The following is a 44,939-nucleotide window of genomic DNA, read 5'->3' as shown; positions in this document are numbered from 1 at the left end:
CCGATCCCCCCAGTAATATACATCCGCTTGGACGTCACATTATCCCATAATTTGCGAAGCGCTTCAGCCAAAGTATCATCGCCATAAGCAATCGCAAGATCCGCCATTGAGGTGTACAAATACATGGCCCGTACGGAATGTCCTTCCGCCGTTTCCTGCTCTCTCACAGGGGCGTGGGCCTGATGATAGTCCAGATCAAACCAATGGTCTTTATATTGGTTACCGAACCCGGGATCCTCTTTCAGAAAACTCGGCTGCTTTCCTCGCTCCTCAATGAAGTATCGGCTCAGTTGCAAATACCGTTCTTCATTCGTCGTATGATGCAGCTTTACCAGTGCAAGCTCAATTTCCTCATGTCCGCAGTACACATGCATTTTGTCCGAATCCGGCCCAATGATCCGGTCAATATAGTCGATGTAGCGGCACATGATGTCCAAAAAAGACCGCTTGTGAGTAGACTCGTAATAAGCCACTGCGGCTTCGATCAGGTGACCGGCGCAATATAGCTCATGCCCGAAAGCGAAATCCTTCCACCGCTGTTCAGGTGCGGCAACCGAAAAATACGTGTTCAAATAACCGTCCGGCCTCTGGGCACGTCCGATTAAATCAATGACCGCATCAATGACGGCTTCGAGCTCGGGATTCGGAAAATGCCGCAGGCTGTAAGCGGCAGCTTCAATCCACTTTGCCACATCGCTATCCTGGAAGACCATTCCGTAGAATGTTCCTGTCTGCTCTTCTGCCGCGATTCGGAAGTTCTCTACGGCATGACTGGGCTCCGCGCCTTCAATTTCATCGTTCAACGCCTTCCACTGATAAGGAATCGTTTTGAGGACGGTCTGTTGGACCTTGGGCTGCCAAAATTGATCATTGAGTCTAACGTTCATAACGATCATTCTCCTTCAATGGGACGACGCGGACTAATTTTTCAATCCGGTCAGAGTAATCCCCTCTACGAAATACTTTTGACCAATTAGGTAGAAAATGACACCCGGAGCAAAGGACATGCACGTGGCAGCCATCGTCAGCGACCAGTCCTGCTTTAATTGGCCTCTGAAGGCGGTTAGCCCCAATGCAATCGTATATTTATCGCTCGAGTTAATGTAAATCATCTGTTGGAGCAGATCGTTCCATAGCCCGATGAAGATAAATAACGCAACGACGATCATGGCGGGTCGGATTGCTGGGACAATGATACTAAACAAGATGCGAAAATATCCGGCGCCGTCGATCGTTGCCGCTTGGTCGAGTTCTCTCGGAATGGACATAATAAACTGTCGGATCAAAAAGATATTAAAAGCGCCGCCGCCGCAGAAATACGGCAAAATGAGTGGCAGATAGCTGTCATGGAGCCCCAAGCCCCGCGTCCAACCAATATACAGCGGAATGAGCGTAACCATGGCAGGCAGAAGCATGGAACCGACGCAAAGAGCCCAAATCAATTTTTTACCCCGAAACCGCAACCTTGCAAAGGCATATCCGCACAAGGTGGCCGTAAATGTTCCTGCTAGACAGGAGGGAACAATAATCATCATCGTGTTCCACAAATATCTCCAAAATTTGAATATCTTCAGCGTTTTCTCATAATTGGAGAATAGCCAATGCCCCGGTAATAACGAAGGGGGATATCGATAGATCTCGGCATTCGACATGAGTGACGTGCGAAATATCCACCATATCGGAAAGAGCACGAGTACGGCAAAGAAAACGACGACGACAAACGTGATGAGATTCGCCATTCGATCATTGCGTTTCTTGCTCTTTAGTCTTCCATATGATACTTGGCTCATTTGTCGTCGCCTCCTTCATTGAAGATCCATCGATTGGACGTCTTAAACAATACAGCCGTAAAGGCTGCAAGAATAACAAAAATAATCGCGGTAGTCGCGCAAGCATAGCCCAACTTGTAATTCACAAAGGCTTGATCATACATCAGATAAGTCATGAATCGGGAAGAGTTGCCCGGGCCGCCATTGGTCAGAGAAAGAGCCGGCGTAACGACTTGGAGATTGGCGATCAAGCTCATTAACAAGTTGTAAAAGATAATCGGGCTCATACAGGGTAAGGTGATATGCAGGAAGCGTTGCCATCCATTCGCTCCATCCATCTCAGCCGCTTCATGGTAGACACCCGGAACGTTTTGCAGTCCGGCTAAGAAAATAACGATCAAGTTCCCCGCCAACCAGACCGAAATCAAGGAAAGAGAAGGAACTATGTAGCTGGAATCGGCGATAAACGAAATTTTATGCAACCCGGCTTCGGAGAGAAGGAAGTTGAAAAACCCGAAGTTTGCCTCGTAAAGCCAGGACCATCCTACGTATATCGCGGCAGCTGGCAAAACGTACGGCACATAAAAGACCGCTCTGAAAAAACCTCTTGCCGGAATTTTGCGGTTGAGAAGCATCGCGATAAATAGCGAATAAATCATACTTCCGGCTACGGATATAACGGCAAAGTAGATCGTCGCAATAATGGAGTCTTTGATAAAAGGATCGGTGGTAAATAGCTTGTGATAATTCGTGAAGCCGACGAATTCGGGTTTTGCCAGCCCTGTCCAATTGGTCAAACTGATTCCGAGCACCCCGAAAAGAGGCAGATACGTCAGAAAGATCAGTCCGAGAAAGGCAGGAATCAAACATATATAAGCAACGCGTGCCTCGCTTGAAAGTATGCGGGAACGGCGTCTCGGCGATTTATTAACGGTTTCCATATCTCGCTCCCCGCCCGATGATTAAAATACGACCGCCGCCTGCGTGAGCACGGCGGTCATCCTTCCTATTTCTATTAATTGCTGCCTGTATGAGCCGCTTTCAAAGCTGCGAGATTTTTGGTAATCGCGTCCTTGGCCGTCGTCTTTCCGGTCCAAACATCCCCTAGAATCGATCCGAGCAAGGTGTTGAACTCCGTCGTATGATTCGTGTAGAACCAGGATGCGGGTTTCGCGGCGGATTGTGCATAATCGACTACCGCAGACTTGTATTCGGCATATGTCGGGAAGTTTGGATTATCAACCCATTTATGAGTGAGGGTTTCGTCTTTATACCATTTTTCCAGCGTCGGCATCCAAATTCCCTCGCTGATAAGTCCCCAGTTGTTTTCCTCGGAATTGTACCACTTGAGCCATTCCATCGCTTCTTGCGGGTGCTTGGTTTGGGAGAATACGACATTCGCACCGCCGGTGTTGAGAGTAACTTTTTCCTTCATGTAAGGCAGTACGGCAACTCCGTAGTTCAGTCCTTCTTTCTTTGCCGCATTCAAACTGGTTCCCACGTTCCACGCGCCGTTCGTAGCCATGGCGACCGTTCCCGCGATGATAGTGCGCTGAATGCCGTCATCGGTCTGTCCGACGGACAACGGGGCGACATGATCTTTCAAGTAAAGATCGGCGACTTTCTGAATCGCTTCAGCGCTAGCATCTTCTCCGATTTTCACATCTGTCCCATCGCTGGAATAGAATCCTCCGCCATTGCTAAGTGCCCAGGTTTCCAACTGCCACGGTAAGTTTTCAACGGATGCGCCGTATTGAACGATGCTCTGCGCATCAAAGCCATTCTCGCCAGGATGTTTGCCCTTCTTGTCAATCGTCAGCTTCTTGGCCGTTGCTACGAATTCATCCCAAGTCCATGCTTTATCTAGAGCGGATGGAGGATATGCTACATTGGCTTTGTCGAACATGGCTTTGTTGTAATAAAGGAGGAGGACTTCATTGGCGGCGGCATAGGCTACGGTTTTTCCTTGATCTTTGTAGGCCAGGCTATCCAGCGGTTTGCTGTCGCTTCCTTCGTACATGGCGCTTACGTCGTTCAGCATGCCTTGGGAAGACCACTGGATGACGCCGTCCTCCCGCAGCATCCCCGTATCCGGCAATTGCTTTGCCGTTGCAAGCGTATTCAACTTGGTCATGTAGTTTTCCCAAGGAATCGCTTGCACCTCCACTTGGATTTTGTCTTGGGAAGCATTAAACTTGTCCGCCACCTTCTGGGTTGTATTCCCCTCTTCTGCACTTCCCCACATCGAATAGATAATCTTGACCTTCTCCGATTTGGAAGACGTCTTCTCGGGTGCCTTAGTAGCTTCTTTTCCCGACGGTGCTGTCGATGCTGCTGTTTTTGTATCGCTTTTTCCACAGCCTATGACGCTTGCTACCAGTGCAACCGAGAGAATACCGACCCCGAATACCTTTCCTGCTTTCATTTCCCCGCTCTCCCTTCATAAATTGCATGAAATATATCTAACCGTTTGACACAACCCCTCAGAATATCCAAGTTATTGAGCAAAACGTTTAGCATCAAGATCTGCAAGACCCCAAATCTTGTTCGATACGGCTCCAACAAAATAATGTAGATAACCCATGGCAAAGGTCTGGTAGTTTTTTTAAATAATTCTCATATTTTAGTAAGCGCTTTATTTATTATATTAGGTGGTTTATTATTTGAATTAAATCCCATTTCTCAACCAGTTTTTTAGAAATTTCAACCATATCCTGAGGAGGCGTCCTTGGATGAGTTCACCGATTCTTCACTTCGTTTCCCCGCCGATTCCTTATTTTATCGACTGTGGCCGAACCTTCTACAACCCTGGCGAGACCCACATCCGGCGCAATTCTATCGGCGTTTTTGATGTCATCGTCGTAACCAAAGGAACACTGGGTTTAGGGGAAGGCAGCCAAGAATGGACGATTCAGCAGGGAGAAGCCTTCATCCTGAGGCCGGACGCCGTTCATTACGGAACCGCTCCTTGTACGGTTGAAACGGAGATCATTTGGATTCATTTCAATACGTTTGGCGCCTGGGATGAATGCAGTGACATGAACACCTGCCTTGCCAACCAAACTGCCCTCATGGAAAGGCATAAAGTGAATGCTTATTTGAATCATAGCGAGGTTTGCTCCATCTTTATTCCCAAGCACTTCCGGTTGAAGCTGAAAGGCTTCGAACTGTTGGAGGACTTCTTCCAATTGGAGCAGGACCCTCGTTCGCTGCGCAACTGGAAGCGGCAAAATATTTTCCAGCTGTTCATCCAGCACTTGGACCAAGAGCTCGCCTCCACCTCCGATGGAACCGCCCTGCAGCTGGCCGACAGAATCGAGCTGTTCATCCGGCAAAATTACACCCGGAAAATCACCAATGCCCATCTGCAAAAAGAGCTCAATTATCACCCTAACTATTTGGCCAAATGCATGCTGAAGGTGTACGGCATGACGCCCATCGAATATCTCGTGCATTACCGGCTGGAACAAGCCAAAAAGCTGTTGATTCAATCCAACTGGTCCATAGCCCGGATCACCGAAGAAGTGGGCTTCCAGCATACCTCCTATTTCTCTTATTGCTTCGGCAAACAGGAAGGGCTCTCTCCGCTCAGCTACCGAAAAAAATTAATCGGGCACCGGTAGGCTCACGATTGGGACTATTTCCACATACCTTCTGAAAAAAAAGACCCCTCAAAAAGGGGTCATTGGGGAGCAATGGAGACGATTCTTATGCATCTGACGTAACCTGCCGCTATCTAGTTAGATTTCGATATTATCTCAGATAATGCAGCAGCCCCAGTTCAAACGCCTTCACGACCGCTCCGATTCGGGTTTTCACGCCAAGTTTCTGGTTTATCGAGGTCAAATGATATTCCACTGTCCTCTGACTGATGGCTAACTCCAGTGCTATTTCTTTGTTTGTCTTCTCTTTTGCCAGCATCTCAAGCACATCCCGTTCGGCGGGAGTTAGTGCATCAGCTGAGCTGCGGGCGGCTCCGATATTTTCGGGAATGAGAATATGGCCAAGCATGCTTTGTTTGATCGCGTTTATGATTTTGGCATAGGAAGCCTGCTTCGAGAGATAGGCGTGGACGCCAATCTTGTAGGCTTTATAGTAAAACTCTTCATATGTGTAGCCGGTCAGCAAAATAATCTTTAGATCATTGCCGTAACGCTCCTTCAACTGAAGAGCGAGTTGAAATCCGTCTGCCTCCGGTAACGAGATGTCCATTAATACGACGTCGGGGCAAGCTTTTTCGATTTGGGCCAAAAACTTGTGAGGATCGGTAAATGCATGCGGCACCTCGATGCCAGGCTCGGTATCTAGGCGGTTTTTGAGCCCTTCGAGCAATAGAGGGTGATCGTCGAGCAAATAGACGCGGATGTTCGTATTCATTGGGACAAGTTCTCCTTAAAAAGAGGTAGTTTAAGGGTAACAGTGGTTCCATGGCCAGGTAAGGAATCGATATCGGTCGTTCCCCCCAGTTGCTCAATCTGGTCACAGACGGAGAGCAACCCGAAGTGGGTACCGCCGGAAGCGGATTTGTGTAAGATAGAGGCGTCTGAAAATCCTTTGCCATTATCGGTCACGCTGCAAAAAACGAATTCGCGGCCCATCCAGATGCGAACTTGCAATTCCGTCGCCTGCGCATGCTTGAACACATTGACGATAAGCTCGCGCACGGCGCGAAACAGGTTAGCTTTGACATAAGCGGTAAATGGCTCCGGGGAGGGAGCATCATAGTGCAAGGAAACCGCCACTTCCTCCTCATGGTTCATGTCCCGAAGAAGCCAGTGCAATGCTTCCTGCAGATCCCCCTTGTCCAAAATATGCGGATAGAGCAGGTCGCTGAGAGACCGGATGCTTCGCTGCGTATCGTATAAGCATTTCAGCCAAGTGGCCGCCCGTTCCGCATCATACCGCCCGGTATCGTGCAGCTCCTCCAGATCGCGGGAGAGGAATATCAAGTTTTGCAGTAAGTCGTCATGCAGGAAATAGGAAATGCGGATCTTCTCCGCCTCCCTTGCTTCGATCAGCATTCGATTATAAGTGCGGGAATCCCGGTTTTCCTCGGGCTCCATTCGCCTCTTTTGCCGCTTGTGCTCGTGTTGGAGCCGAATGATTTCCCGTGCGTTTGCGAGGAGCCGGGCCGCTTCAACACTGAGCTTTTCGGCGATGTCCAGTTCGTTTGAGGTGAGCGGCGTATCGTCCCGTTTCGGCCCTAGGCACAAATAGCCGATTCTATCGCTATCCAGACCGGACAATTCTTTTACGTGAGGAAATTTTTCATTATGAAACCAGTAGTCAGGATTCGGCACATTTGGTGTGCCATGGGTCCATTTTTCTCTGTAAATACCGGTGGCGTGCACGAGCGGCTGGGATTCACCATCGTGATAAACGATGACAATTCCATGCAAGGGGATCCTATCGTGGAGCATATCCGCAATCAGCCTTAACGTGTTGCGTATATGGTTCCTTTCGGTTAACTGCAGCGACAGGTGGAGCTTCTGGTTTTCCAGCCAATCCTGCTTGTTATTGTCTTTACGCCACCGGGGCAAGAGCCGTCGGTAGCCGTAGGTCATGATTCCGAACAGAATAAATAGACCGGCAGCATACCCCGGATTGCCCCAAGTCGCGGCCAGAAAAAACAGGCAAAGCGTTAAACCATAGTAAAGACTCCGAACCGCCAGCTTGGGAATAAACGTTCTCAGATCAAGCATCTGACGCCGGACCAGCAGATAAGTAAAAGTACCGGATATCGGAACGAGCCCAACAAGCGTATACTCCGCCGGTACAAAGCTGCTTTTCCACAGAAGAAAGGGAAGAGCGTAAAGCAAAACGTAGGACATCAGGCTGACGACTGCGCCAATAAACAGGATGAACAACTGGTTTTTCTCGATCCGATCAAATCCGGTCCAGTAAAAGGCTGTGATGCCAACCATCAGGACCACCGTGAAAATGAGAGAGAAGTTGAGCAAATCCGTCACCCAAAACGGAAACCAAACATTCCGAAAAAGGGTAAAGATGGCATATAGGGAAAAGACGACAGAGTACAATTGGTAAAGGTTAAGCAAAGGGCGGAATTTGGCATGGACGGATCGAAATCCGAACAGCAGATAAAAAGACAGCATGACATAGGGCAGCCATATAGCGAATAAAGGAAACAGATAGTTGTACAGGGGGATTTCATCCGAGAATAGGAATACGATGCACATAGCAATCATGGCATTCATGAGGAAAAACCGTCGAAAGAGGCGGGACTCCGGCCTTTTCCGGACAGAATACCAGCCAACTCCGATAAGGAATACCTCCATGAGAAAGGCAAAGCCGTTCTCCAGAACGTCATTGCGGGTCGGGCTGATCTCGATCGATCGTTGATGCCCATCCTCATCCTGAACCTCGATTTTCTTCGTATTGATAAGGAGATTTTCCTCGCTTATTGTGAATAGTCGGGGAGTGGACCGCCCATCAAAGGAAACGATCCGGTTGCCTGGCTCAAGATGATAGCTGGAGGCAATCGAATCCTCTACGACAATGGATATGTTCCATTCCGAGGTGCCGTTTTGTTCAATCTTGATTCCGGAAAAGGGAGTCGTTAACGAGCGAAATTGGATATAGGAGGCGGCGCAAACGATGAATATCAAACAGCTATATATAAATATACGGTTCATACGAGAATGGTTGAGATAGCTCGACACAGCACGCTTTCCTCCAAATGTCTTTTTACCATTATAATGAAAAAGCAAGCCATTCGTCTCGAATCGCTTGCTTTTTTCTACTCTATAAGAAAGTATAAGTTTCTCGAATACTTAGCCATATGCCGCTACGGTAAACGTTGCTCTTTCTGTATGGACGGCGTCAGCCGTTTATCCTTGTCATTTTTATGAAAGCAGGTTTTGCAGGAACAGGTATATCAAAGCCGCGGCTTCTTGATTCAACATCTTGTCGTGTGGCCTGTACTCTACCAGTCCGGCGGCCGATTGGGCGTCGGGGCCGTACAAATGCTTTCCGACGACGAATTGAACGCCAACGGAAGCCCAAGTTGACGCAGGTGTTTTCAGCCCAGCCTGAACCGGCGCAGCACCTAGACCCACTTTAGCTGTTGACCAAATGATAGCGGCTGCTTCCTCCCGGGTTATCGGTTCGTCGGGATGGAACGTTCCGTCCGGATATCCCCGAATAATGCCGTACTCATAGGCCGTTTGGATTTCCGCCGCATAGAGGCTTTCGCTCGTATCCGTAAAGGAAGCGGGTTGTAAAGACAGTTGAAAACCGAGAAGTGGAATAATCTGACCAATAAATTGGGACCGGGTAATGGGTTTGCCTGGCTCGAAGTTCGTTCCCTCCGGAATGGCTCCCATTTGAACTAGCTGATAAATATACTTGGCGTACGGATGATCGTCGGCTACATCTTTAAATTTCGCAGGCGGGGGCAATTTCTCCAACCAACTGTCGGTATAGTTGTAGGATAAATAGAGCACGTTTCCGTTGGCATCCAGTTTGAATCCTGCAGGCATTCCATTTTCGTCGCAAAACAGCAGATCTCCGGTTTGACGTAACGTATGGGTGCCAAACAAATCCTCTACGATCAGTGCGCCTTCTGTTGCTGTAATGGATGAACGGAATGCGGGCGTACGCAAATGTTGGTAAAGCCCTTCGAAGCGGGACAGTTGCTGCTTGGACGGTTCAGGTGTGACGAAAGTCGGGCCATTTCCTGTTTTAGGAAAATAACGGTTCATGAACTGCTCAAAGAATACCGATCGCAAATTGCCTTTGTCACTGTTGAGAGACAGAAATATTCCGGTGTGCTGATCGGGAAGGAGCGACAAGTTGGAATGGAACCCGGATAGATCGCCGCCTTTTTCTACGACGGTATAGCCGTTGTAGAATTGCGGATAACTGGACTCAAGGCCGTAACCGATGCCAGGCATGTCCGGGTGGATGGTGACGCTTTTCTTCTCCATCTCTTTTATAGAAGATTCGCTCAAAATTCGCGAGTTGCCCAATTGTCCTCCGCCCGTCATCGCCAGAAGAAAACGGGCCATATCGGCTCCCGTAGTGAACATGCCGCCATCCGGCATGCAATCGGGTACGTTGCCATACTGTTCGATTTCAGTGAGCGTATTGTCATAAGGCTTGGCGAGGGCTTGTTTGACACGCTCGCTGTACATATAGCTGCTGCTGTCCATGGCCAGCGGCTCGAACACATGCCGGGTCATATAATCCTGGAAGGGAAGACCGGACATTTTCTGAATGATATAACCTTGCAAGTTAAACCCGTAATTGTCGTAGCGGAATACTTCTCCTGGTTTTTGCACCACCGTCGGTACCGTATCTTTGATAAAGCGTTCAAGGGAATAAGAAACACTTGGGTTGATCATGCTGTCCGTAAGATCAAAGCCGCTGGTATGGGTCATCAGATGTTTTAGCGTGACGGGGAAGCCGGTATTATTAGGGATTTTCAGATCCGGCAAGTAAGCCTGCACATCTTTATCCAGATCGACTTTGCCGGCCTCTTTCAATTGCATGGTTCCAACAGCAGTAAATAACTTGGATACGGATGCGATACGGAACAGGGTATGATCGGGGTCTACCGGCTTCTTGGCGGCGATATCGGCATAGCCGTACCCTTTGTTCAGTAAAACCTCACCGTCTTTGACGATGACGAGGATGGCCCCTGCCAAATCATCTTGAACTTCCTTTTGTTGAAAAAAATGATCCGCGAACGACGTGACGTCTTCCTTGTCGAGTTTAGGGTTGGAAGGCTTCTGTGGGTCTGCCGCAAAAACAGAAGATGGGAGCAATAAAGCAGCAGCGAGAATGCAGGTAAGCATTTTTTTCAAGAGGCTCTCTCCTTTGAAGGTTTATCGTATCCCTAATCTATCATTTGGGTTATGATCTGAAATCCGTAGGAGGGGGCGAACTTCGGCGGGTTCACGAATTCTTTTTGCGTGATCACGCCATTTGGTGCAGAGCATGCGCATGTAATGGTATAAGCCTGCCTGCAGAGGGATTGCACGAAAAAGGCACTATCATGAGGATGCCCCGCAAGGGAACGCCCGCTGATAATGCCTCTATTGAATCGTATCATTCCACGCTGCTTAAAATCTTCGGTGCAGACGGAAGTAATCCATCCAATTCCCGGCGATCGTAACCGGCACCGTGGCTTGCTTCTGCACGCCGTTGGTATAGGTAACCGTAAAGACGAAAGGATAAACGCCGTCCTCTAAGAGCTCCAGATCCTTGGACGCTTCGCTAGAGTCCAAAACGCCTTTCCAGGGTAATCCGGACGTTTTCATCAATGGCAATGATCCAATTCCCGCTGCTTGCACGTTGATTCTTATGGCGACAGGGCCATTAAGTCCTGTATCCGTTGGCGTTCCGGTCAAGGCGAAAGCTTCCCCTGCCCAAAAGACCGAATCGCTTCGCGGATTGTCCGGATGAGCGGTATTGTACTCATTCAGATTCTTTTTCCACTCCGGCGTGTGGCTCACTTCTCCAGTGATTCCCAACGCGCCGACGGTAATCGTTTTTGTCACGGTACTCGTCGCCTGGTAGCGATCCGTTGCAGTCAGCGTAACCTTATAGGTTCCGGGATATCCATCCGTAACGGAACCAGGCTGGAACACATCGGTTGTGGAAAAAATCGCCGGGGTCGGATAAGCCGGCCCTTCAATCCTCCATTCATACTGAGCATCCTGCAGATTGCCATCCGGATCGGTCGTCTGGTTGATGAGTTGAATATCGTCGCCTTCCCACGGTATTGCAGGATTCCAAGTGAAATCCGCGACAGGCGGTCGGTTAATGACAAACCAGGTTTGCGGAGACCAATCCGACCAGGCGAATCCATCGAAAACACGCACTCGGACCTGCAGTTTTTCATTGGGGGTTAGGTTTTTGGATGCCTTCCACGAGCCAACGGCAGATGTAGTTCCTTGCCAAAATTGGCCGGAGTCCAGAAGTATAGTATTCGTTTCATCCGATACCTGCAGCTGAAAATACGTGAACGTCGTATCCGGATCAGGGTCCATTTGAGACCACTTAAAAAGGGGCTGCAGAACATCCAGCATACTGGGAGCGGAGACTGTCCCGTTCGGCGTCAGCATCGTCGCGGTAGGCGGCCGGTTAATCAGCATCCATCCGATGTTGGACCAATCGGACCACATGCCCCCATCCGAAACCCGGACTTGGACTTGATATTTCTTCCCGGCCTGCAAATTTTTGTCCAACGACCATTGTTGCATATTCGCGGAAGTATCTTGCCCTTGAATTCCGGAGTCGACTTTTACGGCTCCCGATTCATCTTTTACCACGACCTGATAGGCCGCAAATATCGTATCCAAATCCGGATCTTGTTGATTCCACCGGATGGTAGGTCTCAACGTGCTTACATAGGTCGGATTGCTGCTTGTTCCGGCTGGGTAGGTCAATGTAGCTGTCGGCGGATGGTTGGGTACGATGGTCGTGATCTCAATACTCTGGCTGTACCACTCGCTCCATGCTCCATATTCGTCCACGACGGATTCACTAACCGTATAGGTTCCTACTTGGTCGGGCCTGGATAGCCTGCCATATTGACTCGTACCGTCTGGAGAGGTTGTAATAAACCGCCGATCAAGAATCCCACGTGTCGTTTTATAATCGATGCCGGTTGCTTCGGTTGAATAATTGGTCGGGCTTAACCACCGGTCCGGATCGTAGCTCTCGTCTGTTGTTTTCACGCTGTTATCCGCGTTAAAACTAAGTGTAAATTGGGCTACCGGCCGTCGATGCACGGTGATGTCCTGATAAAAGGCATTGGATGATTTTCGGTAGCTGTCAAAGGTGTTATCCGGGTACTTGTACTTCGATTCCGGATACGGATCGTCCCGCGCCTTCAGCGTTACCCGGTAGTCTCCGACTTTATCGAAGGTCATCTGCTCAGAGGCAAAGGTTTTGCCGTTTAAAGAGGACACACCCTGATTGTTCAAGAACCGCGGCGTATGCTGGTAGGTCCATTCAAAGCTGCCAGCCATCGGGTCATTTTCTGGGTCGGTAAACGTGATATTCTTGTACCGAATGTCCGCTGTGGCGCTGCCTTCCTCCCAGATCGCATATTGTTTCATCCATTGGGTATTGTCGGTGAGCATTTTGGCAGACAGGGCACTGAAGCTGACGAAGGATTTGTCGGTAAAGTAACCGAATTTGCCTTCGGTGTACGTTGTATCCTGAATGCCCGAAAACACCGGAATGCCGTTCATCCAAACGTTGATCTCACTACCTAGGGCTTTAATTTTGAAGCTGTATTCGCTTCCGGCGCTGAACGGATAGCCTACGCTTTTGAGTACCGTCCTCACTCCATTTACGTAGCGAGACAGGTACAAGGTTTGCCCGTCACTCTCCACCGCATAGCGGTTCATCGGATTTTGCATTCGGAAGCTGAACCCTGCTAGGTTGCTATCCTCCGTTGGATGGTTCATTTTCATGTTGTAAGTGAACTGAGCGTCCCCTTGGCTCTCTTCCGAAACGAACTGCCCAAGAATAAAGCCTTTGTAGGCTTCGGTAGGATTAAAGGAGCCGACGTCCAAGAACATCCATTGATCGTAGGTTGGGTAACCTTGGGAATAACCCGGACCGCTGGCCACATAATCGCCGCTGTAGAACGAAAGAAACATACCGTCCCCTACATATTGGCCATACGTCAAATCTGTTGTGTTATGCGCGTCGTAGGTGTAGCTGCTCGCGTTTTTAATGACGATCTGCCGTTGATGCCAGTTGAACATATCAAACGTGCCGCTGGCGCTGCTGGAACCCCAACCATTCACTCGCGAACCGTCCGCATTGATATGGAACGGGCTAGATAGATTTTTCGCCCATTCCTGAATGGGAGAACCAGATGAGACGGCACCGGTCGTCAAGTCAATGGTGTCATAGAATTCTAGTAGCGACGAACCGTAGCCACCGTTATAATACGTTCGGAATGTCCTTGTGTACGCAACATTGGCAGTAGGATTAATTGCCATAATCGGATCGTTTTCTTCCGGCTCATGAAAGGGATACAGACTTCCGTATGATGTTACGTCTCCGCCCGTTCGGGCTAGAAGCGTATATCCGGACAAGTCCGAATTGATCTTGATGAGGTAGTTTCCAGTCGGTGCTTCCGGATTATCGTACTGATTCAGGGTGTTCGCCGATACCGTCCCTGTTAAGGTCAACTTGGCATACGTGTACAGATTCCCCTGATCATCTTTCCAAAACATGCTCCCATTCGTCGACCAGGTTGCCGCATAGTATTGAGCCGCGTCCGTAATGTGTCTGCCTAATGCATCTGTATATTGCCGGGAGAAGGTTCCTCCGGGATTGGGCGCCAGATTGATGCTTCCTGTTTTGACCAAATCTGCAGTGCGGTCGAATTCAGCAAAATTAATCGTTGGAGCGCTGTTTTGGATAACAATCAAATGGTCGTTCTTCGTGAACAGTTTGTAGTCACCATAACTGTAGTTAAGGTTCACTGAAGTATCTGTCTTCTTGGTCATATCCGTCGTGCCAAGTAAAGCCCCGGTGTAGGCATCGTACGTCCATACGCCGAGTGACATAGAAGAACTGACATAATCTGTGCCTTCATGGGTATGACCGTCAATGTCTGTGGAACTGTATTTGTATGCGTATTCGTAGGTCGAATATTTGTACAATACATAGACGACATCCCCGGCTACTTCATACCCGACAGCCGAACCTTGAGGGGATACCGTCAAGGTCGATATAGGCGGCAGATGATACATGTAAGCCGAATAGTCGCTATACAGCGGAATCTGCTTGGTCATGGCTGGTGTCGATGGGATTTGCAGCTCTGTGTACGTGCTACCATTACTGCTTTGTTTCGTTACTTCCTCATTGATGGGAATAGCAAAGTCGTACGGATTTACCCCATTCGCCCATTTATGCTCCAGGTACATACTGACATACGAACTTCCCGGAGTCCAATCCACATGATCGCTCGATGTATACGTAGGAACGCGATTCTTATTGAAACCCCAGATGAAGTTATCCGCGTCGAAGTACATGTACTTTTTATTCGTTCGGACCATAGATCCGAACTTGACAGGTGACAATCGGTCATAACTAGCATTTGGATCGGTAACCGGTTTGCCTCCCGCATAGGGAATCAAGATGGGTTGGGAACGCGAATCATCTCGCACGGCCATGGCTTTATAAGGAGTAATGTTGTTGGGACCGAACCCATCATCCCCGTAAGCGGTCAAGAAGGAATACGAGTAGTAAGGAGAATTTGACCCCACATAATGACTCTTCGAATACTGCGTCTGTCTCTCCATTCCCTTACCCAAACCGGCACTCAGCCGACCATCGCCGCCGTTCATCCAAAACGATTTATTGGTGACGACTTTGGTTGTGTTCACATCGTAGAGCGGCCATTTGAGCATCATGTCCGCCGTATAGGTGAGCGGCAGATTTAGATCCGGCTGTTGGTTCTTGCCTTCCATCTCGAACGAAACTTCCGGTGCGTCATTGACGATATCCAGCGTGTAGGCTTTTTCCGGTTCGTCCAGCGTATCGTCCCATTTGCCGTAGTCTTCGGTCGCTTTGGCGTAGAACAAGATCTTCCCGACTTTGCTTGGGTTGAAGTCGAAGCCGCTTAAGTCACCGGGTAGGCTACTCCACGTATCGTCGGCGAAACCGTTATTGTTAGCGTCATATTTGAACTTGTACTCCATCGTGGAGATCGTATCCCCATCCGGCGAGTATGAACGGTTCTCGATGTGAATTTTCTGATTCCGGATGCCAATGGAAGGAACGGCGAGCGCTGCCTTCGGGGGCAAGTCCGGATGAACGGTTATGCTGCAGGAACTGCTGCCGAGGGATTCCAGCCCGGCACTGTCCGTTACTTTCTCCAGTGTTACCGTCGCTTTCACATCATGGTCGGTGCCGTTAAAGTAGCGACTTAGCTTGTTCGTCCATACGTCGAGCGCATGGTTAATGGTGCGAGCTAACGGGCTATAGCTTTTGTCAGCGTTAATCCCATTTGCCGGCACGTCCCGATTCTCTTTGATTTGTTCGATACACTGAGCGACAGGTATCGGGTTTGGTGGCACGATATTAATGGACGTGTGCGCGGTATAGGTGGCTCCATACGGGTCCGAGAAAACTGCAGAGACGGTATGAGCGCCCGACTCCGTGGCGTCCAGACTGGTGTAGCCGATAATGCTTCCGCTGTATCGTCCTTTGTCCGGTATATCTCGTACCCATGATGTACTGGAATCAAAATCCCAACCCGTTATGTCAACGGGATCGCCATCCGGATCGCTGGGCGACATCGGTGTGCTGGTATTGTCTCGAATCAGACGCACTTCCAGCCTAGCCCCTTCAACCGCTTGATACAACGGAACGACTGAGGAATTGTCGCCATCGTAAAAGAAGCCAATCTTCGCAAAGGGAGGCTGATTGCCTTTTGGTCCGTTGACGTTCAAGGTTTTGGTGATCCAATCCGAATTTCCGCAAGTGGCCTGCACTTGCATCTGTACTGTCACCGAGCCGATGCTAACCGGTGGCGGATAATTGGAATAGGTAAAACTTAACTTTTGGGTTTTGCTGGCGATTGGAGATGACGTCCAAGATACGCCGTTTATGAGCCGGAAGGTGACAGATTTGAAGGTGCATCCTTCACCGGACACCACTACATTTTTTGGTTGCAGCTGAAACGGATCCCGGTAATTGATCGTGTCACCAGGGAGAATGTCGAAGTCGCCGGAGATGATCTTGCTGCCTGGACTTGGGGAAGGCGACGGCGACTCCTTGCTTGGTTCGTACTCTACCGTTACATTGTATGGATACTTGTAGGTATGCGAGGTAACGTCTACTGTAAAGGCATAGTAATAGATAAGTGCAGCTGCACCGGGTGCAGACCATGGATGGTAGTAATTGGTGTCGTTCATAAAATTATATGTTTTTGGTGGAATGCTAAAATCGACTGTGTATAGAATACGGAATTGGTCTGATTCCGTGATGTTGGTGAAATTAATATCTGAAATCGCATCAATATTGGGTTTTCCAGATGTTTTATAATCCATATTTACAACATTTGCATTTATATCAACATCCGCAATAATATCTTTACTAGCTGGTGGTGCCACAAATTTAGCTGGCACCTGCAATGTCTGATCCAGGTTATAATATGGCTGATTCAATGTACCATTTAAACCAAGCTGGTGATCTTTAACACCTGGGAGATCCGGCATAGATATTCCGCCGTAATTGGTATAGGTTACAGGATTGCTACCCGCCTCACACATGCCATCAGAAGATGGTGTGCTAATTGGCCCTTGGGTACAGGCACCCTTTCCCCGCGCTTTCCATACCCTCCCGTTTGAACCGCTAAAACGATCCCAGGCGTACCAGCCATTCCAAGAGGTTTTATTACTAACTGATTTTACTGTGACTTCTTTCCCCTGAATCGAAACTGAATTCTTCCATTCTCTGTCTCCTTCGACGTTGGGTAATGCAACTTCATTCCCGTTTTCATCTTTTATCTTGGCACTTTTCAGGACATATCCGTTAGGAGCGGTTAGATTAATATAAGGACTTAGGGAGCTTATCTTGCTGTAAATTCCGCTCCCTGTCCAAATTTCATCAGCAGCCGATCCATAATCTATACGGATGGATTCCGCATATGCTTTTGCAGGATCGACAAAGCCTCCATTGATGATTTGAACGCCTAGTGCAATAAGAATAAGAAGCGAAGTAATGATAATGTATTTACGCTTTATTTTAAATTTGATGTCACGGATGAGAATCCCCTCTTTCACCCTGCCATGATTACATTTGCTCAGGAACAGCAGAACGAATAAAGATTTTTCTTGTTATTGGTGTAGGGGCAGCTGCTGGCGAAACAAGTTCCAATTGAAAGGTTGTGTTCGTCAGATAGCCTTTTTTCGGAACAATAACAGCGGGTTGGTCATCAATAACTATCGGGCAATTCAATACACCTTTTGATAATGCTTTGTAATCTGAACTTTTAGGTCCACTAATCGAAATTGGAAGAAAGTTAAAATCCGCATAGTTACCAAAGTTGGCATATTTAGTCGAATCTTTATTAAACAAAACTTTACCCTTGAAATAGATCAAGTACGCATCCTTGTACTTCACAACCGGAAAGCCATCCCATGTCCATGAAGACAGTTTGGGGATTTCTTTCAAATTAGGGTCTTTCGGATCGGCTAGATCAATAGCAATTAGTTGTTGCAACTCGCTACTGTACAAGCCGTCCGCCGTTTTAAGAATCAGATTTTTCGGATCCCAGGTATACCCCGGAACTTGCTTGCTAAACACTTCCGGCATCACCGTGAATATATTTGTCTTGTGCCACAGCAGCTCCGCTTGCGAGACGGCATATTTATCGCTCGTTAGCGTCTCGCCGGCTTTCACCTTCAGCGTCTTCTCGATGACCACAAGGGACTCGGCCCGGGTGGTGGCTTTGTCCGTACCCAGCTCGCCACCAGGATAGCCGCTCATGATCCCAGCTTTGGTCACCAAATACATCCACTTGAGCGGATCGTCGTTCTTTTCACCTGATGCCCGAACCGCCATCCGCGCCATTTCCAACCGCGTCATGGGCTTGTCCCATCCGTTTGCGGGGAAGTCTCCGTTCGCATAAGCTCCACTCTCCGCCGCTGCCTTCGCGTAAGGGGTATACCATGGACTTGCACTGGACGCATCCACCACCGTTCCCGTCGCTTTCATCAGCATCGTCGCGAATTCCGCCCGGCTGATGCCGCGATCCGGCTGAAACGTTCCGTTCTCATAACCAGAGACATAGCCTTTGACAACAGCTTGTTCAATATAAGATTTCGCCCAATGCTTGGCGATATCACTGAATGGTACCTTCGCCGACGCCCCGTTCTCTCCATCTCCAGCGGCATAAGCCGAATATCCCGTAAGTATGGCAGCCGCCATCGTAATCCCTGCGATTTTCATCCACTTCTTGTTCATGCCATTCCCCATGTCCATGTCCCTCTCTTATCAAAAATTATCATCAAAAAAAGCACTCGCAATAAGACCATCGGGCCTTACCTGCGGGTGCTTCCACGCGTTGAAGTCATAGAATTAAGTTTTATAAACTCAATCTACCATTCTCTCCAATAAAATGTCAACATCTGCCTAAAGCGGTCGATTATCCACGTTTTCTCCCATATAGGATCGAGAGACCGCTGATTCCATCTGCGCCATAACTCTCCTCACCGCAAAATTCACTATAACAAAATGGTAGTAAGCTTTTTCTTGGGGAGCAATGGTAAAATCAATCCAGGATCTGCAAAAGGAAATGCACCATCCCAAGGAGGATTCGCCTTGACCAACGTAATCATGAATAACGGTATGACGGCGACTGCCGCATTCAAAAGTCAAATCAACGATCTCATCCAGCTAACCTTCGGCTTCAGTTTCGAGAAGTGGCATAAACGAAATCTGTGGGACGACCAATACGAGCGATACTCTATCATCGATGGCGATAAAATCGCAGCGAATATTTCCGTTTTCAAAGTGAAACTCCTCATCCATGGAGAAACGCGCAATTTTCTACAGCTCGGCTCGGTGGCTACGAGAGAGGAGTACCGAGGCAAAGGGCTCGCCCGAAAAATCATGGAGCACATTTTCGAGCTATACCCGGATACGCCGATGTTTTTACATGCGAATGAGAGTGTAACGGAGTTCTATCCGAGGTTCGGCTTTAAGCCATTTACATATAAACAGCCCTATCTGAAAACCGGCTGTTTGCATGGAAACGGCATGATCAAACTGAACCTTACCGACCCTAAGGTTGACTACTATCTAAAGAGCCGCGCACAATATTCACGCATCTTTGATTGCCTCTCGCCCTACTCTATCAATTGGTTTCATTTGATTTATTTTCATGCCGACCACCTATACGAACTTCCCGGCTTGGACGCTATGCTCATTGCGGAACAGCGCGGCAACGTTCTCTTCATCTACGACATCATCGCCGCGAAAAACATCAGCATTAGCCAAGTACTGCCGCTTTTAAACTTTCCCGGCGCCGACACCATCGAGTTCGGTTTTACGCCGGATTGGCTGGAAGCGGACTATTCCATGAGAGAGATGGAGTTGGACCATCCGTTTATTCGGGGCGATTTTGGCGTGAATGGCAACTTCCGGATGCCGGAACTGCTTTTGACTTAACGCGGCACGGACGAGCTAAGCAGGTTTTATCCTGATATCCCTAAAACAAAAAAGGCGCAAGCTCGCATAATCGCGGCCTGCGCCTTTTCCTGTCTAGCCTATTTCTTTTCCCATTCCCGCGCCAAAGAGGCCCACTTGCTCTCCAGCCACTGCTCGAACTCCTCTCCTTTGTCGCCTTCGTAGGTATCGTATAGATCGCTGCGCATCTTTTGCAGCTTTTCTTTATACTCCTCGAATGTATGCCCGTAAGGCAGGCTCTTGCGGACACGGAGAAAAGTCTTCGACGCATCCTTTAGCAAATCGCCTTTTTTTCGCGGCGGCAGCTGCACGTCAACACCGAGGGCCTTCAGCTTGTGATAGGCCGCTTCCTGGACTTGATAGACCGTATCGTTCAGCATCCGGTTTTTCAGGATGTCGATGGTTTGCGTCGTATTCCACTTACCCAGCTCTTCGACGGCACTCAGACGTTCTCTCCAATTGGCCGTGCGATTCGCAGATTTTTTCAGCTCGGCGTAGTTTTCCGGCAACTCGTTATTCACTTCATGGTTGTCCATCTTCAAGCTCCTTCAGGGCACGTAATTGCGATTCAGCTTAAGCATATCGTAAATCGCCGTTTTTATCCAATACCCTGGCGAATCCCGTGTCATAACCGCAGGCTTTGCCGGTGGCTTCCATCAGCCCAATAAGGACATGATAAGAGCCAGCGCCTCAAAAGCGAAGTGAAGACTGCCAACCGCGGAACGTCCACAGGCTAGCCCTTAAAAGGGTCACGTTACCTGCCCCCTGCCCTTATTAGCTGACTCCCCGTAAACGGATCAATGAGCTCGTTCTATTCTCGAATACCTACCTGCATGTGGACGTGATCCTGCATCGGGCTTGGGACAGCGTTTGGTGAATACCTGCAAAAATGCAGGTAATATCAACAAAATTGGCCCATTTGAAGAAATAACTGTGATTGTACAGGTATTTTTGTCCCATGGTTATGAATGTAGAGTTTGAGCTCGAAATACCTGTAAGTTTGCAGTTATTTCAAAAACTCCCCTCACGTGAAGAGAAAAAACGGTATATTTGCAGGTATTCATCCACTCGCTCTTCGCATCCTGCTCGGTTTAATGACACTTATTGAGACAACTCTTATCCATCCTTTATTCTTCATAGATCTCATATGCGCTGTGGTAGACCGGCATTCACTTCATGATCAATTTCAAAGGATATTCTACACATCGCTTTAAGCTTTCCCGAACCCCCAGTCGAACTGGAGGGGTGTTATACAAAAAAGGGAGGTGCCCCGCATACAGGCCCCTCTCTTTCCCTAACGCTATGCAGTTATTGATTCACTTGCTCCCGCCACTTGTATTTCGGCGCCCAATTCAGCAGCTGCTTCGCTTTCTCATTGCTGAGCAGCGTTTCGTGGCCTTCCAAAGGTGCACGGAAATCCGTTACTTCGGGATACCGGGCAGCCATCAATTCGCGGCTGGCAATGGCCATGCTGGAATCATCGGCGGCGATATTGAGGGCAACGGCTCCCAAATCTTCGGCTTCCACAGCCAGACGGCAGGCAGAAGCGGCATCGCGTGTATCGATATAGCTCCACAAAATGCGCTCCCGTTCTTCCGGTTTGTTCATAAAATCAGGAAACCGGCTGTACCATTCCGGCGGAATGACATTGCCGAGGCGCAGGGACACCACCTGCATGCCCGTCCGGCGGTTGAACATTTCTGCCGTTTTCTCATTCACCACTTTGGACAAGCCATAGCTGTCCTGGGGCAGTTGAGGATGTTCTTCATCCATCGGTACATACTGCGGTCCGAAAGGATGAACTGCAAAACAGATGCCGTAGGACGACTCGCTGGAGGCCAGAACGACCTTGCGTATGCCCAGTCCGGCTGCCGCTTCCAACACGTTATACGTAGACATGACGTTATTGCGGAAGGTCACCTCCGGTGGATAAATGTGCGCGGCAGGAATCGCCGCCATATGTACAACGGCATCCGCTCCGGCTAAAGCGCTATAGGTTTCGCCCAGATCCTCCAAATTGACGATGAGCGATGGACACAGCTGCTCTTCCGATTTTTTCGTATCCACATTCAAAACGTCGTAGCCTTGCTCGACAAAATGCCGCACCACCCAGCGGCCTAACATGCCGCTGCCTCCGGTCACTACTACTTTCGCCATCGTTCCATTCTCCTTATGAAGTCCTCAAGCTTCCTTCAGAATATCTTCAATCCGATCGATGATCTCGGTGCTGAGTATGACGCCGGAAGCTTTGGCGTTTTCCGTCACTTGCTCCGGACGGCTTGCCCCCACGAGAGCGCTGGCTACATTGGCCTTGCGCAATATCCAGGCTAACGCCAGATTGCCAACGGACAAATCGAGTTCGCGTGCAATCTCCTCCAACTGGCGCACTCTGGCGATTTTATCTTCCGTAATGCCTTTGCGCATCCACTCCAGCTTCGCCGCGCGGCTGTCCGAAGGAATATCCGATACGGATGTGTATTTGCCGGTCAACAAACCTTGTGCCAGCGGAGAAAATACCACTTGTCCGATGCCGGAACGCTCGCTCAAGGGAATGATTTCTTTTTCGATATAACGGTTGAACATGTTGTAGATCGGCTGGTTGACGACGATCCGGTCCAGCAGGTACCGATCGGCGACGCGCAGCGCTTCCGCAATTTGCGAAGCTTGCCATTCGCTTATCCCGACGTAAAGCACTTTTCCTTGACGGACCAGATCGTCCAGCGCCCGCAGCGTTTCTTCCAAAGGCGTTTCCGGATCGTGGCGGTGGCAATAGTAAATATCGATGTAGTCGTGACCAAGACGTTTCAGGCTGGCATTGGCCTGTTCGATGATATGTTTGCGGGACAAGCCGCGGTCATTGGGTCCGTCGCCCATAGGCCAAAATACTTTCGTCGCCAGTACATAGGATTCCCGGGGGTACGCCTTAAGCGCCTCTCCTACCAATTCCTCCGCAGCGCCCTTCTCGTATACATTGGCCGTATCAAAGAAATTGATGCCCAAGTCATACGCGGTCTTGATGGCGTTTACCGCATTTTCCCGTTCGACGTAACCCCCATATGTGAGCCAGCTTCCCAAGCTGATTTCGCTAACTTTCAAACCGCTGTTGCCTAACCGACGATAATTCATCGAAAAATCCTCCTTTAGAATCGGATGTGAAACCTCTTCTATTCTAAAGTAGTTTATTCCCGTTTTGAAGAAGTGAAATATTATTCACTATATTATACGAAGATTAGTTGCTATACTTGAGTATACTTATGAACCTAATAGATAAGGAGAATCAACCCATGAAAACCGCCCATGAAGTGAGCAGCTACATTCCCAAAACACCCGAACACATCGAATGCAACATTGAAAAAACGCTGAACGTATTAGGTGGAAAATGGGCGTTTCTTGTCATCCGCGAATTGTTCTGCGGAACCAAGCGCTTCGGCGAGCTGCAGCGGGAGATCAAGGTGGTCAGCCCCCGCGCCTTAACCAGCACCCTGCGCCATCTGGAGGAGCAAGGGGTTTTGGAACGCCAAGTATTCCCAACGGTTCCTGTTACGGTCGAGTACACCTTGACGCCAAAAGGACAGGACCTTCATAACATTTGCAAGGAAATGAAACTATGGGCGGCTCGCTGGACTTAAAACCAACTGGATTCGCCCTAAACAAAAAGCGACCCTGCTCATCCGTTAGGATGCGCAAGATCGCCATCATCTTCTATGTATTGTTTCGCCATGCTCTAAACCGCTATTCTTTCCGAAAAGTGAGAATTTCTGCTCTCTCCAACTCTTCAAACTCTATGCTGCCTTGACTCATATAGTGAAGGCTGTGCACTTTGTCAAAATGCACCCCTTCCCGGTGTATGCCCTCTGCCCGGACGAATCCGCTGGCTTCGATCTCGGCGATAACCTTCGGGTAGGTATAGATTTTCTTCATCCCTCTTTTATCCCGGAAGTTAGATAGATGAAAAGGCAGCACGGACAGGATCCCTCCGGCTTTCAAGGTCCTGGCTGCCTCTTCCAGAAGGATAAAGCGATGCTGGCCGCTGCCATGGAAAAGATCATAGTAGAGGATCATGTCGAAGAAGCCGTCGTCGAATTTCAAGGAGTAATCCCTGTTTCCCGTCTGCATGATGATATTAGTCAAACCTTCATCCTTCGCTTTTCTGCTGATATGCGTCAGACACCATTTGTTGATGTCGACGGCATACACCTCGCCCTTTCCGCCTAAAGCTCTAGCAGCGGCAAACGTATAATGGCCGAATCCGCAGCCGTAGTCGAGAATTTTGGCGTCTTCTGGCAGTCCCAGCCCTTGAAACAGGGCCGGCGCAGCGTCCTGCTCCCACTGTTTGATCTTCTCCTGGGTGTTCATCGGTATCCCCAGCCTTCCCTTGGATTCATCTCTCCGCAGTCAAAGGTCGTTCTTTCCCAGCCATGATCCCATTCATAATTAAATCAAACCACGCCAACCGGCGCGGCATACACCACAAACTCCTCCTCGCCGTCTAACCCGAGCAGCCCGTCCACCACCTTCTGGTCAAAAGCCGCAATGGCACATGTACCGCAGCCGATGGCAACGCTACTCAGATAGAGATTTTGCATAACATGGCCGGCATCCATCAGCATGACCCGGTGGGACAAGATCGAATAACGCCATTCGCTGCGATAGGGAACCGCACTGTAAAAAAACGTAACCGCCCCTTTTGCCGCCCATTTTTGATCGCACAAGCTCCGGGAAACTTCATCCTCCAAATCGTCAACTTCATGAAGAAACTCCAGCGCATGCTCGAAGGGCAAATAATGATAGATTCCGGGAGCAAGTCCCTCTACCCGAAAAACCGCCAGATAGGTTTCAAAAGGATGCCGCGCTCCAGCGGAGGGGACGGGGCGAACGGTAGCGTACTGATTGCCCCGGGTGCTTTTTATTCCTTGAGTCGACCACAGCAAAAAAGCCAGCTGCTCAAGAGTCAACGACTCCTGCTTATAGACACGTTGGCTTTTCCTTGCTTCAAGCAAAGCGAAATAATTGGCTTCCTTCAGCACATCGGCATATTCCGTAGGCAGCTGAATCGAGCCCTGAGCTGTAGCCTTTTTGGTTAGCGGAGGCTGGGTCAGCCCCTTATCCTGATCCGACTCAAAGTCCAATTCGCCAAAATCGCTTTTCATAAAATGTCGGTTGCTATGTATAATTGCCTTCAAATTCAACTGCTCTTCAAGCATAGTACGGCCTCCCTGCTATCTATCCATTTCCACCCACATTGTTCTCTTTTCCGCGCTATCTGTCAATCGAGTATTTAACATTCGAGTGTATTCTCATAAAAAACAAAAAAGCAACCCCTCTCCAGAGTATCCGGAGAGGGATTGCGGTTGATTTTACCGTATCAGTGTTTCGCCGTCATAGGTTGCGATCTTCTTGTATAAATCCGGCCGGCGGTCGCGGAAGATGCCCCACTCCAGCCGTCCCGTTTCGAGTGCATCCAGGTCGAATTCGGCAACCAGCACCGTCTCTTCGCCCCGTCCCGCTTCGGTAACCTTATTACCTTGTGGACCGGCGATAAAGGACGAGCCGTAAAAGGTGATGGTAGAGTCTTCATCGGATTCCGCGCCGATGCGGTTGGAAGCGATGACCGGAATCAGATTGGCTGCCGCATGGCCCAGCATGCAGGTCTGCCAGTGGTCCTTTGAGTCGATGGACCCGTCCTGGGGTTCGGAGCCGATGGCTGTCGGGTAGAACAGCAATTCCGCCCCTTCCAGCGCCATGCAGCGGGCGGCCTCCGGGTACCACTGATCCCAGCAGACGCCGACGCCGATTTTGCCATAACGGGTACTCCATACCTTGAAGCCGGTGTCCCCGGGATTAAAGTAAAACTTCTCTTCATAGCCGGGGCCGTCGGGGATATGGCTTTTGCGGTAGATTCCCATGACAGTGCCATCCGCGTCAATAACCGCGAGGGAGTTATACCGGGCATAGTTTTTCTTCTCATAAAAGCTGATGGGCAGCACAACGTTCAGTTCCTTGGCCACTTCCCGGAAATGCCGTACCGCCTTATTCTCTTCAAGCTCTGTAGCGTAAGCGTAATAATCCGCTTTTTCCTTCTGGCAGAAGTAGGGAGTCTCAAACAACTCCTGCAGCAAAATAATCTGCGCCCCCTGCCGGGCCGCTTCCCGCACCAAGGCGTCCGCTTTGCGGATGTTTTCTTCGATATTGGCGGAGCAGCTCATTTGGGTAGCCGCTACTTTTACTATTCTCAAGTGGATTCTCCTCCTTGCGGGGGTGTTTAAGCCCGGTTTGCCCGCGGCATTTGTTGGGTCGTGCAATGGACATTTCCGCCTTCTCTGATGACAGCCATGCCATCTACGGTGCGGATGCGGCGGTCCGGGAATACCCGGCTCAGCGTTTCTTCGGCCAGACGGTCGGTTTCTGCCGCAGCTCCTCCGAATACCGGAAGGATGATGCCGCCGTTCACGAAATAAAAGTTCAAATAACTGAGGGTCAAACGCTTGTCTCCGTAAGTCGTCAGGGGCGGCTGCTGAATCGGTACGATCTCCAGCTTCCGGCCTTTGGCATCCACGGCTTGGCGCAGAATCTCCAGATTTTCTTGAGTGATGGCATAATTCCCGTCAGCCGGATCGTCGCATACCTGCAGGATTACTTTGCCCGGAGCGGCGAAGCAGGCGACATTGTCCACATGGCCGTCGGTTTCATCACCGCTTAAGCCACGCTTCAACCAGATGATGGAGTCGATATCCAGGGTGTTTGCCAACGTTTCGGCGATCTCCTCCCTGCTCTTCTCCGGGTTGCGGTTCGGATTCAGCAGACATTCCTCCGTCGTGAGCAGCGTCCCTTCGCCGTCAACATGGATCGAGCCGCCTTCCATAACTAGCGGAACGTCGATGCGCCCGACGCCGAGATGGCCCAAGATGCGAGGCGCGACCCGGTCGTCCAGATCCCAGGGAGCATATTTGCCGCCCCAGGCGTTGAATGTCCAGTTTATGCCGGCGAGGGAGCCGTCGGCACCGACGACGAAGGTCGGGCCGTTGTCCCTGAGCCAAGCGTCATTGTGGGGAATGGCGAGAACGGTAATCCACGCATTGGCAAAACGTGCCTGCACCCGTTCGGCATCCTCGGGGTTCGCGATAACCGTCACCGGCTCGAACTCCGCGATGGCCTCGATCAATCCGGCATAGCCGCCGCAAACGGCATCGTATTCATCTGGATAGCACATGGAATCCTGAATCGGCCAGGATATAAAGGTGCGTTCATGCTCGGTCCATTCGGCCGGCATGGTATAGGAACGATTTGCTGACTTCATTTTATCTATGTCTTTCCCTTCTCTATTTTTCTTCATGCACTATCATATCTTATCAAGGCGGTCTGCCACAATCTCCGCTACGTCATGCGCACCAAGAGCCAACAGCCCGCTGCAAGCACAATCAACAGGCTCGCGTTCAACAACGTAAATCGGCGAAAATAGATGCCGGGGGCATATTCCCGAGCGTATAGCTTATAAGAGATTAAACTGGCCAATGAAGCCACCAAGGTTCCCAAGCCGCCAACGGATACCCCGTACAAGAGCTCACGGTAATCCCCGGTGAACCCGGAAAGCAGCACGGCGGCAGGCACATTGCTGATCAGTTGGGACACGCCGGCGGCAACCAGCACAACCGTTCCATTACCGGCCAAGAACCGAACAAACCCGTCGCGGACGGCTTCAATCCCGATCAGGCTATCGGTAAAGAGAAAGAAGAGGATGAAGGTGCCGAGCAGAAAATAATCCACTTTTATAAACATGCGCCGAGCCAGCACGAAGAATATCAGAAGCGTTGCAGCAAGGGCAATTCGGTAATCGGCCACCCGCAGCACTGATAAGATAATCAGGAGAAAGGCTGCCGTTGCCCCGAACAGGAGCTTGCCGTTCTGAAAATCAGGCTTCTTTTGCTTCGTCTTATACACATCTCCTTTGTTGAAAAGACCATTCACGGCAACAAGCAATGCCGCTCCGGCCAAACCGAAAGGAAGCATCATTCTAAAAAATTCTCCGGCGGGTATCCCGTAATAATCGTACAAATATAAGTTTTGCGGGTTACCGAAGGGCGTAAGAGCCGAGAACAAATTGGCGGACAGCGTCTCCAATATAATGAGCAGAAACGGGTCCTTCCCGCTCATTTTCGCCATGATGAGGGTTAACGGTACGACTGTGAGCAACGCGACATCGTTGGTGACCACCATAGCGAGAGCGCCGGTGGCGGCGATCATCGCCAGTCCCAGCTTGCGGGGAGTTTGAAACGTCCCCAATGCGCGAACGGCAATCCAGTCCAGCAGCCGGCACTCGGTAAAAGCGGAGCAAACCAGCATGAGTGCAAATAATGTAGCGATAACGTTCCAATGGATAGCCGAGACATGAGGCATCGAGAAGAACGACAAAATGACGGTGACGGCTAGAACGATAAAAAAGAAACTCTCTTTGCGGATGAACACAAGCGCTCGCGAGACGGGAAGCCGAATGGCGGTACCGCCGGCTGGATAAACCTTTGGCTCGGATGAAGATGCAGAATTCACGGCTATCCTCGATTCCATAAGGGATGAAGAAATAAATTTCATTATACGCGAATCTCATCTTCAGGGCTATTCCCTTTTCGAGGGACTCGAAGCAAAAGAAAACCTTCGCCATTGTCCGCGGACTTTGACGAAGGCAGCTTCATTCATCTTTCAGAATAGATACAAGCACATGCGAGATTAACGCAAGCGGCGCCTGCTTCTCCACGGCGCCAAGCTCAAACGCCACCTTCGGCATGCCGTAAACCACAGATGTGGAAGAGTCTTGACCGATGGTCCTTCCCCCTTTTCTTCTCATAGCCAGGAGCCCCTGCGCTCCATCGTAGCCCATGCCGGTGAGAATGATGCCGATCCCCCGGCTTCCCGCCTCTTTTGCCACCGATTCAAAAAGAATATCCACCGAAGGACAATGCCCGTTTCTCCGATCCCCTTCGAACGTTTCCACCTTGAACCGGTCGCCGACACGCTTCACCCGCATATGCCGGTCCCCCGGGGCGATAAGCACCGTGCCCGTTTCCAGGTAATCGCCGTTCTGTGCCTCTTTTGTCCGCAGCGCAGTCTGGTTGTTTATCCGTTCCGCAAACATGCGGGAAAAAACTGGCGGAATATGCTGCACGATGGCGATACCGGGTGTGGACGGAGGCAGCTGCTGCAAAATGTTAAAAATCGCCTCCGTTCCTCCCGTTGAAGCGCCGATCGCAATGATTTTATCTTTGCCTCCGTGGTTGGCGTCCTTCAGTCCGCTCTGGACCGAAGCCGTTGTCTGCGGCTCAACCTTGGCAATGGCAGCGGTGCGGATTTTCCCGATCAGTTCGCGGATAAACGGCTCAATCCCTTCGGCTGACCGGATATCCGGCTTCACGACAAAATCGACAGCCCCTGCGCTCATCGCGTCGAAAACGGCTGCACTGACCGAGCTGACCATAATGATCGGCACCCGATACTGCGGCAGCAGCCTTCGCACAAACTCAATTCCGTTCATGCGGGGCATTTCCACATCGCAAGTAATGACGTCCGGGTGACACTCCAGAATGAGGTCTCTTGCCTCAAAGGGATCTCCGGCAACGGCAATGACCTCGATTTGCGGATCCGTCGATATCCCCCGCCTGATCACTTCGCGAACGAAAATACTGTCATCTACTACCAGTACCCGAGTCCTCTTCCTACTTGTCACTACCGCTACTCCTTCCTGAAAACGCCAGGCCTGACGTATTTATATTTCGTCTTGTCCCGGTCAAGAGATTCGGAATGACCGATAAACAAATACCCCCCGTGTTCAGTCAACTCATAAAGCTTATCGACTAATTCCCGCCTTGTGGCGCGGTCAAAATAAATCATGACGTTCTTGCAAAATACAACGTGGAACTTTTTGCGGAAAGGAAATACCGGGTCCATAAGGTTCAATTTGCGAAAAATGACTTCGTCACGGATATCATCGGTCAAAATTGAGCTATCCGCATCATACGCCTTAAAATAGCTCATTTTCCACACTGGCGGCAGTATCGCGATTTTCTCGTTGCTGTAGATACCTCTCTTCGCAATATCCAGGACGTGGCTGGAGATGTCGGTCGCCAATATTTTCGTATCCCAGCCTGCTTTTCCCCTGCCGAAATATTCATCGATGAGCATCGCCAGCGTATAAGGCTCCTCCCCTGACGAGCACGCCGCGCTCCAAATCCGCATATCCTTGCTCGCGATCGTTCGCGCCAAATAGGGCAATACACTGTCGCGGAAATAGTAGAAATGGTCGCTCTCCCGCATGAAAAATGTATGGTTGGTCGTGATTTTATTGAGCAAAGTGACTGCAGCTTGTCCGGACCTGTCCGTTTGCACATAATTCAAATATTCCGACAAGCTGTTCATCTTATTGCTGGCGATGACATGATGGAGACGCCCGGCAACCAGGGACATTTTTTCCGGCTTCAAATTTATCCCGTAATGGGTCTTGATATACCGGGAAAATGCCGTGAAATCGTCATCCGTTATGGTAATCAATATTTTCCGAACTCCCTATCGCTGAGCGCGATTCTTTTAGCGGCGGAAGCGGCGGCTTCCGGATAAAAACCCGCTTTCCCTTGGTTGCTCGTTTGACTGCTTTGGCCCATCTGCTCCAGCACTTTAAAAACCTCCGGGTTCATTTCCTCCAACCCACGGTAAGAAAGAGAACGCGTGCCTTTAGCCAATTTGAATCTCCCCACTTGCTCCTTAAGCAGCTCCGCCTGGCTGGATAGTTCCTCACTGGCCGCCGCGCTTTCTTCGGATGTCGCCGAGTTAGTCTGCACGACCTGGGACACCTGCATAATGCCTTGGTTGACCTGGGCTATGCCGATGGCCTGCTCGCTCGATGCCATGGCGATGTCGCTGACCAGATCTGCTACCTTCGCAACCCCGTCAACGATTTGCGATAGAGCGGAAGCGGTATCGTTGGCGATCTTCGTGCCACCTTCCACCTTCTTGATGGAGCTTTCAATCATCTCCGTCGTTTCCTTTGCCGCGCCAGCGGATCTTGCCGCCAAATTTCTCACTTCTTCGGCGACCACCGCGAAGCCTTTGCCGTGCTGACCTGCCCGGGCAGCTTCCACTGCGGCGTTCAGGGCCAATATGTTAGTTTGGAAGGCAATCTCATCGATGACTTTAATGATTTTGGATATATTGCTGGAGGAATCGTTGATTTCCTGCATCGCCCGGAGCATCTCGCTCATTTGCCGGTTGCCTTCTTCCGCATTATGCTTGGCCCCTTCGGCTAAAGTGTTGGCCTCATTAGCATTCTCGGCATTGAGTTTGGTTTGCACCGATATTTCTTCAATGGAAGCCGTCAACTGCTGGATAGAGCTGGCTTGTTCTGTCGCTCCTTGAGACAACGCGATGCTGGAATCCGAAACCTGCCTGGAACCGGTTGCGACTTGTTCCGCTGCTGAATGGATATTATGCAGAATTTCATTATTCATCTGAATCATTTCGCCGAGTTTGATCGTCAGCACGTCATTCGGCGACTTCACATGAACTTGGGCTGTCAAATCACCGCTGGCGATCTTCTCCACGGCGCTGGCTTGATCGTGGATATTCTCGATCATTTTGCGGAAGGATTCCATCAATAAGCCGATTTCATCCTTGGTTTCGGCTTGCACGCTGACGTTGACATCGCCAAGGGCCAATCTGTCCGCAACGACTGTTAGCTTTTTCACCGGCTTGCTGATCAGCCTGCTGATAAAAATTCCCAAGAGAATGGACAGCACGGCAGCCGCGGCAACGATGATAATCATGATATACGTAGTGCGATTTGCCGATGACGTGTTGGCCTCCGACCGTTCCAATGCCTGTTTGTCATTCCAATCATTCATCTTCCCCAATGCTTCGTTGATGGCATTTGCTGTCGGGGTCGCCGATTGAGTCAGTTTGACAATCTCACTAACGCCTTTCCCGGATGCCGCCAACGTTTCAATCTGAGCAGCCATGGCTTCGTATTGGTCGACGAGACTATTCGCTTCATTGAAGTTGTTCCGATCCTCCTCTACATAGATCGTTTTCCCGTACTTATCCAAACCGCTGTTCAAATCGGCAAAACGATCCTTCAAATCCTGAACATATTGAGTACGGTCGCCACTATCGTAATTGATGATCAAATCCCGGATTGCAATTCGGATATTGGCAAAGTGGCTGACGATAGAACCGGTGTGAACGAGCCCGATTACGTTTTCGTTGTAGAGCTTGGAGTCGTTCTTCTCCATGGTGTGCAGGCTAATGATTCCGTAAACCCCGACAAATCCAGCGATCAAGGCTACCGTGATATAACCGGTCAGCAGTTTGGTGGCAATTTTCATGTTGTAAAACCACTTCATAAGATGTGCCTCCTTCAGGCTAGTTCAATTTGAAAGGCCATTTTTCTTAAACCGCTTGATTCAACGTCTCGATTTCGTTATCACTGAGCAACTTGCCGCAATCCAGAAGCAGGAGTACATCGTTTGCCACCGTTCCGATCCCCTTGATAAACCGCTGTCCGCCTTTATTCATATCCGGCGGGTCGACGATCTGCTCTTCGCGGATAACCAGCACCTCGGAAACGCGGTCCACAATGAGGCCGATGGAAATATCCTCGATATCGACCACAATGATGCAGGTCCGGTCGTTGTAGTCGCGAAAAGGCTTTTTGAACCGCAGCCGCACATCCATGACGGGAATGATTTTCCCCCGCAGATTGACGATCCCTTTTATGTACTCCGGCAGTTCCGGCACTTCCGTAATCGGCTGAATGCCGATGATTTCCGTAATATGGCGGATTTCGATGCCGTACTGCTCGTTGCCCATGGAAAAGGTCAAAAACTTTCCCTTCAGCGTATCTTCCTCCTGCTCTGTCCATTCCTCTTCATTTTTTCGCATAACCGATTAGGCCTCCGATATCCAGAATCAAGCTGACGCTTCCATCGCCAAGCAAGGTGCATCCCGCCAGTCCTTCGATTTTCTTCGTGTTCTTGATGTATTTGGGAAGGGCTTTAACCACCACCTGCTGCTGCCCGAGAAGCTCATCCGCAAAGAGGCAGACGCTTTTGCCTTCGTGCTCGATCATGATGAAGATTCCTTCGGTAAACTCCGCCAATCCGCCTTTCACCCCATACAGCTCATGAAGCCGTAAGATCGAATAGACTTCACCCCGCACGATAATCATTTCGTTGCCGTCGGGATCCTCAATGATATCCGCTTGTTTCGAACGGAAGGACTCCCGGATGGAGGCGATTGGGAGGGTGTAACGGGAGCCGCCTACCCGAATGTTCATGCCGTCGATGATGGCAAGGGTCAGCGGAATTTTCAAAGTCGTCGTGGTTCCTTCTCCTTCGACGCTGTCGATGGAAAGGGAACCGCCTACGGATTCCAGCTTTTTCAGCACCACATCCATCCCGACGCCCCTGCCGGAAAATTCCGTCACCCGCTCTTTCGTTGAGAATCCTGGAAGGAAGATCAACTGATAAATCTCCCTGTCGGTCATCTCATGCTCGGATTTATACAACAGCCCGTGTTCTCTCGCTTTCTGCAAAATCTTCTCGCGGCTCAGCCCTTTTCCGTCATCTTTTACGGTCACCCAAACGTCGCTGCCAGCATTCTTCGCTTCCAGCGTAATGAGTCCAGCCGTGTTCTTCCCACGGGCTGCCCGGTCCGCCGCTTCCTCGATGCCATGGTCGATGGAATTCCGCACCAGATGCATCAAGGGATCGGAAATTTGCTCGATAATATTCTTATCCACTTCCGTTTCTTCGCCGATCAGCTTCAGCTGCACCTCTTTATCCAGCTTGCGGCTCATATCCCGGGCAACGCGATGCATTTTATGAAAAGTAGTGGACAAGGGCACCATCCGGATCGACATCACCATGTCCTGCAGCTCGCTGGAAATTTTCCTCAGCTGTCTTGCCGCCTTCTGAAAGTTTTCCAGTTCCAAATCTTGCAAATCCGGATTTTGCGTGACCATAGCCTCCGCTATCACCATTTCGCCAACCAAATCCATAAGCTTGTCCAATTTCCCCACCTGTACGCTGATGATGCTTTGCGCAAAAGACGGCTGGGCATCCCCCGAAGTCTTCTCTCCTTCTTCCCGTTTCGATTCCCGAGAAACCGTCTCTTCCGGCGACTGCCGCTCGATCTCCTCATTTTTCTCTGCCGTTTCCTGGGCTTCCCAACCGGGGGGCAGCTCCTCCAATTCCAGCTCTTTCAAAAAGAGCGTTTTGCTAAAATAGTCATACAGCTCCTGCTCGCTTCGATCCGTCTTCAGGATGATCCGAAAGCCACTCTCTCGGATGATTTGAGCGCTGTCGTCACTTTCGATGATCGTTTTCGGCTCATACTCGAAATCTTCCGTAAGTTCCTTCAGACTATGAACGATGGAGTAGGCCCTTATATTTTCCATCTCGCAACCATCTTCGAAGCGGATCACGACCCGGTATTCCTTCCGTTTCGGTTTGTCCCCTTTCAGCTCTGCCAAATAGCTTTGGAGAGTCTCAATCAAATGGGTTGCATCTCCATCGGGGCGGTCCCCGTTTTTGATTTTCGCCAGCTCCACCTTCATGAAGTCCACGCCTGCGAATACCAGATCAAAAAGAACGGAGATGTCGATCGACCTTGGCTTCTCCTCGCGGATGTAATAGAAAAGATCCTCAAGGGCATGCGCGAGAGTTGTGATGGAATCAAAAAACATCATCGCCGACGAGCCTTTGATCGTATGCATGATCCGGAAAATTTCATGGATCGCATTCGGCGTCAGTCCCGATGATTCTTCGCTGGATAAAATCGACTTTTCCAATTGCTCTAAATTTTGTGTCGTTTCAAACAGGTACATGTCCAGCATGTGGTCTTGAGAAATGTGATCGGACATTGGATTCACCCCTAATATGAAAACAGAACAGACAACATCGAAAGGGCCAAGCAAAGGTCCATTCGATCCATCTGTTCTCTATATCGGCACAAATTTCTTATTATATTATATGAATCTATGACAAATGTCACATCTTTATAGAATTAATTCGTATAAGCGGAAATACTCAAGTCCCGGAATCCCCAACTCCAGATCTACCGTATCCACGTAGCGATAACCGCAGCTTTCGTACAGCCGAATCGCCGGCTGGTTATGAACCGACACGTCCAGCCGGATCGCCTTTATGCCTTGCTTTCTGCCATACTCCTCCGCAAAATTCAGCATCAGCCGCGATGGGCCTTTCTTCATATAAGAGGGGTGCACCGCCAGCGTATGAACGACGATCAGTTCGCTGTAATCTGCCTCAATCCCCCATATTGCTTTGAAATAAGCAGGCTCAGGCTCATGGGTCAAACGGACGGTTCCGGCAATGACCCCCTCTTCATCGCGGACCACAAACAAGGTTCCCTTCTCCACGGCGTCCTCCGCCGTTTGCCGAACCGGATAAAGCCCCTTGCGCCACCCCGGCCAATTGATGGTCTCCGCCAAGTAATCGTTCAATTCATCAAAGAGCCTAGCCAGCTCATCGATATCTTCCCGGGTGCCGGGTTCTACGCTAAACTTCGTATTCATCAGATTCTGCCACTCCTTGTCTTTCTCTCTTTTTCTTGCCAAAATAGTATCACACCTGTTAAGGGAAGAAAAGAATGGGGTGACACGCCATGTTTAGTCTGGAAACCCCGCGGCTATTCCTGCAGCACCTTGAAGAAACGGATGCCGATGCGCTGCACGAGATTTTTTCCGATGCGGAGACGATGACCTATTATCCGGCCCAGCATCATCGACCCGCTCAATACAGCCTCCCGCCGTGTTGCGGAGCATAACGGTCTTCAATTGGGAAAAGAAGCCTTTGTCTTCGATAAAACCGTCGTGATTTATGCAATCGAGCGCTAATAGACCGTTCGAGCGCAAAAAGGCTGCTCCTGTTGGATAGGAGCAGCCTGTTATTGTTAATTGTGCTTGCTAAACGAGATTGCGATCTTTAAGGAAGGCATTTCCGTTCATCAGATTTTTCACTTTCTTTAAGGTCTCTGGCCCCATGGGTACGCCGCCTCTACGGTTTAACAAAATCCAGCGGAGATAGGCGATCGCCATAAAAAGGTCATGCTCCTCAGGCTTGATCTTCTTCTTTTTCCCATAAGCAGATAAAAACATAGCCGCATGCCGCTCCGAGATATAAATCGAAATCAACACAAGAGCCCACGCCAGATCATACCGCGCATCGCCCAACTGTGCGTTCGTCCAGTCTATCAAGGTGATGCGGTCCTTCTCCTCCAGCAAATTGTTCATGTGAAAATCGCCATGAATGATAGCGTCCTGCTTCATTTCGGCTTGTTCCAGCAACGGCGCAAGCGACTTCGTGATATCCGCATACTCCTCCCCATCGGGGAAAAAATACGCTGTAAAATCATACGAGGGCAGCTGTATCGTTGCAAATTCGACCGTTGATACTTGATGGAGCCCGGCTAGAATGGCTGCGAATTCCGCCATCTTCTTCGCATTCACTTTTTGGATCGGCTTTCCGTCAAAGCTCGTGAGCAGCACCTTGTGACCGCCCGCATCGGTTCCAAAGCCCAATGGGCGAGAAACGGATAACCCGGACTCCGGAAGACCGGCGAGCAAATGATACTGAAACCCCACATCCGGCCTGGAGCTTTTACTCCAGGTCTTCAGCACGTATTCGCCCGATGGCGCGGCGATTTTCACCACTTCCGCCTCAAAGCCTTGGTCGATGACATGAACAGTTATCTTATCCGGGTTTTGCAGCATGCTTTCTAACTCTTCGTTTTTATCGATCCATTCAATTGAAGCTAGCGGATTCCCCAACGTTCAACATCCTCCTATACGGCAATGGCAGGTTGCCGATTCGATATCCTGCCGAGGTGCCGTATCCCCAGCCATCTTATGCTTCTCGCAATATCCCGTTCTCCAGGCGCAGCACGCGAGTGCACCATTCCAGCATGCGCTGGTCATGAGTAACCATCACGGCTGCTTTGCCTTCCGTACGGACAGCGTCCGCCAGCATGCGTACCACCTCTTTGCCCCGCTCAAAATCGAGGCTCGCCGTGGGCTCGTCAGCGAATAAAATAGCGGGATGGTTCATCCAAGCTCTGGCGATGGCAACCCGCTGCTTTTCTCCACCCGAGAGCTTCTCCGGATAAACATTGCTCCGATGGGAGATGTGCAGCTGATCAAGCAGCTCGTTAGCCCGGCGATTTCCTTCCGCTGACTGTATATTCGCTTGTTTGGCGCTAAACAGCAGTTGTTCCTTCACCTTCAAGAAAGGAAGGAGCTGGGCGCTTTGAAACATGAAGCCGATTTTCCGCAGCCGGAAGTCGGCGCGTTCTTTCTCGCTTTTCCCGGAAAGAGCCTCTCCGTCGATGAATACTTCGCCTGAAGTAGGGGCGAGCAGCGCGCCTGCAATGGAGAGAAAAGTGCTTTTCCCCGAGCCCGACGGACCAAGCACGGCTACAAACTCCCCTGCCTCCACTTTAAAATCGAGGCCATTCAAAACCGCGGTTTGGGAATCCCCATCCCCGTAAACTTTACGAACTTGACGCAGTTCCAGCATACTCATGCGCTAGCCCTCCCCATCGCTTCAAGCGGATCGATTTTGATAACGCGAATCACAGAAGTTAACGAACCGGCAAGCGCCATAACGAGAAATAGTGCACTGTTCGTGGTAATGGTGGACGGAACCAAGCGAAAAGGCATGGTATCGGGCAGTGCCATCGCCATTCCAGAGGTAAGCAGGATGCTAACCACCAGACCGGCTACGGTGAGAAGCAAAACCTGCCCGAGTACGCTCCAAGCCAAATAGCTGGACCGGGTGCCGATGGCCTTCATAATGCCGAACTGCGTTGTCTTTTGAATCGTCATCACATAAAAGAAGACCGCCAGCACAAAGGCCGAAATCACAAGCAGAAAAACGACCATCATCAAAAGGGAGCTTTGCTCGGCGGAATAGCCGGGGACTTTCGAAATCGCATCCGCCTTGGATATCACCTCAACCCCGTTAACCTTGTTGCCAATCGCAGCTGCGTCGCCTTTAGCCGTCTGCACGGCGATCACGTTGAACGAACCTTGATCCGTGCCGCTCCCTGCTCCTGCGTTTAATGATGGATTGCCATGCTGGAGCTCCTGCCCATCCGCACGGTTCATAAAAATGACAGGCATATGGCTGTAAGAACGGTCCTTGGCAAAACCGGCCACCACCCATTTCTTCCCGCTTTGCAAATCGGTGATGGTGCCGCCGATCTTCATGCCATCATCTTTCAAGCTCTCGTCGACGATGACCTGCCCGCGGGAATCATTGGATATGGCTGTTCCTTCTGTAAGATTGGGAGCCAGCATCCCTTTCATATCGACGGCAAAAAATGCGACATCCGCTTTGGTATCCGCCTGAGAGACGACAACCGTCCCGGTCTGAACGCTCAAAGCATCCGCACTATCGGCTCCGACAACAGCGCGCACCTCGTCCAGATCGTTCTCCGTCAAAAGCGAGCTGCGGAATTTCCCTTCTGCGTCGGACTGAAGAACGTAATGATTAGCCGGGATATTTTCAAGGGCGGAGATATTGGCATAGGACAACCCTTTTGCCAGCCCGGTAACAAACAACACCAGAAAAGAAACCAATACCATGATGGCAAAAATCAACACATACCTCGCCTTGGCATGGCGCATTTCCCTTAATGCAAGAAACATGTTCACCCTCCTCATTCGTGTGTCTATCTGGAAGTATAGAGGAGGTTCGTGAACGGAGTATGAATGACAGATTACGGATTGAGCGATTGCGGCTTGCCGCCGTCCTTCAGCTTTGAGGTAGCGTCACCGTGAACGTGGTGCCTTTTCCGGGCACACTCTCCGCTTCCACGGTTCCGCCATGGGCTTCGACAATTTTCCGGACGATGGACAAACCGAGGCCGCTGCCGTTTACTCCTCTTGTCCTTGCTTTATCCACCTTGTAAAAGCGGTCAAAAATCCGGGGAAGATCCTCGGCCGGAATGCCTTCTCCGCTATCTGCAACTCGAACGACGCAGTTTGCGCCTTCCGCAGAAGCGGTAATCGAGATCGTTCCGCCGTCGGGCGTATATTTGATGGCGTTGGTCAGCAAGTTCGACCAAACCTGAATAAGCAGATTGGAATCCCCGCGTATCGTCAGATTCGGCAGAACGAGCCGAAGCGCCAACTGCTTCTCCCGCAGCTTCCACTCCATGATTTGACTGACGTGGCGAATCTGCTCCTTCAAGTCGAATGCCTTTATTTCCAAGGCGCCGGGATCATAATCCAACGTAGACAAAGTGAGCAATTGCTTGCTTACAGCTGACAATCTCCGGCTTTCCTCTTCGATGATGGACAAATATTCCTTTTGCTGCTCCCACGGCAGCGAATCGTTTTGCATCGCCTGGGCGAAGCCTTGAATGGAAGTAAGCGGCGATTCGATCTCATGGGATACGTTGGCGACAAATTCTTGCCGGGCTTTATTGGTGCGCTCCAGCTCGCGGCTCATGATCATGAAATGGGAGGCCAATTGCCCGATTTCATCCCGCCGTACCGTATTCAGGCGGATATCGTAGCGCCCTTTTGCGATCATTTTCGTAGCGCCCGTTAACCGGGTAAGGGGCTTGACGACGTGAAGGACGCTGATCAAGACAAACCCGAAACTGAACAATACGGTAAAAAGCAAAAAGATAGCTATAAAGCTTCGGAGTTCCCCGAACTGCACCTCCGCGTCGGGACGCATAAACAAGGCATAGCGGTGGCCGTTCAGATTCAAGGGCATGCCGATGGAGTTGGTCAGCTCATTTTCAAAAAAGCCGGTTACAAAGAGCTTTCCCGGCAGCCGCTTCACGCCATGGTAAACCTCACCAGCCAAGACCTTGTGAACCGTTTCATCAGGTAGATGGTTAACCCGAAACGAATTGCCGATGGTCTGCTCGTCTCCAATGCCATCAGTCAAATAAAATTTGTAACCAAGCTTAGCCACACTGGACAAGTACTCTCCAGCGAGCTCCGGGTGTTCATCTATAAAACCTTGCAGCTCGCTTGACATCTCCGTGAGCTTGGCATCATTTCGCGACTTGAGCTTTTCCTGATAATAAAAGTTGGATACAAAGAAACCGGCCAAGCCGCTGATCAGAATGACCGAGCAAAAGATGATGGTCATACGCAGATAAAGGGATTTCATCGGCCGCTCATCTCCAACTTATAGCCGATCCCCCGCACCGTCCGGATGACAAAATCGTCGGCGTATTCACTAAACCGCTGGCGCAGCCGCTTGATATGAACATCGACGGTGCGCTCATCTCCTTCGTAATCGGCACCCCAAATGAGCTCAATTAACTCTCCCCGAGTGAACAGCCTGCCTGGATATTGAGCCAGTTGCGCCAGCAGTTCGAACTCTTTTACCGGCAGCAGCAGTGTTTCATCGCCAATGGAGATCTCGTAGTTTTTCCGGTCTATGACGAGCCGGTTCAGACGGATCTTCACATCGGAGGGAACCGAGTAGCGGCGGAACAAGGCTTTGATCCGGTAGATCAGTTCCTCCGGTTCAAAGGGCTTGGTCACATAATCATCCGTCCCCTGCAAATAACCCAGCTCTTTATCCTCCAACTGCTGTCTCGCTGTCAGCAAAATGATCGGAATATCATAGGTTTTGCGAATATGTCCGCACAGCGCGAGCCCGTCAACTTTTGGCATCATCACATCCACGATAGCCAGATCCACAAGAGACTCCTCCAAGAGTCGCTCCGCCTCTTCTCCGTCCTGCGCTTCCAGCACCGCATAGCCTTCCCGGGTCAAAACGTGCCTCAGCAACGTACGGATATGAGCGTCATCGTCCGCTACCAGCAGCTTTTTCATCGGAACCACTCTCCTGTTCAACGTCAAACCGGACGTTTATCCGGCTTGGGTAGCAATACCTCCATTAAACCATAAATTGGACAGGACCGGATGAAACCCTTTTGTCCCATTAACAAAAAAGAAGCACGGACCGCATGCGCCTCATACGCACATCAACCCGCACTCCTTTGCAATCTTTAATCGTCTTCAAACCCTACTATTAAAAAGTCGGCAGATTATCGAGATTGTTGTCCTCGCGTCCGTCAGGATCGGATCTCAGATGCTCTTCGTTATCCCGTCCCCGGAAAACATTAAGTCCGGTTATTTCACCTGTTTTCGACATGGCTTGCGCCGTTTTGTAATCGACCACCTTGCCAGAGGTCAACTGCAACTCCACGATATCTCCATCTCCATTTTTACGCACGGCGACGACTTGTTCACTTTGACTTTCCTGTGAGCTCACGGTATAAACGCCTCCTTTTTTTATTAGCTTGAGCGTTTTTCCGGAAATGATACGGAACCTAGACGCGCGCTTTTCTCATGGACGGACGGAGGGTCAGGAGAAAGCTCGCGATCAGGATAAGGGAAGAAGCGATATAAGGATAGTTCACGTTTAAATCGAAAAGCAGACCTGCAACGACGGGACCGGCTATATTTCCCAAGCTCGTATAGGCCGAGTTCATCCCGGCAACGAAGCCTTGCTGATGCTCTCCCGCCAGCTTGGACATCTGGGTGCTGATGGCGGGACGCAAAATATCCGTTGCCAAGAAGACGATGAAGGTCACCACGATAATCGCCCAATAAACATGGACAAAGAGCGTCAGCAGAACAAAGACCCCGGCAACCAGCAGGCAAGTGGAAATGACTCGATTCTCGCCAAAGCGGTTCAACAGCCAGCCGAAGGCGGTAACCTGCACGACAGCGCCAGAAATGGAGCCGAAGGTGATGATGAACGAGATGTCCTTAGGCGTGAATCCGAATTTATGATCGACGAACAGCCCGAACACCGTTTCGTAATTAGCTAGCCCGAAGGCGAGCACGAATACGATGACGAGGCTCATGAAATAAGGTTCCCGGTAGGAACGGGCGAGTTGGGAGAGCAGACTGCCGTTCGCCTCCTCTTTCTTGTTCGCACCATTAAGCTGCTCCCGAGACTTGGATTCCGGCAGGATGATCAGGGTGATAATAGCCGCAACAGCCCCCGCGGCACCTGCAAAGAAGAAGGGCATCCGAATTCCCAAGTCAGCAATGTACCCACCGATACCCGGACCGATGATGAATCCGGTAGAGATCGCGGCGTTGATGTACCCCATGCCTTTGGCTCTCTCCTCCATGGTGGTCGTGTCGGCTACATAAGCCATGACGGACGGCATGATAAGCGCCGACCCCACGCCTCCCAGCATCCGGGAAACAAAAAGGAGTACCGCGCCATTGGCGATGCCGAACAGAATCTCCGATATCGCGAATACGACAAGGCCCGCGACGATCATCTTCTTTCGTCCCCATGAGTCCGACATGCGTCCGGCAAGAGGCGAGAGCAAAAGCTGCGTCAGAGAGAAGGCGGCGACAAGGAGCCCCACGATCTTTCCGCTCATGTGAAGCTCATTCATATAGGTAGGCATAATGGGAACAACTAAACCGATCCCCATGAATGCCAGGAAAATATTCAGCATCAGCAGCAGCATTGAGCCTCTGTTTCTTGTTAGCAATGACATTGTGCAAATCCTCCGAATGATAGGTTATGAAATTACTCTTCAATCTAAACAGACCGACCGGACGGTCTAATAAAAAGCGAAAAAGAAGCGCCGGGGTTAATGAGCCGGCGCGCGCACTCCATCGAGAAAACAAGCAACCGCCTTGCGGTAATACGCCTTAACCTTGCTTATGTTATCGCCAAGTCCCGACCATTCGCAAATCTTCCCGAGACCTTCCAGCATGCCGCTTATGATCAGGACGTAATCTTCGACTTCGCCCTCTTTGAAGTAGCCGCTATCGAGCGCTTCCCGCACCAGCTCCCGGCAGGCTTCGGAACCTTCGCGGTAAATCTGCTCCAGACGCCGGGTTACCCCTTCGGTAATCTCCCGGCCCTTCGCGAAGGTCTCCACTTCCCGGATTAGGGGGTTTTGGATGTCGTTGGCGTAATGCTCGGCGAGAGCATAGATCCGCTCCTCTGTGGAAGCGCAACCTGTGTGAATCTCCTCCCATTGCCGCAGCCAATGATCCGTATCGGCTTCCAGAACGTGGAGGAAGAGCTCCTCCTTGCTCGGAAAATGATGATACAGGCTGCCTTTGCTGACCTGCGCTTTGTCGCAAACCTCATTCATGGTGACGGCGCCGTATCCTTTTTGCACGAACAATTGGGTTGCACGCAGAACGATGCGGTTTTTCGTTTCTTCCCCGTCAGATCGCACGATAGTTCTCACCTCACAACTAGACCGTTGGGTCTAATTATAACGAATTTGCTTGATTGTGTAAATCAATCCGCCGTTACAGGATTCTCCACACGGACCGGTCTCGACAGGGAGTAAATGGCTGAAAGCAAGGCCAATACGATCAGGAAGCCTCCTGCCCAGGCATTGGCCGTATAAGAATCGGCCCGCTGGATTACGATCCCGCCGAAGGCCGAGCCGACGGCGATGCCCAACTGCAGGGCAGAAAAATTAAAGCTTTGGTGAATGTCCGACGTCTCCGGGGCATTTTGAATCAGGTAGCTTTGTTGAGCCGGCGTAAGCGCCCAACTCAGGATTCCCCAGACTACGAGAACAACCGTGAACAGGTAAAAGTTTTGGGTAGAATAAGGCAGGATGAACATGGTGCCAATGAAAACCGCGATAACCAGTGGAATGCTTCGGTTTGTTCCCATTTTATCGGCCATAATCCCGCCGATCATGCCTCCCGCAACCGCAGACAGGCCGAAGACGAAATAGGCGGCGCTAATCCATACCGGAGCCAGATGCATCGTCGTCTCCACAAACGGAGTAAAATAGGCATACAGCGTATAATGGCCCGCCAGAGTAAGTGCCGTCACCAGATGGGCGCTCATGATTTTTCCGTTTCTCAGCGTCTTTAACTGAGCCCGCAGGGGAACCGATTGTTCCTGAGGAATTTCCGGCAAAAAGAATGCTACGGCAATCATTGCGAACACGGTCACCAAAGCGATGATCAGGAAGAGAATGCGCCAGCCGAAGGAGTTGCCAAGCAGCACGCCCATGGGAACGCCCAATACGATGGAAGAGCTGATCCCCATGGAAAGAAGACCGATGACTCTTGCCTGATAATCCTTCGGCACGATTTTCACCGCCAGGGTCATGGACAAAGTGACAATGAGCGACCCGCTTGCAGCCGTGATCATACGGGACAGAAACAGGACGGAATAGGTCGGAGCCAGGAAGGCCGTCAGCGTGCCGACTACGAAGACCAGCATCGACCACATGTAAAGTCGCTTGCGGCCCGTTCTCGCAGTAGCGGCCAGCAGAACAGGACCCGCAATGGCGTATACAAGGGCATATACCGTAATGAGTTGGCCCGCCGTGCTCACGGATACATGCAGATCCTCCGCGATCATCGGCATGAGACCGCCGATGATCAACTCCACGAGGCCTACCGTGAAGGTGGTTAATATCAACACCATGATTTTTGCTTTCATCTCTGTTTACTCCCTCTCCTTCTGTTCTTTATCTCTGTGCGGGACCGAAAAAACGCAATAAAAAATCCTGGCTGAAAAAAAGAGTATCGGCACGATACCCGTTTTTGCAGTCAGGATTTTCCGGTTCCTGGTAGAGTCCCTCACACCATATTAATGAGGTTATACAAAATAATATTTATCCATATAAACATAAGCCAATCACAATAGATCATAATAAAGAATCACAAAGCGGCTGTCAATGGGAAAGCCGCCCGGTTTCCTTTCCCGCATGACGCGGAAAGCCCAGACGGCTTAAAAGATTGGTAGATCTTTAGGCTCTTTTCTTGCGTGTCATGACGTCGAAGATAACGGCCGCTGCAAGAACGGCGCCGCGGATGATGTACTGGTACGAGATACCGATGCCGAGCAGGTTCATCCCGTTGGAAAGGGAGGCCATGACGATAGCGCCGATGATGGAGCCCGTGACTTTGCCGACGCCGCCTGCCGCCGATACGCC

36 protein-coding genes, 1 pseudogene and 1 riboswitch are annotated in these 44,939 nt (G+C 50.4%); of the genes and pseudogenes, 4 read left to right on the top strand and 33 right to left on the bottom strand.

The annotated features are described in order from the left end of the window. From TJ79_RS08605 to TJ79_RS08590, 4 genes are all read right to left on the bottom strand, one after another. The coding region (locus TJ79_RS08605; RefSeq protein ID WP_238322895.1) for a glycoside hydrolase family 127 protein at positions 1-887 on the bottom strand (887 nt) is incomplete at its 3' end. Positions 888-920: 33 nt separating this feature from the next. Beyond that, on the bottom strand, positions 921-1,790 hold the full coding sequence (locus TJ79_RS08600) for a carbohydrate ABC transporter permease (protein WP_040949885.1): 870 nt from the start codon (positions 1,788-1,790) through the stop codon (positions 921-923). After that, positions 1,787-2,581 (bottom strand): carbohydrate ABC transporter permease, encoded by a 795-nt coding sequence (locus TJ79_RS08595; RefSeq protein ID WP_238322893.1) that lies wholly within the window; start codon positions 2,579-2,581, stop codon positions 1,787-1,789. The genes TJ79_RS08600 and TJ79_RS08595 overlap by 4 nt, the downstream gene beginning before the upstream one ends. 203 nt (positions 2,582-2,784) lie before the next feature. Further along, positions 2,785-4,194: an ABC transporter substrate-binding protein gene (locus tag TJ79_RS08590; RefSeq protein WP_040949883.1), complete on the bottom strand. Its 1,410-nt coding sequence runs from the start codon at positions 4,192-4,194 to the stop codon at positions 2,785-2,787. A 307-nt stretch (positions 4,195-4,501) separates the two neighbouring features. Here TJ79_RS08590 and TJ79_RS08585 point away from each other — a divergent pair, with 307 nt between their 5' ends. Then, positions 4,502-5,392 (top strand): AraC family transcriptional regulator, encoded by an 891-nt coding sequence (locus tag TJ79_RS08585; protein ID WP_040949882.1) that lies wholly within the window; start codon positions 4,502-4,504, stop codon positions 5,390-5,392. Between the two features lie 130 nt (positions 5,393-5,522). Here the strand turns inward: TJ79_RS08585 and TJ79_RS08580 are convergent, their stop codons facing one another. The 5 genes from TJ79_RS08580 to TJ79_RS25820 form a co-directional block, all read right to left on the bottom strand. Then, a complete protein-coding gene (locus TJ79_RS08580) occupies positions 5,523-6,146 on the bottom strand; it encodes a response regulator transcription factor (protein ID WP_040949881.1) in 624 nt (207 codons plus the stop codon). After that, positions 6,143-8,422, bottom strand: a complete 2,280-nt coding sequence (locus tag TJ79_RS08575) for an ATP-binding protein (RefSeq protein WP_155987818.1) — start codon at positions 8,420-8,422, stop codon at positions 6,143-6,145. The genes TJ79_RS08580 and TJ79_RS08575 overlap by 4 nt, the downstream gene beginning before the upstream one ends. Positions 8,423-8,632: 210 nt before the next feature. After that, positions 8,633-10,585, bottom strand: coding sequence for a serine hydrolase domain-containing protein (locus tag TJ79_RS08570; protein ID WP_040949892.1), 1,953 nt, complete (start codon positions 10,583-10,585; stop codon positions 8,633-8,635). Between the two features lie 267 nt (positions 10,586-10,852). Beyond that, positions 10,853-16,681: a glycoside hydrolase family 78 protein gene (locus tag TJ79_RS08565; RefSeq protein ID WP_155987817.1), complete on the bottom strand. Its 5,829-nt coding sequence runs from the start codon at positions 16,679-16,681 to the stop codon at positions 10,853-10,855. A gap of 880 nt (positions 16,682-17,561) precedes the next feature. Further along, complete coding sequence (locus TJ79_RS25820) at positions 17,562-18,752, bottom strand: S-layer homology domain-containing protein (protein WP_081756789.1); 1,191 nt, start codon at positions 18,750-18,752, stop codon at positions 17,562-17,564. 339 nt (positions 18,753-19,091) lie between these two features. Between TJ79_RS25820 and TJ79_RS08555 the strand changes: the two genes are divergently transcribed. Further along, positions 19,092-19,940: a GNAT family N-acetyltransferase gene (locus TJ79_RS08555; protein WP_052339405.1), complete on the top strand. Its 849-nt coding sequence runs from the start codon at positions 19,092-19,094 to the stop codon at positions 19,938-19,940. Positions 19,941-20,038: 98 nt separating this feature from the next. Here TJ79_RS08555 and TJ79_RS08550 read toward each other — a convergent pair whose 3' ends face one another. The 3 genes from TJ79_RS08550 to TJ79_RS08540 form a co-directional block, all read right to left on the bottom strand. After that, on the bottom strand, positions 20,039-20,494 hold the full coding sequence (locus tag TJ79_RS08550; protein ID WP_040949878.1) for a HEAT repeat domain-containing protein: 456 nt from the start codon (positions 20,492-20,494) through the stop codon (positions 20,039-20,041). Between the two features lie 772 nt (positions 20,495-21,266). Then, positions 21,267-22,115 (bottom strand): NAD-dependent epimerase/dehydratase family protein, encoded by an 849-nt coding sequence (locus tag TJ79_RS08545; RefSeq protein ID WP_040949877.1) that lies wholly within the window; start codon positions 22,113-22,115, stop codon positions 21,267-21,269. 24 nt (positions 22,116-22,139) lie between these two features. Further along, positions 22,140-23,084: an aldo/keto reductase family protein gene (locus TJ79_RS08540; RefSeq protein ID WP_040949876.1), complete on the bottom strand. Its 945-nt coding sequence runs from the start codon at positions 23,082-23,084 to the stop codon at positions 22,140-22,142. Positions 23,085-23,242: 158 nt separating this feature from the next. On the opposite strand from TJ79_RS08540, the gene TJ79_RS08535 reads away from it, so the two are divergent. After that, the gene (locus TJ79_RS08535; protein WP_155987816.1) at positions 23,243-23,587 is read left to right on the top strand and encodes a winged helix-turn-helix transcriptional regulator; all 345 of its coding nucleotides are present in this window, start codon (positions 23,243-23,245) and stop codon (positions 23,585-23,587) included. 103 nt (positions 23,588-23,690) lie between these two features. Here the strand turns inward: TJ79_RS08535 and TJ79_RS25815 are convergent, their stop codons facing one another. From TJ79_RS25815 to TJ79_RS08480, 11 genes are all read right to left on the bottom strand, one after another. After that, the gene (locus tag TJ79_RS25815) at positions 23,691-24,314 is read right to left on the bottom strand and encodes a class I SAM-dependent methyltransferase (protein ID WP_052339404.1); all 624 of its coding nucleotides are present in this window, start codon (positions 24,312-24,314) and stop codon (positions 23,691-23,693) included. An 83-nt stretch (positions 24,315-24,397) separates the two neighbouring features. Further along, the gene (locus tag TJ79_RS08525; protein ID WP_202903307.1) at positions 24,398-25,162 is read right to left on the bottom strand and encodes a SagB/ThcOx family dehydrogenase; all 765 of its coding nucleotides are present in this window, start codon (positions 25,160-25,162) and stop codon (positions 24,398-24,400) included. Between the two features lie 153 nt (positions 25,163-25,315). Beyond that, the gene (gene aguB, locus TJ79_RS08520; protein WP_040949874.1) at positions 25,316-26,194 is read right to left on the bottom strand and encodes an N-carbamoylputrescine amidase; all 879 of its coding nucleotides are present in this window, start codon (positions 26,192-26,194) and stop codon (positions 25,316-25,318) included. A 26-nt stretch (positions 26,195-26,220) separates the two neighbouring features. Continuing rightward, positions 26,221-27,255 carry an agmatine deiminase family protein gene (locus TJ79_RS08515; RefSeq protein WP_040949887.1) on the bottom strand — a complete coding sequence of 345 codons (1,035 nt, stop codon included), beginning with the start codon at positions 27,253-27,255 and terminating at the stop codon, positions 26,221-26,223. A 77-nt stretch (positions 27,256-27,332) separates the two neighbouring features. Further along, positions 27,333-28,502, bottom strand: a complete 1,170-nt coding sequence (locus TJ79_RS08510; protein ID WP_162162936.1) for an SLC13 family permease — start codon at positions 28,500-28,502, stop codon at positions 27,333-27,335. Positions 28,503-28,641: 139 nt separating this feature from the next. Continuing rightward, complete coding sequence (locus tag TJ79_RS08505; protein WP_040949873.1) at positions 28,642-29,673, bottom strand: protein-glutamate methylesterase/protein-glutamine glutaminase; 1,032 nt, start codon at positions 29,671-29,673, stop codon at positions 28,642-28,644. Between the two features lie 5 nt (positions 29,674-29,678). Beyond that, positions 29,679-30,494 (bottom strand): CheR family methyltransferase, encoded by an 816-nt coding sequence (locus tag TJ79_RS08500; protein WP_040949872.1) that lies wholly within the window; start codon positions 30,492-30,494, stop codon positions 29,679-29,681. Further along, on the bottom strand, positions 30,491-32,338 hold the full coding sequence (locus TJ79_RS08495; protein ID WP_040949871.1) for a methyl-accepting chemotaxis protein: 1,848 nt from the start codon (positions 32,336-32,338) through the stop codon (positions 30,491-30,493). The genes TJ79_RS08500 and TJ79_RS08495 overlap by 4 nt, the downstream gene beginning before the upstream one ends. A 46-nt stretch (positions 32,339-32,384) precedes the next feature. Then, a complete protein-coding gene (locus tag TJ79_RS08490; RefSeq protein ID WP_040949870.1) occupies positions 32,385-32,876 on the bottom strand; it encodes a chemotaxis protein CheW in 492 nt (163 codons plus the stop codon). Further along, the gene (locus tag TJ79_RS08485) at positions 32,863-34,857 is read right to left on the bottom strand and encodes a chemotaxis protein CheA (RefSeq protein WP_040949869.1); all 1,995 of its coding nucleotides are present in this window, start codon (positions 34,855-34,857) and stop codon (positions 32,863-32,865) included. The genes TJ79_RS08490 and TJ79_RS08485 overlap by 14 nt, the downstream gene beginning before the upstream one ends. A gap of 135 nt (positions 34,858-34,992) precedes the next feature. Further along, positions 34,993-35,571: a GNAT family N-acetyltransferase gene (locus TJ79_RS08480; RefSeq protein ID WP_238322892.1), complete on the bottom strand. Its 579-nt coding sequence runs from the start codon at positions 35,569-35,571 to the stop codon at positions 34,993-34,995. 47 nt (positions 35,572-35,618) lie between these two features. On the opposite strand from TJ79_RS08480, the gene TJ79_RS27125 reads away from it, so the two are divergent. After that, the gene (locus TJ79_RS27125) at positions 35,619-35,780 is read left to right on the top strand and encodes a GNAT family N-acetyltransferase (RefSeq protein ID WP_155987815.1); all 162 of its coding nucleotides are present in this window, start codon (positions 35,619-35,621) and stop codon (positions 35,778-35,780) included. A 139-nt stretch (positions 35,781-35,919) separates the two neighbouring features. Here TJ79_RS27125 and TJ79_RS08475 read toward each other — a convergent pair whose 3' ends face one another. The 10 genes and pseudogenes from TJ79_RS08475 to TJ79_RS27550 all read right to left on the bottom strand — a co-directional run. Further along, positions 35,920-36,783 (bottom strand): aminoglycoside phosphotransferase family protein, encoded by an 864-nt coding sequence (locus TJ79_RS08475; protein WP_040949867.1) that lies wholly within the window; start codon positions 36,781-36,783, stop codon positions 35,920-35,922. A gap of 76 nt (positions 36,784-36,859) precedes the next feature. Continuing rightward, on the bottom strand, positions 36,860-37,534 hold the full coding sequence (locus tag TJ79_RS08470; protein WP_040949866.1) for an ABC transporter ATP-binding protein: 675 nt from the start codon (positions 37,532-37,534) through the stop codon (positions 36,860-36,862). Continuing rightward, entirely contained in the window at positions 37,531-38,661 is a 1,131-nt protein-coding gene (locus tag TJ79_RS08465) for an ABC transporter permease (RefSeq protein ID WP_040949865.1), read from the bottom strand. Before TJ79_RS08465 ends, TJ79_RS08470 begins: the two co-directional genes overlap by 4 nt. Before the next feature lie 106 nt (positions 38,662-38,767). Then, on the bottom strand, positions 38,768-40,144 hold the full coding sequence (locus tag TJ79_RS08460; RefSeq protein WP_040949864.1) for a sensor histidine kinase: 1,377 nt from the start codon (positions 40,142-40,144) through the stop codon (positions 38,768-38,770). Then, complete coding sequence (locus TJ79_RS08455; RefSeq protein ID WP_040949863.1) at positions 40,141-40,818, bottom strand: response regulator transcription factor; 678 nt, start codon at positions 40,816-40,818, stop codon at positions 40,141-40,143. The genes TJ79_RS08460 and TJ79_RS08455 overlap by 4 nt, the downstream gene beginning before the upstream one ends. Positions 40,819-41,017: 199 nt before the next feature. Further along, complete coding sequence (locus tag TJ79_RS08450; RefSeq protein WP_040949862.1) at positions 41,018-41,260, bottom strand: DUF3892 domain-containing protein; 243 nt, start codon at positions 41,258-41,260, stop codon at positions 41,018-41,020. 58 nt (positions 41,261-41,318) lie between these two features. Then, complete coding sequence (locus TJ79_RS08445) at positions 41,319-42,512, bottom strand: MFS transporter (protein ID WP_040949861.1); 1,194 nt, start codon at positions 42,510-42,512, stop codon at positions 41,319-41,321. A gap of 96 nt (positions 42,513-42,608) precedes the next feature. After that, on the bottom strand, positions 42,609-43,208 hold the full coding sequence (locus TJ79_RS08440; protein ID WP_040949860.1) for a TetR/AcrR family transcriptional regulator: 600 nt from the start codon (positions 43,206-43,208) through the stop codon (positions 42,609-42,611). Between the two features lie 65 nt (positions 43,209-43,273). Then, on the bottom strand, positions 43,274-44,443 hold the full coding sequence (locus TJ79_RS08435; RefSeq protein WP_040949859.1) for an MFS transporter: 1,170 nt from the start codon (positions 44,441-44,443) through the stop codon (positions 43,274-43,276). Positions 44,444-44,530: 87 nt separating this feature from the next. Beyond that, positions 44,531-44,630: riboswitch (purine riboswitch) on the bottom strand. 123 nt (positions 44,631-44,753) lie between these two features. Further along, positions 44,754-44,939, bottom strand: a pseudogene (locus TJ79_RS27550) (sugar ABC transporter permease); the annotation flags it as partial.

The sequence above is a fragment of the Gorillibacterium massiliense genome (assembly GCF_000455485.1).
GTDB lineage: Bacteria > Bacillota > Bacilli > Paenibacillales > NBRC-103111 > Gorillibacterium > Gorillibacterium massiliense.
This window is presented reverse-complemented; position numbering and strand designations above follow the sequence as displayed.

What these genes read in the sequence shown, in the direction of transcription:
- TJ79_RS08600 (WP_040949885.1), bottom strand. Translation starts at nt 1,790, where the DNA reads ATGAGCCAAGTATCATATGGAAGACTAAAGAGCAAGAAACGCAATGAT.
- TJ79_RS08590 (WP_040949883.1), bottom strand. Translation starts at nt 4,194, where the DNA reads ATGAAAGCAGGAAAGGTATTCGGGGTCGGTATTCTCTCGGTTGCACTG.
- TJ79_RS08585 (WP_040949882.1), top strand. Translation starts at nt 4,502, where the DNA reads ATGAGTTCACCGATTCTTCACTTCGTTTCCCCGCCGATTCCTTATTTT.
- TJ79_RS08580 (WP_040949881.1), bottom strand. Translation starts at nt 6,146, where the DNA reads ATGAATACGAACATCCGCGTCTATTTGCTCGACGATCACCCTCTATTG.
- TJ79_RS08575 (WP_155987818.1), bottom strand. Translation starts at nt 8,422, where the DNA reads ATGAACCGTATATTTATATATAGCTGTTTGATATTCATCGTTTGCGCC.
- TJ79_RS08570 (WP_040949892.1), bottom strand. Translation starts at nt 10,585, where the DNA reads ATGCTTACCTGCATTCTCGCTGCTGCTTTATTGCTCCCATCTTCTGTT.
- TJ79_RS08565 (WP_155987817.1), bottom strand. Translation starts at nt 16,681, where the DNA reads ATGAACGACACCAATTACTACCATCCATGGTCTGCACCCGGTGCAGCT.
- TJ79_RS25820 (WP_081756789.1), bottom strand. Translation starts at nt 18,752, where the DNA reads ATGGACATGGGGAATGGCATGAACAAGAAGTGGATGAAAATCGCAGGG.
- TJ79_RS08550 (WP_040949878.1), bottom strand. Translation starts at nt 20,494, where the DNA reads ATGGACAACCATGAAGTGAATAACGAGTTGCCGGAAAACTACGCCGAG.
- TJ79_RS08545 (WP_040949877.1), bottom strand. Translation starts at nt 22,115, where the DNA reads ATGGCGAAAGTAGTAGTGACCGGAGGCAGCGGCATGTTAGGCCGCTGG.
- TJ79_RS08540 (WP_040949876.1), bottom strand. Translation starts at nt 23,084, where the DNA reads ATGAATTATCGTCGGTTAGGCAACAGCGGTTTGAAAGTTAGCGAAATC.
- TJ79_RS08535 (WP_155987816.1), top strand. Translation starts at nt 23,243, where the DNA reads ATGAAAACCGCCCATGAAGTGAGCAGCTACATTCCCAAAACACCCGAA.
- TJ79_RS25815 (WP_052339404.1), bottom strand. Translation starts at nt 24,314, where the DNA reads ATGAACACCCAGGAGAAGATCAAACAGTGGGAGCAGGACGCTGCGCCG.
- TJ79_RS08525 (WP_202903307.1), bottom strand. Translation starts at nt 25,162, where the DNA reads ATGCTTGAAGAGCAGTTGAATTTGAAGGCAATTATACATAGCAACCGA.
- TJ79_RS08515 (WP_040949887.1), bottom strand. Translation starts at nt 27,255, where the DNA reads ATGAAGTCAGCAAATCGTTCCTATACCATGCCGGCCGAATGGACCGAG.
- TJ79_RS08495 (WP_040949871.1), bottom strand. Translation starts at nt 32,338, where the DNA reads ATGAAGTGGTTTTACAACATGAAAATTGCCACCAAACTGCTGACCGGT.
- TJ79_RS08490 (WP_040949870.1), bottom strand. Translation starts at nt 32,876, where the DNA reads ATGCGAAAAAATGAAGAGGAATGGACAGAGCAGGAGGAAGATACGCTG.
- TJ79_RS08485 (WP_040949869.1), bottom strand. Translation starts at nt 34,857, where the DNA reads ATGTCCGATCACATTTCTCAAGACCACATGCTGGACATGTACCTGTTT.
- TJ79_RS27125 (WP_155987815.1), top strand. Translation starts at nt 35,619, where the DNA reads ATGTTTAGTCTGGAAACCCCGCGGCTATTCCTGCAGCACCTTGAAGAA.
- TJ79_RS08470 (WP_040949866.1), bottom strand. Translation starts at nt 37,534, where the DNA reads ATGAGTATGCTGGAACTGCGTCAAGTTCGTAAAGTTTACGGGGATGGG.
- TJ79_RS08465 (WP_040949865.1), bottom strand. Translation starts at nt 38,661, where the DNA reads ATGTTTCTTGCATTAAGGGAAATGCGCCATGCCAAGGCGAGGTATGTG.
- TJ79_RS08460 (WP_040949864.1), bottom strand. Translation starts at nt 40,144, where the DNA reads ATGAAATCCCTTTATCTGCGTATGACCATCATCTTTTGCTCGGTCATT.
- TJ79_RS08455 (WP_040949863.1), bottom strand. Translation starts at nt 40,818, where the DNA reads ATGAAAAAGCTGCTGGTAGCGGACGATGACGCTCATATCCGTACGTTG.
- TJ79_RS08445 (WP_040949861.1), bottom strand. Translation starts at nt 42,512, where the DNA reads ATGTCATTGCTAACAAGAAACAGAGGCTCAATGCTGCTGCTGATGCTG.
- TJ79_RS08435 (WP_040949859.1), bottom strand. Translation starts at nt 44,443, where the DNA reads ATGAAAGCAAAAATCATGGTGTTGATATTAACCACCTTCACGGTAGGC.